This window comes from Streptomyces sp. NPDC059828, from assembly GCF_042731955.1.
In the GTDB taxonomy this organism is placed as follows: Bacteria; Actinomycetota; Actinomycetes; order Streptomycetales; family Streptomycetaceae; genus Streptomyces.
The window spans coordinates 1-52,496 of the sequence record NZ_JBHWIW010000049.1 but is presented as its reverse complement, the minus strand read 5'-3'; the positions used below and the strand labels follow the sequence as shown (position 1 = coordinate 52,496).

Genomic DNA, 52,496 nt, shown 5'->3' with positions numbered 1-52,496 from the left:
ACGACTTCGTAGCGCTGTTTGATCTGTGCGAGGAGGCGGATGGCGAGGAGTGAGTGGCCGCCGATTTCGAAGAAGTTGTCGTCGGGGTCGACTTCGGTCCGGCTGAGGACTTCGGCGAGCATCGCCACGATCTCCGCCTGCAGCCCCGCCGCCGGGTCCGGGACCGCAGTGGTGGCTTCGGTGCCCCTGCGTTCGGCGATCTGCTCGGCCACGGCGCGTGCGGTGGGGTCGTTGAACAGTTCGTTGAGTGCGAGGTCGACTTCGTAGCGCTGTTTGATCTGTGCGAGGAGGCGGATGGCGAGGAGTGAGTGGCCGCCGATTTCGAAGAAGTTGTCGTCGGGGTCGACTTCGGATCGGCTGAGGACTTCGGCGAGCATCGCCACGATCTCCGCCTGCAGCCCCGCCGCCCCGTCCGCCGCCGCCCCGCTCCTCGCACCGTCGTCCTCCGGCAGCCGCAGCGCCGCCCGGTCGACCTTGCGGTTGGGGTTCTTGGGCAGCTCGTCCAGCCGGACGATGCGGGCGGGCACCATGTACTCGGGCAGACGGTCGGCGAGGTGCCCCGCCAGTTCATCCGCCGTCGGAGTACCGGCGTAGTACGCCACCAGTCGCTTCTCCCCGGTGGACTCGTCGACCACGGTGACCGCCTCCAGCACACCCGGGTGCGCGGTGAACGCGGCGTCGATGTCTCCGAGTTCGATACGGAATCCGCGTACCTTCACCTGGAAGTCGACCCGGCCCAGGAAGTCGATGGTGCCGTCCGGCAGCCAGCGGGCCAGGTCACCCGAGGCGTACATACGCGTCCCGGGCACCTCGCTGAACGGGTCGGGCAGGAACTTCTCCGCCGTCAGCCCGGGGTTGTTCAGATAGCCGCGGCCGAGCCCGTCCCCGCCGATGTACAGCTGCCCCGGCACGCCGATCGGCACCGGATTCAGCCGCTCGTCGAGCACGTACACCTGGGTGTTGGCGATCGGGCCGCCGATCGGCAGTCGCCAGACGTCGTCCGGCACACGGGCCAGGGGCTGCGTCGTGGCGAAGGTGGTCGACTCGGTGGGGCCGTAGCCGTTCGTCAGCAGCGGGCCGCCGAGCGCGGCGATCTCACGGGCGCGCTTGGGGTCCATCGAGTCGCCGCCCACCAGCAGCTGGCGGGTGGAGGCGAAGGTGGCCGGGTCATAGCCGACGACCTGGGTGAACAGCGGTGTCGCCATGACGACGGTGTGGATGTCGTTGTCGCGCAGGGCCGCGGCCAGCTGCGGCGGTGACAGCACGGTGTCCTTGCCGAAGCCGACGAGCTGACCGCCGCTCAGCAGCGCGCCCCAGATCTCCAGGGTGGCGGCGTCGAAGGCGGTGTTGGACAGCTGGGCGACGCGATCGCCGGGCTCCAGCGTCAGGTAGTTGGTGTCGCGCACCAGCCGGACCACATTGCGGTGGGTGATGCAGATGCCCTTCGGCGCACCTGAGGAACCCGACGTGTACATCACGTACAGCAGCCCGTCAGGACCCGAGCCGGTCGCCACCGGGCCGTCGTGCGCCGCGTCACCGGCGGTCCCGGGATTCATGAAGTCGCGGGGTACCAGCCGCGGCAGCTCCGTGTCGATCCCGGCGAGCGTGTCGTCGCCGCCCGGGACGAGCAGCACGGCCGGCCGCGACTCGTCCAGGATGCGCCGCAGCCGCTGCGGCGGGTGGGCCGGATCCAGCGGTACGTACGCGCCGCCCGCCTTGGCGACCGCGAGCATGGCCACGACCACCGCCGCGTCGCGGTCCACGTGCAGGCCGACCGGTGTCTCCGCGTCCACGCCGAGTTCGCGCAGACGCCGGGCCAGGGCGCCCGAGACCCGGTCCAGCTCCCGGTAGGTGTAGGTCAGTTCGCCATAGGTGAGGGCGGGCGCGTCGGGCTGCCGGGCGACCTGCTCGGCGAAGAGCTCCGGGACGGTCCGGGTGCGCGGGTAGTCGGTCGCGGTGGAGTTCCACTTGGCGATCTGGCGCAGCTCCTGCGCACCGGCGGACGGGATCGCGGCGAGCGGTGCGTCCGGGGTCTCGGCAAGGCGCGCGGCCAGGTCGGCGAAGCCGGCCCCCAGGCGTTCGACGGTCTCGCGGTCGAAGAGATCGGTGGAGAAGTTGATTCCGGCTTCGAGGTGGTCACCGACCTCGGTGACCACCATCGTCAGGTCGATCTGGGCGGTGCGCCGGACCAGGTCGAGGGACTGGCCCTCCAGGTCGCCGATCCGCACACGGGTGCCGGGTCGGCCGAAGTTGAGCGCCGCCAGGTCCTCCCCGCCGGCCAGGTGCGACTTGGTCAGGCTGAACATCACCTGGTAGCCGGGCGGACGGGAGGCCTCCCTGGCCAGGCCGAGCCGCTCGACGAGCACGGGGAAGGGCAGGTCCTGGTGGCGCATGGCCCCGGCGACCGTCTGCCGGGTGTCGCGGAGCTGGTCGGTGAAGCTGCGTGCCCCGTCCATACGGGAGCGGATCAGCACCGGGTTGACGAAGTAGCCCACCACACGGTGCAGGTCGGCGTCGGTGCGGCCGGAGGCGGGCACACCGATGAGGAAGTCGTCCTCGCGCGTGTAGCGGTGGACCAGCGTCTGGAAGACCGTCAGCAGCGTCACGAACAGCGTGGTGCCCTCGGCGGTGGCGCGTCGGCGCAGCGCTGCCGTGGTGGCCGCGTCGAGCTCCAGGGTGACCGAGTCTCCGGCGTAGGTCTGGACCGCGGGGCGCGGACGGTCGGTGGGCAGTTCCAGGACGGGATTGCAGCCCTCGAGCTCACGGCTCCAGTACTCCCACAGCCGCTGTCCCCGCGGTGTGTCCAGCATCGCCTGCTGCTGATGGGCCAGATCGGCGTAGCGCGCCGCCGGGGGCGCGGGCAGCGTCGTGTCACGGCCGGTCCGCAACGCGTACAGCCGTCCCAGCTCGTCGGTGAGGACCGCCAGCGACCACATGTCGACGGCGATGTGGTGCACGACGAGCGACAGCACGTCGCCGCCGGGCCTGCGCAGCAGCACGACCTGGAGGACCCGGCCCCGCGTCAGGTCCAGCCGCTCGCCGGCGATCTCGCGCCGCAGCCGCCGCTCCAGTTCGCCGTCGTCGAGGTGTGCGGCGTCCTCGACGCTGAACGCCACCTGCTGGTCCTCGAGGACCTCCTGGTACGACTCGCCGTCGTCCGCCCAGTGCAGTGCGGTGCGCAGCGCGGGATGCCGGTCGACCAGCTCCTGGAAGGCCTCGCGCAGCGCGTCGGCGTCCACGTCGTGCAGGAACCGCAGCGCGGCGTAGATGTGCTGGACCGCGGTGTCCGGGTGCTGGCGCTCCAGGATCCACAGCGCCCGCTGGTTGATGGCCAGGGGAGTGCGCCCGCCGGGGACGGGCTCCGGGACCGGGGCGGGAGCCTCGGCCGGGGCGTCGATCACCAGGTCGTTGACGCTCGCACCCGCCAGCAGGGCCTCCAGCGACACCTCCAGGCCGGTGGCGTCCTCGACGGCCGCCTTCAGCTCGATCGCGGCGAGCGAGTCCAGACCCTGGGCGGCCAGTGGCAGGGCGGGGTCCACGGTGGTGCGCAGCCTGCTGCTCGCCAGGGCCAGCACGGTCTCGCGGGCGGTCTCCTGCCACAGGTGCTCGGGCAGTGTGGCGAGATCGGCGGCACGTCCCGCGTCCCAGCGGTGCACGACCTTCAGTGAACCGCCGACGAGCATGGCACGGGTCTGGGAGCGCTGGATCTTGCCGCTGGTGGTGCGGGGGATGTGGCCCGGGCGCACGAAGACGATCGTGCCGGGCGTCACGCCGTGCTCCCGGGCGAGCCCGGACCGGACCAGGGTGGTGACCTCGGAGATCTCCTCGGTGCGGTGGGCGGTCGCCGTCTCCAGGACCAGGCAGACCTCCTCACTGCCGTCGGTGTCCAGCGAGAAGGCGGCTGCGCCGCGGCGCAGGGAGGCGTGCGCGTCGAGGGCCGCCTGCTCCAGGTCCTGCGGATAGTGGTTGCGGCCGCGTACGACGATCAGGTCCTTGCTGCGTCCGGTGACGAAGAGCTGGCCGTCGTGGAGGAATCCGAGGTCCCCCGTGCGCAGATGGGTGCGGTCGCTGCCCGGGTGGGTTGCGCCGAAGGTGGCGTGCTCCGTGTCGTCGCGCCCCCAGTAGCCGGCGGCGACGTTGTCGCCGGAGGCCCGGATCTCGCCGACGGTGCCCGGCGGGCAGGCCTCCCCGGTCTCGGGATCGACGACGGTCACGTCCAGGTCCACGGCGATCGGGCCGCAGCCGACGACCGGTAGGCCCTGGTCGTCCGGGACCGCCCGGCGCCCGGGGGCGAGCGAGTCCGTGTCGAAGGTGTGGGCGACCGGAGCCCCGCCGACCCTGCGACCGGAGACCATCAGTGTGGCCTCGGCCAGCCCGTAGCAGGGGAAGAAGGAACCTGCGTCGAAACCGTGGGGTGCCATGCGGCGGGCGAACCGCTCCAGGGTCCTGGCGCGGACCGGTTCGGCGCCGTTGAAGGCGACGTTCCAGTGCGACAGGTCGAGCCCGGCGAGGTCCTCCTCCTGAATGCGGTCGACGCACAGGTCGTACGCGAAGTTCGGTCCCCCGCTGATCCGGGCGCCGCGCTCGGATATCAGCTGAAGCCAGCGCAGCGGACGGGTGATGAAGGAGACCGGCGAGAACAGCGTGGCGGTGGCCCCGGCGAAGACCGGCTGAAGGATGCCGCCGATGAGGCCCATGTCGTGGTACGGAGGCAGCCAGCTGACCACGGGGGTGCCGGGGGTGGTGCCGAACCGCTCCTGGATCTGACGGGAGTTGACCACGAGGTTCCGGTGGGTGACCACGACACCCCGCGGGGTGGCCGTGGAACCGGAGGTGTACTGGAGGAACGCGACCGTGTCACCGTCGATGGACGGCCGGCGCCAGTCGCCGGGCGCGGGCAGGTCGCCGTCCACGGCGATGAGCGGCAGGCCGGGGATGCCGGCCGCCTCCACCAGCTCGGCCGGGTCGGCCGCCACGCTGCCGGGCACGAGTGCGGCGGCCGGGGCGGAGTCGGCGAGGACGGCGCGGTGCCGGGCCGAGTAACTTCCCTTGCTCGGCGGGTAGAGCGGCACGGCGATGGCACCGGCGTAGAGGCAGCCGAGGAAGGACGCCACATAGTCCAGGCCCGGCGGCAGCAGCACCAGGACCCGGTCGCCCGGAGCCACGCGTGCGGCCAGCAGGGCGCCGATGGCCCGTGCCCGGTCGTGCAGTTCGGCAAAGGTCAGGGTGGTGGGCCCGGTGCCGACCACGGCGCTGTCCGGGGTGATGAACTCGAACGCCGTGCCCGTGGACAGGGCTGCGCGCTCGGTGACCACGTCGACGAAGGTCGGGGCGTGGAGGATGGACTGCTCCATCGCGGAACTCCTTGCTATTCCAGGCTCAGGCAAGACGCCAACGAATCCAGCGGGCGGCTCCGGCCAGCCCGAACACGGTCATCGCGGCGAGCACCGCGATGTCCAGGGTGAATGCGGCGCCCAGGTCGCCGCTGAGGGTGTGCCGCAGCGCGTCGGCCGCGTAGGTCGGTGGCAGCAGATAGCCGAGGACCCGCAGGGGCAGTGGCAGTGAGTCCGGCGGGATGAGCACCGGAGCCGCCAGCAGCAGTACGAAGATGAGCAGATTGGTGATGACCACGATCAGCTCCATGCTGTCGATCAGCGTGCCGATGGCCAGGCCGATCGCCGACAGCGCGAGGCAGGACAGCGGCAGCACCAGCACCAGGGCGGGCGAGATCGTGAAGTCGACGTCGTACATCAGGCCGGCCGCGATCATCGGGGTGATCAGACCGGGCATGATCAGCAGCAGCCGGGACAGCACCATGGCGGCGACGAACGATGCTTTGCTGATAGGCAGTGAGGCGTAGTACACCATCATGCCGTCGTTCTTGATCACACCGATCCGCTGGGCGAGGGTCGCGATGCCCTCGGTGGCCACGGAGAAGATGGCGGCCCCGCTGACGATGTACAGCAGACTGCTGGCGTCGTTCAGCCCGCCGCCGATGCGGGACAGACCGAAGACCATCGCCACGGGCATCAGCAGCCCGAACAGCAGGCTCCAGGTCCAGGTGGTGCGGACCTCCAGCATCTGTTCCAGCCACAGGTACTTGAACCCCACGAGCAGGGTCCGCGCGCGCTCCTTGGGGCGGGCTCGTGCGGGGGCGACGGCCTGGGCCTGCTCCTTTGCGGCGGCGGACGCGGTGGCGCCGGACCCCGCCGCCGTGCCGACGGGTGCCGCGGCGTCAAGTGGCGTGCCGGCGAGCTGCGGTGCGGCGGGTGTCCCCTCCGACTCCGGCGTCCCGTCCGTCTCCGGTGCCCCGCCGGGCGCCGGCGCGGTGCCCTCCGGTGCGGACCGATCGTCGAGCTGCTCCTTGCCGTCCAGGCTCAGATAGACGTCCTCCAGCGTGGGACGGGTGAGCCGGAAGTCGTCCACCCGGCCCATGCCCAGGTCGCCCGTCACGACCTTGACCAGATCGGGCGTGGCCTCCGGGTCCGAGTGGATGAGGTACGTGCCCTCCCGGCTGCCCGGTACGACCGAACCGACCATCTCGAGCCGGTCCAGCTCATGGGGCCGCAGCGAATCGCCGTCCTTGACGAACAGCTCCATGCGGACCTTGTCGCCCATCCGCTCCTTGAGCTCGCCGGGGGTGCCGAGCGCCGTGATCCGCCCGCCGTGCATCACGGCCACCCGGTGGACGGCCTTCTCGGCCTCCAGCACGTTGTGGGTGACGAGCACCACGGTGGTGCCGTCGGAGGCGCTGCGTCTGGCGACCATGTCCCAGATCAGCCGGCGGTTGTGCGGATCGAGCTCGTTGGTCGGCTCGTCCAGGATGAGCAGCTTGGTCCGGCCCATCAGCGCCATACCGAAGTTGACCAGCCGCATCATCCCGCCGCTGAGCTGGTTGACGTAGCGGTCGGCGACGCCGCCGAGGCCCAGTTCCTCGATCAGTTCCGCGGTCTGGCGGCGGGCCTCCGGCTCCGACTGGCCGCGCAGCCGCCCCGTGTAGTGCAGCGCCCGGCGCACCTCGACCAGGCGCATGGACAAGCCGGTCTGCGGCAGGAAGCCGGTCATGGCCTTCACCGACTCCGGGTCGGCCACCACGTCGACGCCCTCGACCCGGATGGAGCCGGATGTGGGCCGGACCAGACCCAGCATCTGGGAGACGAGCGTCGTCTTGCCCGCGCCGTTGGCGCCGAGCAGTCCGAAGACCTCGCCGCGGGCGATGGAGAAGGTGACGTCGTCGTTGGCACGTACCAGGTCGCCGTTCTTCCCGGACTGGTACGTGCGCGTCAGGTTGCGGACCTCGATCGCGGTGGCCCCGTCGTTGCGTGGCATGTCCCCTCGATGGCTGTGGCTGTTGTTCCGGTCAGAGCGTGGTGATGGTGCGTACGACCGCGGAATCGTCCGGCGCGAAGCCGAAGGACACCGGTACGGTCCCTGCCGGGCGTGGTCCCACCAGTGCGGACACCTCGGCCGGCAGCCCGATGGTGTAGTCGGCCGCGTCGACCGGCAGCTTGCTGCCGGCCCTGGTCTCGCAGTCGAACCCGACGCCGGAGGCGTCGCTGCCGGTGAAGTGGAAGACCACGCCCTCGGCGCCTTCCCCCTGCTTGTCGAGCGCGGTGCCGTCCATGCGCACGCCGGCGACGGTGCAGGCCTTCAGTGGTTCACGCGGCAGCCGGATCTGGAGTCGCCACGCCTGCCGCTGCGAGGCCACCGTGAACCGCACCCGCCGTGTGTCACCGGTGGTGGTGTCGCTCACCGCCGTCACCCGTGGTGCCGGCAGGTCCAGCTCCCGGGCCTTGGCGCGCAGCACCGGCTCGTCGCCGCGCTGCGGGTAGTAGTCGGCTGCCGAACCGCTGCCGGGGTTCTCCCCGAGCACCTTGCGGGTCCAGGCATCCGGCTCGGGGTCGCCGCTGATCCATGTCGTCGTGCCGTCCGACAGGTCCCGTACGTACACCAGGGCGTCGGGACGCGGGTGTTCGGCGTCGAAACCGGAGCGCAGCAGCCCGGTCCCGACCAGCATCAGGGCCAGGACGGCCGCCACCGCGGCGACCGGCCCGGGCCGTGCGATCCGCGACAGCAGCGGCAGCAGCAGCACCCCGCCGATCGTGGCCACTGCCATGGCCACGGCGGCGAGCGGGATGCCCAGGGCGATCAGCAGGCTGTCCACCAGCGGGGCGAACAGCACGGCGGCCACGGACGGCGCCGCCGCCGCCATGAGCGCGCCCGCCCACACCGGCCGTTGCGCCTTCTCGTCCCGGCAGGCCCACCACAGGGCGGGCAGTCCCGCGAGTAACGGCCACTGGAAGAGGTAGCTCACACCCGGCAGCGTCAGTACCGAGACCAGCAGCAGCACCGCCCCGATGAGCAGCGCCCCGCACACCCGCTCCGCCGGCCGCCGGCCGCGCGTCAGACGCGCGGCCAGCAGCAGCATCGCGGCGGCCAGCAGCAGGAACCCGGCCGAGAACAGACCACGCTCGTACGGCTCCGACAGCGGCAGCGCCGCCAGTTCGGGTCGTAGCGCGGCGGCGGAGAGCCACAGCCCCAGCGTGGCCAGCGCCGCCGCGACCACGGCGGCGAAGCCGGTCCCGGCCGAGGCCAGCACCCCGGCGATCCGCAGTGCCGAGCGGCGCACACCCCACCAGGCCAGGGCCACCAGACCGAGCACCGTGCAGGCGGCGAGAGGCAGCGCCCAGCCGGACGGGTAACGCACCAGCACCCGGGCGAACAGATCGAAGTACACGGCGTCCTCGTCGCTGCGCAGCGCGCGCAGGTCCCCGTCCCCGAGGCCCTTGACGAGCCCGAGCATGGACTCGCCGTGGTGCTGGACGCTGTCGTCGCTGAGCCGCTCCAGGTCGTCCTTGGGGGAGTGGTAGTCGTGGAAGCCGTGCAGGAAGGCGGCGTTGAGGCCGACGGCTCCCGCGTCCCGGAAGACGGTGAAGTCGCTGCCGTTCGGCATCCGCTTGTAGACCTCGTACGCCAGCGAGTTGGCCACCGGACGGCTGCTGCCACCGGCGAACGCGTCGACGAGCGGTGTGTTCCCGGTGTTGGTCTCGAACATCATCACCGGGCCGCTGCTGCCGCGCGCCTCCCAGTTGAGCACCGCCCCATAGCCGTCGACGCCGTACTCCTGGACGAACTTCTCCGCGCCCAACGCGCCGAGCTCCTCACCGTCGGTGAAGAGGAACACCACGTCGTTGCGGACGCCGCCCGACTCCCTCAGGGCCCGCATCGTCTCCAGCATCGCCGCCACCGCGGCACCGTCGTCGGCTGCCCCGGGCCCTGTGGGGACCGAGTCGTAGTGGGCGACCAGCAGCAGCGCCTTCCCGCCACTGGTGCCCGGCTCGCTGCCGGGCACCCGGGCGATGACGTTGTGCACCTTGGCCGCGGGGAACGGATTGCCCCAGTCGGGCCGTACGACATCGCCCGACTGCACGGTCACCGTGGCCCCCAGGGACCGGGCCGTCCTGACCAGGTACTCGCGCACGCGGGCGTTGTCCGGCGTGCCCGTCGGGTGCGGGCGCTGGGCGATCTGCTCCAGGTGTGCGGTCGCCCGGGCGGCGGAGAACTCCACCGCCGGAGCGTCGGTGCCCCGCGCCGGCGGTGGAGCGAACGCGAGCACGGCCAGCACACCGAGCAGCGCCGGAACCGCCAGGGCGATCACGGTCACCACCCCGCGTGCGGCCCGGCGCGGCGCGGTGGACCCGGCCTCGCCCCCGGCACGGAGCTCTGCCGCCTCGTCCGTGGTGCTCACCGACATCACCGCGCCCTAGGCCGTCCGCCAGAACGGCACGATGTTCTCGATCTTCTCGATCATGCCGTGGCAGTAGTTCGCGTTGTGGTCGAGGGTCTGGGCCGCCATGTACGGGTACTGGAGCCGCTTGTGGTCGACGGTGAACACGGCACCGCCGGGCGGCGCCGGGTCCAGGCGCGTGGCCGTGGCCAGCGCCTCGTGCCAGGCCGCCTCCAGTTCGACGGTGTACGTACGGCCTGCGCGAGCGACGACCTTGAGGGTCTCGAAGGGGTAGTCGTGCTCCTCCAGGGGCGTGGTGCTGTAGACATACGGCCGGTTGACGAGGTCGATCTCGAACAGTCCACGCGCGGTCTCGTCCGACCACCACGGCTGCGCACGCGCGAACTCCCGCAGATGCCGGGTGAACAGCACGCGATGCTCATGGAGCACGGTGTGGATGAACAGCCCGTAGTTGCCGACGTCGTAGTAGAGCGCGTCGCGGATGGACCGCTCGACGTACTCGACGATCGGGTCGTCCTCGGACAGCGAGCGCCAGTAGTCGACGAAGGCGGAGAACAGCTCGGGGTAGGTCAGAATGCCCTTGCCCGTCAGGTACTTGCTGGTGGCGCGCAGACTGCGGGTGTTGTGCACGGCGTGGACCGCGTAGAAGTACCGCATGCCCTCGACGAACTCGTCGCCGTTCACCTGCTCGGTGGCCACCACGATCTGGGCCTCGGCGACGCCGCCGCCGGCCGGCCTGGTGACCAGGCCGAGCTTCTCGCGGTTGTGGTAGATCGGCGTGTTGTTCAGCAGCAGGTGCGAGTACGAGATGATCGTGTGCGCGTCCTTCTCGCAGAGTGTGCCGATGCCCGCCTTGAAGGTCTCCAGCGTCTCCCCGGGCAGCGGCCAGATCAGCTCGATGAACGAGCTCAGTCCCCGGTCGCGCAGATCGTCCTGGACCGAACCGAAGGCGTCCAGCTTGATGTTGTCCCGCCGGATGATCTTTAGGCTCTCCGGTTCCAGCGTCTGCATCGACACCGGCTGCGAGGTGACGAGTCCGGCCTCCTGGAAGATGCCGGTGATCTTGGTGACGGCGTGCGGCTTGTTCTTCGCCGAGGAGAAGTACACGACGTTGGGAAGGTGGTTCTGCCGCGCCAGCCCCGCGATGTGCTCCGAGAACTCGACGTCGCGGGCGAGCATGCCCCAGTTGGCGTCGGCGATGTACAGGAACAGCGTGCCGTTGCGCGACATCCAGGTCAGTTCGTCACGCACCCGCTCCTCGTCGAAGCGGTACACGCGGTCGTTGGTCGCCGCGCCCCAGAAGCAGAATCCGCAGTGGTAGGGGCAGCCGCGATTGGTCTCGATGATGCTGATGCTGTACTCGGGCGCGATCATCCCGGACAGGAAGGGCGAGGGAATGGTGTCCAGGTCCTTGATCCGGGCCCGGTCACCGGTGTTGATCAGCTCGCTGTCCCGGTAGACGCTCAGCCCCTCGACCTTGGTGAGGTCCGGGTGGGGCTCGGTGAGTTCGCGCAGGTACTCGGTGAAGGAGGCCTCGCCCTCGCCGTTGCACAGCGACAGCTTCTCGTCATGCGGGTCGAGGTACCTCAGACCGTGATGCATCACCTGTGGCCCGCCCAGCATGATGTCGGCCTGCGGCTTCGCCTCCCGCAGCAACTTCACCAGCGGACGCACCAGCCCGATGTTCCACACGTACGTGGAGAACGCGAAGACGTCGGAGTCCTTGGCGAGCAGGTCCCGGGCGATGGAGTCGAGCGGTGTCTTGATGCTCGTCGTGTACTTGTCGAACCGGTACTCCTTGGAGACCACCGGGTCCGTCGACGCGTACGCCTCCAGGTAGCCGGAGACCAGCGGGGTGATCCTCTCGAACACCGAGAGCTCCACCGTGGTCACTGTCTTCATGAGTCTCCCCTGTACTCGGTCGTGCTGCTGCTGGTCCCACCGTGGTGCTCGAGCCCCTCCAGGGGGCCGTCGGCACCGGACCGGACGGCCTCCAGCGCGGCTACGAGCCGCGGCCCCAGCTCCCGGGAGTCCCCCGGCACCGCCCGGTCGGCGGCGAAGGTCAGCGCCAGGGCGTTCTGAGCCCCGCGCAGGATGTCGACCCGGACCGGGAACTCGGTCTGGGCCAGGCCGAGATCTCCCGCGATCAGCGGGTGCTCGACCGTGTCCGGCAACGTGGCCGCTCTCAGCGATTCGTCGACCGGGTAGTTGTCGAATACCAGGACGGTCGCGAGGTCGCGGCCCCCTGTCATCTCCCCCAGCTCCAGCACACCGTGCTCCTCGGCCGCCGCCCGCTCCAGCTGGAGCCGCAGCGCCGCGGCCACAACCGTTTCGCCGGACCTGGGCGCGAACCGCACCGGCATGGTGCTGATGAAGGGTCCGACAGCCGACTCGGCACCCGGCAGCGCGGGCCGACCCGAGGCGGTGATGCCGAACACCACGTCCTCGTGATTGGTGCGCTCGGCCAGGACCACCGCCCAGGCGAGTTGCACCAGTGTCGCGAACGTGACGCCGTGCTCCCGGCCCAGGGCGTCGAGCCCGTCCAGCAGGGCCGCCGGCAGCTCCGTCAGCAGCCTTAGCGGCCGCGTGGTCGCGCCCCCGGCCCGCCCGGCCGGTTCGGTGCCCGTGTCGGCCGGTCCGATGCCCGCACCGGCCTCCGGCACGACGTCCTGCGCCCAGGGACCGGGGCAGTCGCGCAGATAGCCGGCCCAGAAGTCGGCAGCGGCGTCCCGGTCCTGTCCGTCGAGCCACTCCACGTGCCGCTCGAACGGCATCGGCGCGGGCAGTTCGGGCCGCTCGCCGGTGGCGAACGCCAAGTAGGCGGCGAGCAGGTCCCTACGCAGCTGCATGCAGGACCAGCCGTCCAGCAGGCTGTAGTGGTGCAGTTGCGCCACGAGCTGCACCTCGTCGCTCAGCAGGTAGCGCTGAAGCCGCACCAGCGGCGCCTTGGCGAGGTCGAAGCCGGCTGCCCGCAGCTCCTCGAGCTCGGCGATGACCACCCGCTGCTGCTCCCCGGGGTCCATGCCCCGCAGGTCGCGCGTGTGCAGCGGCAGATCCACCCGGTCGGTGACGACCGGACGGGGCCTGCCCGACGCCGTGAACTCGTAGCAGGTGCGCAGGACGGCGTGACGGTCGAACAGCCACTCCCAGGCGTCGTGGAACGCCTGCTCGTCGAGGTCGCCGGGCAGCGGGAACGCCGACTGGATCACATACAGGCCCGGCCGCGGGCGCCGGCCAGCGACGGACAGCATGTGCCGCTGGATCGGCGCGAGGCCGTCCCCCTCAGCGGAGAAGGTGCCGGCGCCCCGGGGCCCCTCGGCCGCGGCACGGTCGACCGCCTCCGCCAGTTCGCCGACGGTCTGGTGCTCGAAGACCATGCGGGGCGTGAGCTCAAGACCCGCGGCCCGAGCCCGGGTCACCATGCGGATGCAGGCCACCGAGTCGCCGCCCAGCGCGAAGAAGCCGTCGTCGGCCGTGACGGTCTCCCGTCCCAGCAGTTCGCGCCACACACCGGCGAGGGTCACCTCGGTCGGTGTCGACGGGGCCCGGCCGGGTCCGGCCGCCTCTGCCGCACCGGCGTCGGCGCCCGGCAGCGGGAGCCTGCCCCGGTCGACCTTGCCGTTCGGCGTGAGCGGGATCCGCTCCAGGACGACGAGCGCCGCGGGCACCATGTACGCCGGGAGGGCGGCCCGCAGCCGCTCGCGCAGCGCGGCGGTGTCCGGCTCCTGCGGATCCTCACCGGCCACCACATAGCCCACGAGGGTGCGCCGCCCGTCGATCTCGGGGGCCGCGACCACGGCCTGCGCGATCTCGGGCTGGGCCCGCAGCGCCGCCTCAACCTCGCCCAGCTCGATACGGTTGCCGGCGATCTTGACCTGGAAGTCGATACGGCCCAGCAGCTCCAGCACACCGTCCTGCCGGTACCGGGCCAGATCGCCCGTGCGGTACATCCGGTCGCCCGGCACCCCGCTGAAGGGATTGGGACGGAAGCGGTCCGCCGTCTGGGCCCCGGCGTCCAGGTAGCCCCAGGCCAGTCCCGCGCCGCCGAGATACAGCTCACCGGCCACGCCCGGCGGCACGAGATGGCCCTCCGGGTCCACGACATAGGCGAGCTGATTGGCCATCGGCCGGCCGTAGGGGATGCTGCGCCAGGCCGGGTCCACCTCGTCGACCTCGTAGATCGTGGAGTCCATGGACACCTCGGTGGCCCCGCCCAGGCTGATCACCCGGGCCTCGGGCGCCAGAGCCCGCAGGCCGTCCGGCATGGTCACCGGGATCCAGTCGCCGCCGAGGAGCACCACGCGCAGCGCGGGGAGTTCGGCGATACCGAGGTCGTCGGCCGCGTCCATGAGCAGGCCCAGCAGGGCGGGCACCGAATGCCAGACGGTGACTCCGTGGGCGCGCATCAGGTCCAGCCAGTGACCGGGATCGCGCTCACGCACCGGATCGGGCAGCACCATGGTGCCCCCGGCCAGCAGGGTGCCGATCACGTCGTAGGCCGTCATGTCGAAGCCCAGCGAGGACACCGACAGCACGGCGTCGCCGGGGCCGACCGAGAAGCGGCGGTTGAAATCGGTGAAGTTGTTGACCCGGCCGCGCTGGTCGAGCACCACGGCCTTGGGGCGGCCGGTGGAGCCCGAGGTGAAGATGACGTAGCACAGGTCGTCGGGCGCGGCCGTGACCGCCGGCGGCTCCTCGGACAGTGCCTCCAGCCGTTCCGCCAGGTCCTCGAGCACGAGCACCGGCGCGTCGGTGGCCGGCACCCGGCCGGCCACCGAGCGGCTGGTGATCACCGCGCGGGCACCCGAGTCGCCCAGCATCAGTGCGAGCCGCTCGGCCGGGTGCGAGGTGTCCAGCGGCAGGTAGGCGGCGCCGGACTTGAGCACCGCGAGCACGGACAGCGGCAGGTCGGCGGTGCGCTCGGCCGCGATGCCGATCACCGCTCCGGGGCCCGCGCCGTACTCCGTGAGCAGGCGTGCCAGCCGGTTGGAGCGCCGGTCCAGCTCGGCGTAGGTCAGGGTCGTCCCGGATCCCGTCCTTACGGCGCAGGCCTCGGGATGGGCGGCCACGCGCTCGGCGAACAGGTCGACGACGGTGCGGTCCGCCGGGTAGTCGGCGTGCGTGGCGTTCCACTCGTGGGCGGCGCGGTGCCGGGCGGCCTCGTCGAGGACGGGCAGCGCCGAGACGGCCGCCCCGGGGGCGTCGATCATCGCCCTGATGGTGTGTTCGAGCTGGCCGAGGAGTGCGTCGACGCGCTCCGGGGTGAAGATGTCGGCGTCGTACTCGCAGCTGACATCGATGCCGTCGGGACCGTCGAGGAGCGACAGGTCCAGGTCGAACTTGGCGGTGCCGTTGTGCAGGTCGAACCGCTCCACAGCCAGGCCGGGCAGACCGCCGTCGATGCCGGGGACCTGCTGGTGGACGAACATCACCTGGAAGAGCGGATTGCGGGCCAGGGTGCGCTCCGGCTGACGCAGCGCGACGACCTTCTCGAACGGCACGTCCTGGTGGTCGTACGAGGCCGCCACGTCATCGCGGACCTGGTGCAGGACTTCGCCGACCGTGGCCGACCCGGACGGACGGACCCGCAACACCAGGGTGTTGGCGAAGCAGCCGATGAGCCGCTCCGTGTGCGCGGTGGGCCGGTTCGAGGCGGGTGTGCCGATCAGGAAGTCCTGCTTGCCCGTCTGACGGCGCAGCACCAGGCCCAGTGCCGTCAGCGCGGTCATGAAGGGCGTGACACCGTGGTCGCCGGCGAAGGCGTGCATACGGGCCGCCAGCTCGCGCGGGATGTGCCGCCGCCGGCGACCGCCGCTGTGTGTGGGCCGGGCGGGACGCGGTCGGTCGGTGGGGAGATCCACATTGGTCTCCACCCCCTCCAGCCAGGTGTCCCAGAACTCCAGACCGCGCGCGAGGCGCCCGCCCTCGTCCGTGGAGCGCTGCCAGCCGGCGTAGTCGGCGTACTGGATGGGCGGCTCGGGAAGGGCGGTGCCGGGGTCGGCGTCGGCGCACAACGCCGTGTAGAGGGCGGAGAACTCGCCGAACAGCAGCTGCGTGGACGCCCCGTCCGTGGCGATGTGGTGGACGACGATGACCAGGACGTGGTCCTCGTCCGCCAGCCGGATCAGCTCGGCGCGCAGCGGGAGGCAGGCCGTCAGGTCGAAGGGCCGGGCCGACACTTCGGCAGCCAGCCGCCGCGCCGCGTCCTCGCGCTCCTCTTCGGGAAGCGCGGACAGGTCCGCCTGACCGAGGTTCAGCTCGCGGTGGTCGCCGAGCACCGTCGTCGGCTCGTCGTCCTCGATCGCGTACCGCGTGCGGAGGATCTCATGACGGCGTACCACCTCGCGCAGCGCGGCCTCGGCCCGGTCGGCCCGCAGAGCGCCGCGCAGACGCAGCGCCATGGGGACGTTGTACTGGCCGCTGTCCGGGTCCTGCTGCCACAGGAAGAGGAACTGCCACTGCGCGTACGAGAGCGGTCGGGGGCCCTCGCCCCGGGGGATCTCGGGGCGGGCTGCGGCCCGGCGTTCGGTGAGCAGCTTGGCCAGCAGGGCCTGCCGCTCGGGCGACAGACCGGCCAGCCTCTGGTCGAGAGAGGTCACGGGGCCCTTCCCTCGAGTCGTTCACGGACCGACTTGGGTGTCAGATCGGTCCACACTTCGCCGATGTGCTCCAGGCATGCCTCGCGCGTGCCGGTGAAGCCGGTTTCCGTCCAGCCCGCAGGCAGGGCGCGGTCGGCGAACCAGATGGAGTGCTGCTCCTCGTGGTTCACCACGACCTTGTAGCGGAGTGTTTCGTCGCTGGTGGAGCTGGTGGAGCTGGTGGAGCTGGTGGAGTTCGTCATGCCTGCCTCACTGCCTCGCCGAAGAAGTCGGGGATGTCATGGCCGTCGCCTCCGGCGGCCGCCCGGTCATGGACCCACTTGCCGACGGCCAGGTCCAGCACGCCGAGACCGAAGGGCGAGAAGATCACCGGCCGGTCACGGTCGACGGTCACATCGCCGTTAAGGACGCCGGCGATGGTGCCGTCGATGAAGTCGCGGTTGCCGGTTGCCTTCTCCGCCAGGTGCAGCGAGGTGTTCTCGCGTACGGCGTGGTCGACGTCGTCCGTGATGTTCTGCGCGGCCAGCACCATCTCGGGGGAGAGGTCCCGCAACGACAGATGGAGCACCACCGGCGCGTGGGCGAGCAGCCGGGGGTCGTGGATGTGCGGTTCGCCCGCCACGGTGGTCAGCACCACCACGTCGCAGTCGGTGAACGCGTCGCGCACATCGTCGGTGACCACGACGTCCTCGGCGCCCTGCTCCGTGAGCATCCGGCCGAACCGCTCGGCGTGCGTCCGGTCCCGGTCGAACAGCCGGAAGCCGCCGATCTTCCAGTCCAGGTCCCGAAGGAACTTCCAGACGTGCCCGGCGATCAGTCCGGTGCCGATCACTCCGACCCGCTGCGCGCTGCGGCCGCCGCTCAGCGCCTCCGCGCCGAGCACGGCGGATGCCGCCGTACGCGTCGCCGACACGATGGAGGACTCCATGCACACGAACGGGTAGCCCGTCTCGGTGTCGTTGAGCACCAGGGTGGCCGAGGCACGGGGAATGCCGCGTGTCGCGGGGTTCTCCGGGAAGCTGGCGATCCACTTGATGCCCGCGACCTCGAACTCGCCTCCCAGGTACGCCGGCAGCGAGATGATCCGGGACGTGGGGCGGTTCGGGAACCGCAGGAATGCGCTGTGGGGGTTGGAGCTGTCGCCGCTCTCGTGGGTCAGGTAGCCCCGGCGGACGACCTCCAGGCATGCGGGACGGTTGCCCTCGACGTGCTTGAGGACATCGGCACCGGTCAGGGTGCGCAGGGACGGCAGCGTCGGCAGGTCAGGGGACGAGCCCGTCATGACTTTCCTTTCGGCCCCCCTGGCGGTCGCGGTGCTCGGCCCGGTGCAGCACGACCGGCCGCGCTCCGACCGCCTCGTCGCCGAGTTGCTCCTTGACCCAGGTGGGGTTGTAGATCGTGTGGGCGTAGCTCGCGCCGCGGTCGGCGCACAGGAAGGTCACCGTCGGCCGTCTGCCGGCCGGGCGACTCGCGTCGAAGTAGCCGCGGATGGCGGCGTAGACACTGCCGGTCGAACCGCCCGCGTACAGGCCATGGCGCTGGAAGAGCTCGTGACAGCCCTCCACGGCCTGCCGCTCGGGCACGATGACAACGTCGTCGATCCGGGCACGACCGCATAGTTCGGGCACGATGCTGGAGCCGAGGCCGGGGATGCGGCGGGCGCTTGGCTCACGGCCGAAGATGGCCGACCCGGCCGCGTCGACGGCGACGACCGTGACCTTGGGGAAGTGCTCCTTGAGCCGTCGGGACACTCCCGCGATCGTGCCGCCGGTGCTCACGCCCACGAACACGTAGTCGATGGTCCGGAAGGCCGCGCACAGCTCCCCGCCGGTCATCCGGTAGTGGGCCTCCAGCGCATCGGCGTTGGAGTACTGGTCGGGCCAGTACGCCGGGGACAGCTCATCCACCAGCTCCCGTACCCGGGCCAACCGGGTACGGAGATAGCCTCCGGCCCCGTCCGGTTGCTCGACCTTCACCACCCGCTCGCAGATGGTGCGCAGATATGCCTCGGTCGGCGCGTTGCAGTTCGGGTCGATCACCGGCACGAACGGGATGCCCAGCATCTGGCAGAACGACGCCATGGAGATCGCGAAGTTCCCCGACGAGGACTCCACGACGGTGGTGCCCTCCGTGATGTCGCCGCGCTCGATGGCCCGCTTGAGGATCCAGTACGCGGACCGGTCCTTGGCGCTGCCGTTCGGGTTGGCGAATTCCAGCTTGGCGTACAGGTTCACCGTGTCGTCCGCGAGCGGGACGACCGGCGTCTGACCGAAGCTGGCGCTGAGCATGTCGAGTCTGGTGAGCAGGGAACTCACTCTTCGAACTCCCAGCGGTCGACAGGGATGTAGCGCGGGACGGGGAACTGCGTGGTCAGCTTGCGGACTTCGGTGCGCACCGACTGGCGTGTGAACTCCTCGAGTTCGTAGTCACGGTCGCCGAGCGGACGAACGGCACGCAGCACCGTGTCGATCAGCCGGGCACACTGCCGCATCTCGGTGGGTCCGAAGCCCCGTTGTGCGATGGAGTTGGTGCCGATCCGCACACCACTGGTCACGGCGGATGGGCGTGGATCACCGGGGATGTGGTTCTTGTTGACGACGATGCCGACGTCCTCGAGAGCACGCTCGACCACCAGCCCGCTCAGCGGTGTGCCGATGAAGTCGAGCAGGACGATGTGGTTGTCCGTGCCACCGGTGATGACCTTGTAGCCGAGCCCGGCCAGGGCGTCGGCGAGCAGTGCGGCGTTGTCGGCGATACGGCCGGCCGTCGCCCGGTACTCGTCGGTCTGCACCATGTCGAGCATGCGGGCTTTGGCGGCGATCGCGGGAAGGATCGGGGCGCCCTGGAAGTAGGGGAAGACGGCTCTGCGCAGCCGCTGGGCCAGCGACTGGCCGCTGTCGCCGATGCGGGTGTCGGCATCCCGCCCGGACATGATGAGCGCGCCGCGGGGGCCGCCGAGCTGCTTGTGGGTGCACGTCGTGGTGATGTGCGCGTGGTCGATCGGGCTGGGATGCAGCCCCGCGACGACAAGCCCGGCGATGTGCGAGATGTCGGCCAGCAGCAAGGCCCCCGCCTCGTCGGCTATCTCCCGGAAGCGGGCGAAGTCAATGGCCCTGGGATAAGCCGTGGCCCCGCAGATCATCAATTTCGGGCGGTGTTCCAGCGCCAGTTCACGTGCCTGCTCGTAGTCGATACGCCCTTGCGCGTCCACGCCGTAATTGACGGAGCGGAAGTAGCTACCGGAGTAGGCGACCGGATACCCGTGTGTGAGGTGTCCGCCCTGGTCGAGCTTCATTCCCAGAATGACATCGCCAGGGTCCAGCAGGGCGGAGAGAACCGCGTAGTTGGCGGTGGTGGCGGAATGCGCCTGGACGTTCACGTACTTCGCCCTGAACGCCGAAAGGGCACGGTCGATCGCTAATTGCTCGATGGGATCGATCTCGCGGCATCCCGCGTGGTACCGGGCGCCCGGATACCCTTCCGCCGTCACGTTCATCGCCACCGAAGCCATGCAGGCCAGGACCGACGGGTCGACCACGCTGGACGAGGCCACCATCATCAACGTGCCGTCCTGGCGCTGGTGTTCGGCGGTCAGTGCCCGGTGCAGCAGTGGATCGTCCTGAGCCAAGGCGTCCGCGCCACCACGCAGGAACGAGCCCAGGGGCGAACGCGCCCGGCCGGCCTGATCGGCACTGTCTAACTGGAATACCATGAAGTAGCAGCGCTCCCCTGTGCGACTACATTTCGAATTCCCGATTTGCGGGAGCACAGTGTGACGTTCCTCGTTACACGATTCAACGGATCGCAAAACATCAACGCATGGCGACCGGATCGCTCACTGAGTCCCCCGAAAAACTGCCCCGTGCCGCAGTCGACGCGTCCCCACACGCCGTAATCGGCAAGATTCCCTCGCGGGGTGGTCTGTCCACCCCCGCCACAAGTACAGTCCCACAGAAGAACCGGTCACGTCCAGAAGATCTTTGCCGGAACCTGAAAAAAGCTTGGCAAGCATGATGTGTACATGTCCCGGTAGGGGAAGGGCTCTTGATGAGGTGTCAGGACTCCGTGGCAGACGGCCGGGAAGCGGCGACAGGGCCGCCTGGATGCAGCACTGCCGGCCCGTCACCCAGGTGCGCGGCTTCTCGGGATTGAGTACGCCCGGATGTGCTGGATCCGGGTGCGTGAGGCTTCGAAAGTCACCGAGACGATGACGCCGTCCGGTGGGCCCACCAGAGCCACCAGACCAGTCACCCTCATGCCGCCGGAGCGGTGTGGACCCCGTCGGCAATGGTCGGTATCACCCTGCCGTGGCAACGACTTCGCCGAACCACAACGCGCCGGCGGGCCGGTCATGGACAGAGGCTCCACCATCATGGGCGAGCGTCGGTCCGGGCACATCATCGACGCCGCCTCCATCGCGGCTCTCCGGCCGGTCGCCGAGGCCGCCGAGGCGCGGAGGGCACCCGTTCAGTCGAGGACCGCGGTCGCTTCGATCTCGACCAGGTGCTCGGGCACGTCCAGGGCCGCGACACCCAGCAGGGTGGCCGGTGGTGCGGCGGTGGTGCCGAGCTTGGTGGCGGCCCGGGTGAGGCCTTCCATGAGCTGGGGCATCTTCTCGGGGGCCCAGTCGACGACGTGTACGTTCAGTTTCGCCACGTCGTCGAAGGAGGCGCCGACCCCGGCCAGGGCGGTGGCGACGTTGAGGTAGCACTGTTCGACCTGAGCGGCGAGGTCGCCTTCGCCGACCGTGGCTCCTTCGGCGTCCCAGGCGACCTGCCCGGCGATGAAGACCAGCCTCGAACCGGTCGCGACCGACACCTGCCGGTAGGCATCGATCTTGGGCAGTCCGCCCGGGTTCACCAGGGTGATGGCCATGTTGTCCGTCTCCTCGACTCGTGAGAGCCCACGCGCTGCGTCGGTGAAAGCAGTCGCGGTCTCTTCTGGTTACTCGGAAACCGTAGGAGACTGGGCACTGACGTGGAAGAACGCACTTTTCAGTGACTGGGGTACCTCATGGTGACCAAGCAGTTCAGCGGCTCGGACGAGGACGCCGACCTCACGCGCGCGGACTCGTTGGGACGGGAGATCTTCTCGGACGTGGCCAACAAGTGGGCGCTGCTGATCATCGAAACCCTGGGTGAACGAACGCTGCGTTTTAGCGAGGTCCGCGACGGCATAGAGGGCATCAGCCACAAGATGCTCACCCAGAACCTGCGCATGCTGGAGCGCAACGGCCTGGTCGAGAGGAACGTGCATCCCACGGTGCCGCCGCGGGTCGAGTACACCCTGACCGAACCGGGCCGGGCGCTGCGCGTTTCGATCGCCGGCCTGTGCGACTGGACCCACCGGTTCCTCGGCCAGATCGAAGCCTCCCGCCGTCACTTCGACACATCCCGGTAAGAACGTATGCGCACTGCCGCTTGGGTCGGCGAGAGCCAGGAGACCGTCGATCGGGCCCTGCGTGCCGTTCACGCGGGACAGGCCGCACTGCGCTGACAGCCGGGAGAGCCCCCGACGGGGCTGGCTGGCGGACGCGTTTCGCCGGGCTGGGTTCATCCCGAACACCGTTCGCACCCACAGCCTGGTCTTTCTCATGCTGGCCCCCTCGGCGGACTGGTCCCGTTCGGCTGCCGGCGCGGCAACGGCCGGTCAGCTGCTTGCGGTGGCCGTACTGGTCCAGCGGCTTCTGAAACCAAAGGCCGCAGAGTCAGCCGAGGCCCCACGGCTGCTCACCGACAAGCAGCGCAATCTGTGGAGCGTCCTTCTGGTGGCTCTGGTCGCGGTCTACGGAGTGCCCTTCTTCCGCCAGGCCGGGAGCATGCTGCCGGTCAAGGTCGTCGTGGGTTCCATGGTCGGCGGGATGATCGGCTGGCGCCGCACCGGCCTGGCCATCGCCTTCCGCCTGCGGGTCACCACCGCGGCCGCATCCACCGCCGTCGCCGTCTTCGGAATCTGCCACGGATCGGCTCACGGCCTGGAATACGCGTCGCAGGAAGGCAAAGTCGGGTATGTGCTGGGCATCCTCGTCACCACGGCGGGCCTTCACGTTGCCGGCGCGGTAGGGGCGCTCCTGGTGACGGACTGGCGCCACGGCGGACGTGCACTGCGCGTCGCGGGGGCATCGGCCACAGCTGTAGGGCTGTGGCTCGTGACAGCAACACTGTCAGCCTGAGTGCCTGCCTGAGAACCGGTCGCGGTAAGTGGAGCGTCACGTTCGGCGTGGCGCCGGGCGCGGTACTCGATGGCGCATGCCGCGCACCGGATCGTCCCGGACCCGATGACGCACGCCGAGATGCCTCCACTCCTCCGGCTTCGGCGCATCTGTGGGGCTGAGGCGGAAGAAGAGGATGCTCGTGACCAGCCCCAGAACGAGCTTCGCACCAGACGCCGCGAGCCCTGCCCTTCGGACGGACGACGCCAGTTCTCAAACACGGCCCTAGAGCCAGCCCCGCCTCTTGAACACCACGTACAGGCTCACGCACACCGCCGCCATCAGCAGGATCGCGAACGGGTACCCCACGGCCCACTTGAGTTCCGGCATGGTGTCGAAGTTCATCCCGTACACCGTTCCCACGAGCGTGGGTGCGAAGAGGATGGCCGCCCAGGCGGAGATCTTCTTGATCTCCTCGTTCTGCTCGAAGCCCGCCTCCGCCAGTGCCCGCATCTCGGCGTTCTGCTGCTGGGTCACCAGCGTCGTGTTGACCGTCAGGATGTCCGCGAGGGCCTGGCGGAAGCCGTCCACGCGCTCGCTGGTGTGGGTGACGTGGTCGGCCACGTCGCGCAGGTAGCGCTGGAGTTCCTCGTCCGTGCCGTATTTGGCGAAGCCCGCCATCAGGCCGTGCAGCATCCCCACCAGGGGACGGGTGGCGCGCTGGAACTCGACCATCTCGCGGGAGAGTTCGTAGATACGGCGGGACACCTCGGGATCGCCGCTGAAGACCTCGGTCTCGATCTCGTCGATGTCGTTCTGCACACCGGCGACCACCGGGGCATAGCCGTCGACCACGGCGTCAAGGATGGCGTAGAGCACGGCCTCGGGGCCGAGGGCCAGCAGTTCGGAGTCGTCCTCCATGCGGCGGCGGACCGCGGAGAGGTCGGGTGCGGCGCCGTGGCGGACCGTGATGACGAAGTCGCGGCCGACGAAGACATGGAGCTCGCCGAAGTCCACCTCTTCCTGGGCGTCGAGGTACCGGGCGGCGCGCAGCACGACGAAGAGGGTCTCGCCGTAGCGCTCGAGTTTGGGGCGCTGGTGGGCCTCCATCGCGTCCTCGACGGCCAGCTCATGGAGGTCGAACTCCTCGGCCAGCGTCAGCAGCTCCGCTTCGGTCGGCCGGTGCAGGCCGATCCAGGCCATGCCGCGCGGCTCTTCGCGGAGCTGGCGGAAGGTTTCGGCGAGCGACTCGGGGGTGGAGACGCGCCGGCCGTCGCGGTAGAGCGCGGCCTGGACGATGCTGCCCTGGTCTTTCTGCACCGGGGCCGGGGACCCCGGTGTGTGGGCACCCGCGGCGCCTGTGCCGCCGCCCGACGCGCCTGCCGGAGTGAAGCGCCGGCGCCAGGCGTGTTTCCTCGGGGTGGCATCGGGGCGGGCCCGTCGCTCGGACATCCTGGTCACCTCCCGTGTCCCGTGATCGCGTACCCGGTCGGAGCAGGATATACACGATGGCCGGATAGCGGACATTTTCGGTCCGGAATCCGGCCATGGCGGCGTGCGGACCGCTTACAGGTCCACGTCCCTGGCCGGCGGGTCCTTCCTCGCGTGGACGGCGGCGGCCGTCCACGCGAGGCGGCGGGGGCCGTGACGCGGGGCACGCCGAAGAAACGGAGTCCGCGTCCCAGCGGGTGCCGCGCGGCTCCCGGTCCACCACCGGTGCGGGCGCCCTGAGCAGGGGATCACCGCGGTCACTCCCAGCGGCTCCGCGAGCGCCCGCAGCGCGTTCCGCGAGCCTGATCCAGGTCTGGGGTCTCACTGAACGCGGCGCCCAGCCGCCGCTCCCCGGTGAAGCCGATGGCCGTGTGCGCCCCGAGCGGTGTGCGCAGGAAACGCAGCTGGAATCTCCCGGCAGAGCCGAGCCTGACCGGTACGAACAGCGGCTCTGCCGGGCGATGTTCTCCAGGGTCCGCTTCCCCGGGCGGAAGGTCGTCCATGGTGGGTGCCCTCCGGGACGTCGGTGATTGCCGTGCTCGTCGCAGCTTTGCGGACGCACCCGGAAGCCGTGCGCGGCGGCGGAAGCATGACGGGTCGCTGACCGGAAGGGGGCAGTTCTTGACGTGCTCCGTACGGGGGAAGGTCTGCGTCACCACCCGCACTCGAGTGGGTACGCGAGATGCTCGCACCGGAACAGCGATTAAGTGATTGCAGGCAGGAGAGAACGCCATGCGGATTCCCATGACCGTCGCCGACTTCCTCGACCGGGCCGAGCTCGGGTTCGCCTCCAGCCCCGGTGTGATCGACGAGCCGGACCAACCCGCACCGCCGGTGCCCGATGCGACGTACGGGCAGCTCGGGGTGCGGGTACGGGCCTGGCAGGCGGGGCTGGACGCGATCGGCGTCGGTGAGGGCGAGCGCGTGGCTGTGGTCAGTCACAACTCCGCGCGGATGCTCGAGCTGCTCTTCGCGGTGCCCATGAGCGGCCGGATCTGCGTGCCGGTCAACTTCCGGCTCAAGCCGGACGAGGTGGAGTACGTCGTCCACCAGAGCGGGGCCTCGGTCCTGCTGGTCGACCCTGAGCTGGACGAGTCGTTGTCCGGGGTCAAGGCACGGCACCGGTTCGTGCTCGGTGAGCAGTCCGACAAGGAGCTGATGCGGTTCGGGGTGGAGCCGCGCCCCTGGTCGCGGCCGGACGAGGACGCCACCGCGACGATCAACTACACCTCGGGGACCACCGCCCGGCCCAAGGGCGTCCAGCTCACCCACCGCAACATCTGGGTGAACGGGCTGACCTTCGGGCTGCACACCCGCGCCTGGGAGCGGGACGTGTATCTGCACACCCTGCCGATGTTCCACTGCAACGGCTGGGGCATGCCCTTCGTGATGGCCGGTCTCGGCGCCAAGCAGGTCGTGCTGCGCAAGGTCGACGGCGCCGAGATCCTGCGCCGTGTCGACGCCCACGGTGTGACCCTGATGTGCGGCGCGCCCGCGGTGTGGAACGCGGTCCTGGACGCCGCGGCCGACTGGGAGGGCGAGATCCCCGGCCGCGACCGGGTACGGATCGTCTGCGCGGGAGCTCCGCCGCCGAGCAGGACCATCCAGCGGGTGGGGGACGAGCTCGGCTGGGAGTTCACCCAGATCTACGGTCTGACGGAGACCTCGCCGCTGCTCACCTTCAACCGGACCCGCCCGGCCGACGTCGGGCTGCCCGCCGAGGAGCGCGCGCACAAACTGTCGCGTGCCGGGCTTCCGGCGCTCGGGGTGAAGCTGCGGGTCGCCGACTCCGGTGAGGTCCTGGCCAGGTCGAACGTGGTGCTCGACGGGTACTGGGAGAAGCCCGAGGAGACCGAGGCCGCACTGGAGGGCGGCTGGTTCCACACCGGCGACGGCGGCATCATCGACGAGGACGACGGACACCTCACGATCTCCGACCGCAAGAAGGACGTGATCATCACCGGGGGTGAGAACGTGTCGTCGATCGAGGTCGAGGACACCATTTTCAGCCACCCCGCCGTGGCCGAGGTCGCCGTGATCGGCGTCCCCGACGAGAAGTGGGGCGAGACCATCAAGGCCCTGGTGGTGCTCGCCGAGGGAGCCACCGCACAGGAGGCGGACATCATCGCCCACTGCAAGCAGCGCATGGCGGGCTACAAGGCCCCCACGTCGGTCGAGTTCCGCGATGCCATCCCGCGGACCGCCACCGGCAAGATCCAGAAGTTCAAGCTGCGCGAGCCGTACTGGTCGGGCTCCGGACGTCAGGTGAACTGATCGGTCTCAAAGGTGAGTTACGGGACGGAGCGGGCTGCCCCGCACAATGGGTCGCCTACGGGGATGCGTACAGTGACCGTATGCCCGAGTTGCAGCTGCTCCGCCCGGACCACGCCCCCGCGCTCCTCGCCTTCGAGCGCGAGAACCGGGCCCACTTCGCCGCGTCCGTCCCCGACCGGGGCGACGGATACTTCCTCCACTTCGACGAGCGGCACCGGGCCCTGCTCGCCGAACAGGAGGCGGGTGTCTGCTACTTCCATGTGCTCGTGGACGCCGAAGGCGAGATCCTGGGGCGGGTTAACCTCGTGGACGTGGCGGACGGCGCGGCCGAACTGGGCTACCGCATCGCCAAGCGCGCCGCAGGCAAGGGACTCGCCAGCCGGGCTGTGCGGGAGCTCTGCCAGCGCGCCGCCGGCCGGTACGGGCTGAGCGTGCTGAGGGCCGAGACCACCCTCGACAACCCGGCGTCGCAGGCCGTGCTGACGCGCACCGGGTTCGCCGTCGTCGGCGAGACGGAGCTCGACGGCCGCCCTGGCCTGTCGTACCTCCGCAGCCTCGGCGTCACCGGCGACTGACACCCGGCCGCTCAGTCGAGCACGCGAAACGCGAACGCTTCTGCCGGGAATGCGCGTAAAGGCGATCTAGCATGGCGCATCATGGAGCCGCCAGCCCCACCCTCGCCCGGCCCGACCCGTCCGCTGCACATCGCGGTGACGTTGCTGGTGGCAGCGGCAGGGTCGGTGGAGACCATCTCCTTTCTGGGCCTTGACCATGTCTTCGCCGGAGTGATGACCAGCAACCTCGCCTTGCTGGGTATGGCCATCGGGCAGCAGCAGGCCCTGAACGTCACCGCCGCGGCCCTCGCACTGGCCGGGTTCGGCATCGGGGCCGCGGTGGCCGCGTGGTTCACCCGGCGCAGCGGGATCCCCGCCGCACGCTGGCAGCCGAGGGTGATGTCCTGTCTGGTGGCGACGACCGTCATCCTCGTCGTGATCGCGGCAGTGTGGGCGGCCGTCGACGGCGCACCGCGCGGGATCACCAGAAGCCTGCTCCAGTTCGCGGCGGCGGTCGCCATGGGGGTCGAGTCCACGGCCATGGTGGCCGCGGGTCACGCGGCCGCGCCCACCACCTATCTGACCGGCACCCTGGCCACCTACATCGTCAAGGGTGTCGGAGCGGTCCGCCAGGAGCACTGGATCCCGGTACGGTTCGGCGCGCTGATCGTGGGTGCTGCCATCTCCGCGGTGCTGCTCAAGGCCGCTCCGGCGTGGGCCGCGGTGCCACCGGTCGTGCTGATGCTCTGCGCACTCCTGGCGGCCCGCGGCCGCTGGCCACTGCGATGGCGATGAGGTGACCCGGGTGGGTCAGCCGGCGGACGACCGCTCGGCGTCCGGGAACCGGGCGAGAGGCGCCTCCTGGGCGAAGAACGTCTTGGCCTCGACGGCCGCCCGCTCGTCACTGAGCACCTGGCCCGGCCGGGAGCCGTTGCCGAGCAGTACGCCGCCGAAGCGCATGCCCATGTATGCCGCGGTGTGGTTCAGCGTCAGAATGAGTGGTTCGGCGCGGACCGGCTCCCGGTCCGCCATGGCCGTGACGCCCCACAGGGTGCGGCCCGCCATCCTCGCCTTGAATCCGGGGTCCGGGGTGGAGAGCCACTTCGACCAGTAGTCGAGATAGCGCTTGGCATACGAGGAGACGGAGTACCAGTACAGCGGCGAGACGATCACCACGTCGGTCGCAGCCAGCGTCGCCTCCCTCAGCAGGTCCTCGTCACTCTCCTCCTGCGGCCAGGAGCCCGCCGCATGGCGCGCGTCGTGAAAGTCGGGCAGACGGAGCCGTTCCAGGTTCAGCCACCGCTGCCCGGTGCCGCCCGGCAGTTGCTCCGCCGCCGCACGGGCCAGCAGTTCGGCGTTGCCGTCCGCACGGGCGCTGCCGAGGAGGAAGAGGAACGAGCGGGCCATGAAGTGCTCCTGGGTCAGCCCATGGGCGGCGACCAATGGTCGCGCCCCGGGGCGTGGTTGATTTCCCCGACTCCAACCTCCCTCCACCAGCTGATATTCCGGCTGCACTCGGGGGAGGATCCCGGCAGTGAACGAGTACGGCGGGAAGGGAACTGCGATGGCGGGAACGGACACCGGGGCGGAAACGGCGCTCGCGTACACACATGGCACGGGCACCGTGCCGCTGCTCGGTGACACGATCGGGCGCAACCTCGATCGGACGATCGCGCGGTTCCCGGCACGGGAGGCGCTGGTCGATGTGCCGTCCGGGCGGCGCTGGACGTACGCGGAGTTCGGGGCGGACGTGGACGAGCTCGCGCGGGCGCTGCTCGCCCGCGGGGTGGCCAAGGGAGACCGGGTGGGGATCTGGGCGGTGAACTGCCCGGAATGGGTGCTGGTGCAGTACGCCACCGCCCGGATCGGCGCGATCATGGTGAACATCAATCCGGCCTACCGGGCCCATGAGCTCGCATACGTCCTCGACCAGGCAGGGATCGGCATCCTGATCGCGTCCCTCGCCCACAAGACGAGCGACTACCGCGCGCTGGTGGAGCAGGTCCGTGCCGACTGCCCGGCGCTGCGGTCCGTGCACTACATCGGCGATGACAGCTGGGCGGAGCTGGTCGCATCGGCCGAAGGTGCGGGACGGGACGAACTCGCCTCACGAGAAGCGCAGTTGTCCTGCGACGACCCCGTGAACATCCAGTACACCTCAGGCACCACCGGATTCCCCAAGGGGGCGACCCTCTCCCACCACAACATCCTCAACAACGGCTATTTCGTGGGCGAGATGATCGCCTACACCGAGCAGGACCGGGTCTGCCTTCCCGTCCCGTTCTATCACTGCTTCGGCATGGTCATGGGGAACATCGGGGCCACATCCCACGGCGCCTGCATCGTCATCCCCGCCCCGTCGTTCGAAGCCGACGCCACCCTCCGCGCCGTCGAGCAGGAACGCTGCACCTCGCTCTACGGCGTACCCACGATGTTCATCGCCGAGCTGAACCTGCCCGACTTCGCGACGTACGACCTCGGCTCGCTGCGCACCGGCATCATGGCGGGCTCGCCCTGCCCGGTGGAGGTGATGAAGCGGGTGGTCGCCGAGATGAACATGGCCGAGGTGTCCATCTGTTACGGCATGACGGAGACCTCACCCGTCTCCACGCAGACCCGGCGGGACGATGACCTGGAGCGCCGCACCGGGACGGTGGGGCGGGTGCTTCCGCACATCGAGGTCAAGGTGGTCGACCCGCTCAGCGGGGTCACACTGCCGCGCGGCGAGGCGGGGGAGCTGTGCACCCGCGGCTACAGCGTGATGCTCGGGTACTGGGACGAGCCGGAGAAGACGACCGAGGCGATCGACGCGGGGCGCTGGATGCACACGGGTGACCTGGCGGTGATCCGCGATGACGGGTACGTCCAGATCGTCGGCCGCATCAAGGACATGATCATTCGAGGCGGCGAGAACGTGTACCCGCGCGAGATCGAGGAGTTCCTGTACGCCCATCCGAAGATCGCCGACGTCCAGGTGGTCGGCGTACCTGACGCGAAGTACGGCGAGGAGATCCTCGCCGTCGTCATCGCCCGGGACCCGGCCGATCCGCCGACGCTGGACGAGGTCACCGGCTTCTGCCGCGAGAAGCTCGCCCACTACAAGGTCCCCCGGCGGCTCGAGGTCGTGGACACCTTCCCGATGACCATCAGCGGCAAGGTGCGCAAGGTGGAGCTGCGGGAGCGCTACGGCTGACGCTTCCGGAAGGCGAGCGGGGGAGCCGACCGCCACGCCCGAGCCGCTCGCCGGCAGCGGGCGGCCGCTGCTCGTGGAGACGCCTGCCGACCGGCGGGAGGTGCGCTGGGTCGCGCGCCGGTCGGGAAGACCGTGCGGACCGAACCGGGCCCGCGGCGCGGGCTGTTCGGAGCGCGCGCGGTCAGGGGCCCGGCGACAGCAGTGCGTCCGCCGGGCCGTTCACCGGTTGCGGCGTTCCGGTGAGGTCCATGACGAAGAGGGGGAGACCGAGCTCGTCCGCGCGGGCGCGGGCGTCGGAGGCGTATCCCGCGAGGGAGAAGAACACGCCCAGCGCCTCTTCGTTGAGTCCGTTCAGCCAGAGGCACTCGACCGCGCGCAGAGTGGCCGGACGCGTGGTGGGGTCCACCTGGGCGACCAGGCCGGGGCCGCGCAGGGCGAGGCCGCTCGCGTACCAGTCCTTCTGCTGGACGATCTCCTCGAAGCCGAGCCAGCGCAGATACAGGGCGGCCGTGGTCACGGCGTCGCCGGCGGTGCGGATCGTGACCGGGCGGAACGTGGGGCGTGGCGCGGGGACGGTGCGTGGCAGGGGGATGTGCGTGGGCAGCCCAGCCCGGCCGCCACGGGCCTCTGCGGCCGCGGGCGAGCGGAACGGAGCGGAGGGTGCGGAGGGCGCCGTAGGCCCGGCCGGCGACGCGGGTGCGGAGGGCGTCGAAGGCCCGGGCGGTCTGGGGCGCGAGGTCACCGGGCGCACCGCTATCCGCAGCACCGTCCCGCAGGGGCAGCCCAGCTCGGGCTGCGGCCATTGGTCCTGCCGTCCGCAGGCCTGGCAGCGGGCGGTGACCCAGTCCTCGGTCCAGGTGCGGTGCGTGATCGGCTCGGCGGGTGCGCCGCGCACCAGGGGAGGCGCGACGGGAGCCCCGCACGCGCACGGGTACACGGGCGCGGCGAAGGTGTGCGTACGTCGGCAGACCGGGCAGCGAACCGGTACCTGATCGCCCATTCTCCCCGTCCCCCCTCGGGTGGCCCAGACGTGACTCGTGCGTGCCTCGGGCGCGCCTCTGCCGTCTTCGTGACGTCGGTCACGCGCCTGGGGTCCATCGTCCACCACGCGTCAGCCCTGGGGGAGGGACTTCGGCCATCCCCCGGCCCCGTCCTGGCCTCCTTCCCTTGACGTCCCCCACCACGCCCCTTACTTTGATTCCGGATAGCAGAATCAAGTTTCCGCATTGTGGAATTTCTCGTTGGAGTCCGATCCGTCAGGCCGAAGCAGGAGCCCCCATGCCTCGTATGACAGCCGCCCGAGCGGCAGTTGAGATCCTCAAGCGCGAAGGCGTCACGCATGCGTTCGGTGTGCCGGGCGCCGCGATCAACCCCTTCTACAAGGCTCTCCAGGAAGGTGGCGGCATCGATCACACCCTCGCCCGCCATGTGGAAGGCGCCTCGCACATGGCCGAGGGGTACACGCGGACCGCCCCGGGAAACATCGGGGTCTGCATCGGTACGTCAGGCCCCGCGGGCACCGACATGATCACCGGGCTCTACTCGGCGATCGGTGACTCGATTCCGATCCTGTGCATCACCGGGCAGGCCCCGACGCATGTGATCCACAAGGAGGACTTCCAGGCGGTCGACATCGCCGCCATCGCCGGTCCGGTCACCAAGGCCGCCACGACGGTGCTTGAGGCGGCGCAGGTCCCCGGCGTCTTCCAGCAGGCATTCCACCTGATGCGCTCCGGCAGGCCGGGCCCCGTCCTGATCGATCTGCCCATCGACGTCCAGCAGACCGAGATCGAGTTCGACCCGGAGACGTATGAGCCGTTGCCGCTGCACAAGCCGGCCGCGACCCGGGCCCAGATCGAGAAGGCGATCTCCTATCTGCTGGAGTCCGAGCGCCCGCTGATCGTCGCGGGCGGCGGTGTCATCGGCGCGGACGCGAGCGAGCTGCTGGTCGAATTCGCCGAGCTGACCGGCACGCCCGTGATCCCGACACTGATGGGCTGGGGCGCCATCCCCGACGACCACGAGCTGAACGCCGGGATGGTCGGCCTCCAGACCGCGCACCGCTACGGCAACGCCAACTTCCTGGAGTCCGACTTCGTCCTCGGCATCGGCAACCGCTGGGCCAACCGGCACACCGGCTACAAGCTGGACGTCTACACCCGGGGCCGTACGTTCGTCCATGTGGACATCGAGCCCACCCAGATCGGCAGGATCTTCGCCCCCGACTACGGGATCGCCTCGGACGCCAGGGCTGCCCTGGGGCTCTTCGTGGAGGTGGCCCGGGAGCTGAAGGCTGCGGGCAGGCTGCCCGACCGGACGGCCTGGGTCGCCTCCACCCAGGAGCGCAAGGCCACCTTGCAGCGGCGTACGCACTTCGACGACGTGCCGCTGAAGCCACAGCGCGTGTACGAGGAGATGAACAAGGCCTTCGGTCCCGAGACCCGTTACGTCACCACCATCGGGCTCTCCCAGATCGCGGGCGCGCAGATGCTGCACGTCTACCGGCCGCGCCACTGGATCAACTGCGGCCAGGCCGGACCGCTGGGCTGGACCATCCCGGCGGCGCTGGGCGTCGCCAAGGCCGACCCGGAGGCGCAGGTCGTGGCGCTGTCCGGGGACTACGACTTCCAGTTCATGATCGAGGAGCTGGCGGTCGGGGCACAGCACCGGATCCCGTACGTCCACGTGCTCGTGAACAACTCGTATCTGGGGCTGATCAGGCAGGCGCAGCTCGGCCTGGGCATCGACTTCCAGGTCAATCTGGAGTTCGAGAACATCAACGCGCCGGAGCTCGGCGTCTACGGCGTCGACCATGTGAAGGTCGCCGAGGGCCTGGGCTGCAAGGCCATCCGGGTCAGGGAGCCGGAGGAGCTGCTGCCCGCGCTGGAGGAGGCCAAGAAGCTGGCGGCCGAGTACCGGGTGCCGGTCGTGGTGGAGGCGATCCTGGAGCGGGTCACCAATATCGCGATGAGCCGGACGGCGGACATCAGCGACGTGTCCGAGTTCGAGGAGCTGGCCACGGAGCCCTGGCACGCGCCCACGGCGATCAGGTCCTTGAAGGTCTGAGGTGCTGTCGGCGGGGTCGGAGGGGTCGGCTTCGGAGGGGGGAGACCCATGGGATGCGGTGCGAGACCGTCTCCTGGGCCGGTCCGTGAACGCCTCGGGGGGTGTAGCTGTTTGGTCCCTGAAGGTCACGATCTCAAGGAGCACTCCCGACTTGGCGGTGCCATCCCGCTCTGGCTACGCTTGTTGAGTGTCTGCGAGCCCGCTGCCTTGCTGAATTCGGCCCGGCGGCCGGTTTCGTCGGCCGGGTGGCGATCGTTCGGGATTCGCTTCTGTCCCGCGAAGACCGTGCCGCTCGCTCTCGGCGCATACGCCGTGCCCTTGCGGCATTCGGTGGGTGCACCGGCCCCCGGTGCCGTCCATGGCCGGAAGCGGTTCGACGGCACGCTCGGCCGACTGCAACCGGCCGGTTCAAAAGGTGGTGTTGCGACGGACGCGAGCGCCCCGGAAGGCGTGACGCTGCGACAGGGTACATCTGCCCCATGCGTATGAGCCGTCTCCGTGCAGGCCCACGGATGGCGCGCCGGTAAGGTCCGTCGCGGCCCTTGTCGTGAGAGAGACAAGTCCCCATGGATCTCAACACCGTCACGGAAGTCGTCCGGCATCCGCAGGACCGGCCCGGAGCCGACTGGCGCGAAGGTGACGCCTGGCTCGCCGGCGGCACCTGGCTGTTCTCCGTGGAGCAGCCCGACGTGCACCGCCTGATCGATCTGACCGCGCTGCGCTGGGATTCCCTCGTCCCGGGCGACAAGGGCCTCGACATAGGTGCGACGTGCACCGTCCAGGAGCTGTACGCCTTCTCCCCGCCCGCCGACTGGATCGCGGGGAGCCTTCTCGCCACGAGCTGCGAGGCGTTCCTGTCCTCGTTCAAGGTGTGGACCTCCGCCACCGTCGGCGGCAACATCTGCATGTCGCTGCCCGCCGGGCCGATGATCACGCTCACGGTGGCCCTGGAGTCGGAGTACGAGCTGTGGGCTCCTGACGGGTCCGCGCGCACCGTCGACGCCCTCGACTTCGTGACCGGTGACCACCGGAACATCCTCGGCCCGGGAGAGATCCTGCGGCGCGTGCGGATCCCGGCGCGCGCCCTGAGGAAGCGCACCGCGCACCGTCGCTTCGCACTGACCCGCCTCGGCCGTTCTACCGTGTTCCTCGTCGGTACCCGGACGCCGGGAACGAGTGACCTGACGCTCACCGTCACGGCCGGCACCACGCGGCCGGTGCGCGTCGCCTTCGACACCATGCCCGACGCCCGGACACTTCAGCAGAGCATGGACGTCATTCCCGCAGACGTCTGGTTCGCCGACCCCAACGGGTCCCCTGGGCACCGTCGCCATCTGACGAAGCACTTCGCCGAGGAGATCCGTCACGAACTCATGGCAGGGGGCCCGGCATGACGTACACCGTGAACGGCATGAGCTTCGACGAGGAACCCCACCCCGGCCAGTGCCTGCGCACGTTCCTGCGCTCGCTCGGGTGTCATGGCGTCAAGAAGGGGTGCGACGCGGGTGACTGCGGGGCGTGCACCGTGTGGCTGGACGGCGCCCCGGTGCACAGCTGCATCACCCCCGCCTTCCGTGCCGAAGGCCGTGAGGTGACCACGATCGAGGGCATCGGATCACCCGGCGACCTGCATCCGATGCAGCGGCGGTTCCGCGACGCCCCAGGGTTCCAGTGCGGGTTCTGCACCGCTGGGATGATCATGACTGCGGCGACGTTCACCGAGGCGCAGAAGAAGGACCTGCCACGTGCGTTGAAGGGCAACCTCTGCCGTTGCACCGGTTACCGGGGCATCCAGGATGCCGTGCAGGGCATCGTGGGCGTGGAACCCGCCACCCCGGGAAAGGCCGTGGGGACGAGCGTCGGAGCACCGGCGGCCGAGGATGTGGTCACCGGCCGGGCCGAGTTCACGATGGACACACACCTCGAAGGGATGCTGCACCTCAAGGTGCTGCACTCGCCGCACGCACACGCCCGGATCGTCTCCATCGACACCACCGCCGCGCTCGCCGTCCCCGGCGTCCGACGCGTCTACACATGGGAGGACGTGCCACGCAGGCGCTTCACGACGGCGATCCACACCGACCACCTGGTCGATCCGGACGACACCCGGATTCTGGACGACACGGTCCGTTTCGTCGGCCAACGCGTCGTGGCCGTCCTCGCCGACACGGTCGCGGCGGCGGAAGAAGGCTGCCGAGGGGTCGTCGTCGACTACGAGGTGCTGCCCGCGGTGTTCGACCCCGAACAGGCGATGGCCGACGGGGCGCCACAATTGCACGGCGCGGACGATCCGTTCGTGCGCGACCCGGTCCGCAACATCCTGCTCGAGATGCATGCGCACATCGGCGACGTCGACGCCGGGTTCGCCGATGCCGACGTGATCCACGAAGGCACCTACTCCTCGCCCCGGGTGCAGCACGCGCACCTCGAGACCCACGGTTCGATCGCCTGGATGGAGGACGGCCGGCTCAACGTCCGCACCAGTTCGCAGTCTCCGTCCATCGCGAAAGTCAAGCTCTCGCATCTGTTCGCGCTGCGCCCGGACCAGCTTCGTGTGTTCTGCAAGCGCGTCGGCGGCGGCTTCGGCGGCAAACAGGAGGTGATCTCGGAGGACCTGGTCGCACTCGCCACCCTCGACACCGGCAGGCCGGTCTGCTTCGAGTACACGCGCGAGGAGGAGTTCACCACCGCCTCGCCGCGGCACCCGATGAAGCTGACGGTCAGGCTCGGCGCGAAAGCGGACGGCACTCTCACGGCGTTCCAGGTCCGCAACGTGTCCAATACGGGGGCGTACGGAAACCACGGTGGCGAGACCCTGTACGCGGGCAGCGCCGCCGTCATGATCTACCGCTGTCCGCACAAGAAGTACGACGCGTACTCCGTCTACACCAACACCGTCCCGAGCGGCGCGCTGCGCGGTTACGGGATGACGCAACCGGCGTTCGCCGTGGAATCGGCCATGGACGAACTGGCACGCGCGCTGCACATCGATCCGCTCGAACTGAGGCGGCGCAACATCGTGCGTCCGGGTGATCCGCTCGTCGCCCTGCACGAGGGCCCCGACGACGTGGCGTTCACCGAGGACGGCCTCGCGAAGTGCATCGACCTGGTGGGCGCTGCCATGGCCCGCACGGCTGACGAACCGTCCCCCGGCCCTGAATGGCTCCTCGGGGCAGGCGTGGCGAGTTCACTGCATGAGACCGCACCGCCGACCGAACACATCTCGGAGGCCTGGGTCACACTCGGTGAGGACCTGGTGTACGAAGTGGCCGTCGGCACGGTCGAGTTCGGTGAGGGGACATCGACCGCTCATGTGCAGATCGCGGCGGCTCAGCTGGGCACGACACCGGCCCGGATCCGTCTGGTGCAGTCCGACACCGATCGCACCGGCTTCGACACGGGTGCCTTCGCCAGCGCGGGCCTCTTCGTGTCGGGCAACGCGGTGCTCCGTGCCTCCGGCGCCGTGCGCGACCGCATCCTCGAATTCGCCGCCTCCTACACGGGGGTCCATGTCGTGATGTGCTCGATGGACGACGAGAGCGTGGTCTGCGGCGAGCGACGCGTGCCCCTCGCGGAGCTCGTCGCCGCGGCCCGAACCCGTGGAATCCGTTTCACCGCCGCGCGCAAGGCGTACGGCTCGCCCCGCAGCGTCACCTCCAACACCCAGGGGTTCCGGATCGCCGTGCATCCGGTGACCGGGGAGATCCGCGTCCTCTACAGCGTCCAGGCGACCGACGCGGGTGTGGTCATCAACCCGGCGCAGGTCCGGGGACAGGTGGAGGGCGGTGTGGCCCAGGGGATCGGCTTCGCACTGACGGAGAACCACCACATCGACGAGCACGGTGCCGTGGTGAATCCGAACCTCCGCAACTACCGCATCCCGGCCTACGCCGATGTGCCCCGTACCGATGTGCTCCTGGTGGAATCGGCCGATTCCGTCGGGCCCCTGCGGGCGAAGGGGATGGCGGAATGCTGCATCAACCCGGTGGCCCCCGCGCTGGCGAACGCGCTCCACGACGCCACGGGCATCCGCTACCGGGAACTGCCGCTGACTCCGGAACGCATCTACCGCCGGCTCAGTCAGAGCCGACCGGCCCGGACGGGTCTGAGCACATGAGTACCGAACGGCTCGAAGGCACCGCCGTCACGGCGATCATCGGTCAGCGGGTCCACCCCAGCCGCGAGCGGGAGTTCGAGGCGTGGCAGAAGGAGGTCAACACCGCCGCCTCCCGCTACCCCGGCTTCCTCGGCACCGAGACCTCGCCCCCGACGGCGGTCCAACCCGACTGGGTGGTCGTGTACAGATTCGACTCGATAGAGCACCTTGAGGCATGGATCAACAGCGCCACCCGGCAGAGCCTTCTCGACTCCGGCCACGAGTACTTCGACGGCCCCGCCACACAGCAGGTCGTGGGCGGCGGCAGCACGCCGTCCCCGGACACGCTGGTGACGGTGGTGGTCACCCACCGCGTCGACCCGGCCCACGTCGACGACTTCCTCGACTGGCAGCGCCGTATGGCCGCGGCGGAGAGCCGGTTCGACGGATACCGCGGTACCGAGGTCTTCCGCCCCGTGGAGGGGTTGCAGGACGAATGGACCACGCTGTACAGGTTCGACAACGCCGAACACCTCGACGTCTGGCTGACCTCGGCAGAGCGGCAGGAAATGCTGACCGAAGGCGACAAGTTCGAGGACTACCGGCTGCGCACCATAGACGACTCCTTCGGCAGCTGGTTCGCCTTCGACAACAACGGCACCGAGGCGCCGCCGCCCTCCGAGACCAAGACCGCCATCGCCGTCTGGGTCGGGCTGTATCCGACCGTTGTGGTGCTGGCACTCGTGCTGGCCCCGTTGAACATGCCGTTGTGGATCGGGCTGCTCGTGGGCAACCTGCTGTCGAGCTTCGTCATGAGCTTCCTGACCATGCCCCGCTATGTGAATCCGCTGCTCAGGCGTTGGCTGCGGCCGTCCCCTGAGGAACCGGCGGCGAAGACCAACCTCATCGGCCTCGGCATCGTCACCGCGCTGCTCGGCTTCTGGTGCGTCGTCTTCTGGCTCGTCACGACGCAGATCTGGACACTTCCCTGAGTGCCGCGCCCCGGCCGTCAGGTGCTGCTTCACCTGCCTCGCCCCGCAACGACGCTTCGTTGCGGGGCGAGGGGCAGGGGCAGGCCCGCACTCAGCCCTGGCAGACCCCGCGGGCGTAGTCGTATGTGGCCGTCTTCTGCGCGTACTTCCACTGCGGAGCGAGCAGCGCGTCGTCGAGCTGGGCCGCGGCCTTCGGGCTCTCCACGATGTAGCCGAAGTCCTGGAGCCAGGCCGGATACAGGTTCTTGGAGCCGATGTAGAAGGCCGAACCGTCCACCGACACCAGCTTGTGGTGCTGCGCGTACGGCTTGCCGTCGGCCCAGGTGGCGCTGTCGGCGTTCCGGGCGGAGGCGAGCTGGAGATTGCCGCACATCGCCGCCGAAGCGCTCGTGCCGTCGCCGGTGACGCGGGTGAGGCGGCTGCGCAGCACATCGCTGATCTCGCGGAGCGACTTGATCTGCGAGTAGCCACCGCTGCCGACCGCACCGCGGTTGGCCGGGTCGCTGACCACGATGCGGACCTTCACCCCGGCGGCGAGCTTCGCGGCCAGCGCGTCGTACAGCCGGATGTCATAGCGCGGCAGCGGCGGGCAGGTGGCATTCATGTCCTGCTGGGAGATCTCGACATGGCTGGTCGCGCTGCTGACGAGCGCCCGCAGGGCGCTCTCCTCGGGGTTGACCGTGTCGTAGTCGCGATCGGCGTTGGTGCGGTCGGACAGGCCGACGCCGCACTTGGCATCCGAGGCGTTCGGCAGCTCCGGCTTGAACGCCGATGACGGGTCGCGGTCCCTGATGCCGACGCCGAGGCCGCCGACGGCGATCACCGGGGTGTCGCCGGACTGGCCGGCCCCGGGGGACGGCTGCGTCGTGGACAGGGCGGGCATGCAGCCGCCGCCGGACGAGGCGAACCACACCTTGGCGATGTTGTTCTTGTTGTCGCACGTCCAGGACCAGAGCTGGTCCAGGTAGCGGCCGGCCGAGCCGGCGGCCGGGCCGGTGAGGGCGAGGTCGACGTCGGACACCGGGTGAGTGGTGTCGAGGTAGTCGCCCTTCCAGTTGTTGATCCCACCGGTGATCGCGGACTGGCCGTCGACCACGAGCAGCTTGGAGTGGTTCCAGGACAGACCGGTCTTGGAAGTCGTCATCGACGCGACGTTGAGGGTGATGTCGTCGGCGGCGTCGCCGAGGCCGGAGAGGAGCTGGTCACGGTACTTCGACGGCAGCACGTTCAGGTGGTACACCGGCGCGGCCCCGACGAGGACCCGCACCCTGATCTTGTCGTCGCCCGCCCCGCGCGTCGCCGCCGCGCTCCTGAGACCGGAGACGATCGCCTCCTGGAAGTCCCCGTCGGGGAACGGCGCCAGAGTGGATATGTCCACCGTGCGGGTGGCCTGCGCGATGTTCGCGGTCATTTTCGCCAGGAGCCGCTTGGTGCCGGACCGCTCAGCGCAGGCGGCGTCACCCCAGCAGCCCGGGGTCTGGAGCAGCCAGCCGGAGGGATCATCGGCGGGCGCGTCCAGGCGGTTGCCCGCCGTGCGCTCCCACACCTGGCCTTCAAGCCCCGGTGACACCTCGCGCAGTACCTGCTCGATGGCGTCGAGGTGCGGTGTGTCGGACGGTTCCGCCGCGAACGCCGGGGCGGCGGGCAGCGGGGAGAGGGTGGCGGCGAGGACCGCCGCGGTAGCTGCGAGACGGGTCGAGCGGCGAAGCCGGACAGGAGCCAAGGTCGCATCCTTGTCGAGTGATTGGGGTGTCGCTCACGGCCGTGACATCAGGCACGGAGCTTGATCAACTCAACAGAAGTTACCAGTGAGGAACTGTCGGTAACGAATCCGGGAACGCGTGGGAACGGGCGGGAGCGCGCGGAGACGCACAGGAATGTGGACTATCTGGGGTGCTAAGGGCTGTCCTGCAATACCCGGCGGACCAGCGCGTGGCGTCAGATGCGGTGCATCGCAAGGCGGAGAGTCGCGCTCATACTGGGTGTATTCGGGTGATTCGACAACGCAGCGAGGTGCCGTAGCTGTCGTCGTGCGCCCGGCGGGTATTGCGGGACAGCCCTTAGATTGATCTTTAACCTGTGCGGCGGGGACGTTGGGTCGTTGCCTTCTTTGTGCGTTGTCTCGCCGGGCCTTCTTTGCCGACGGTGTGCACGTCATAGCGTGCGGTGGGTTGGTTGTTCCTGCGGCCGGGTGGTCGTCCCGGGCCGGGCCGGGAGGATTTCGGTGCTCCGGCTGGGCAGGCGGCCTTCGGGCGGAGGTGCCGGAAATCGCGACGGACGCGTGCTGGGGTGAGCTTGTCGGGCGGAGTCGGTTTCTCCCAGGGCCTCCGGAGGTCTGCTGCCAGTGGGCGGGCGAGCCGTAGCTGGGTGAAGACCGAGAGGATTAGCCAGGTCCAGCGGTCCGCCGCCTCGGGTGTGCGGATCCTCGGGCAGGTCCAGCCCAGGGTCTGTTTGAAGAGCCGGAAGGTGTGCTCGATGTCGAAGCGTCGCAGGAACGCCTGCCAGAGCAGGTCGACCTGGACGGTGGTGGCGTCGGTGCCGGACCACCACAGCCACACTGGCTTCGGTGTGGCGCCGCTGGGCAGGTGCTCGACCTGGAAGAGGAGCACGGTGCCCTCGATGACCGGCAGCGTGCCGAGCTGGGTTGCCCAGGCGGAGCGGTGGGTCAGTCTCGGGTGCAGGCGGTCCCAGGCCCGTGCGGTGGCGGTGCCGTAGAGGCGGGTTTCGGTCACTGTCTGGGCGTCGGGAGTTTTCCAGGTGGCCGGGTCGCCGAAGACGAACTCGCCGCCGTGGCGGGGTGGCCGCCCCCGGACACCGGGCTCACGGGGCAAGACCGCACGTCGCAGGACACGGTCCGAACGCATCCGGCCCAGCACCTGCACCGGCAGGTCCTTCAGCAGGAAGGCCAGACGGGGCACGTCGTAGCCGGCGTCCACCACGATCAGGATCTCCGGATCGCCCTGGGCCCACTGCCCTGCTGAGGTCAGCCGTTCGATCAGTTCGCGCATCTGCCGGGCGGTGACCGTGGCGGCGTCGTCACCCGGTGCCAGGCGCAGCGCGTCCAGCGGTGCGGTCCAGGAACTGCGGCCCGTCTCCAGTGCGCAGATCACCGAGTACGGCCAGCCGGGAACGGGAATGTGCTGGTCCTTGCCCCGCCCGTAGGTGTGGCACAGGATGCGCTGCGGTGAGGTGTGGGCGCTGGGCCGCAACCAGCTGGTCAGGTCGGCGGCCAGCACCAGTCGGCCGTCCGCCGCCCGGGGCAGAGGCACCGTGGCCAGGGCCCGTCGCAGCCGGGCCACATCGACCCGGCCCGCGGCCAGGGCGTCGTAGAGCCCGCCGTGACCGCGCCGGTGCTCGCCCACCAGCGACAGCTCCACCAGAGAACGGACCGGACCATCCGCACACAACACCGCGTCCGCGAGTTCGAACAAGGCATCCGCACGCCTGGTCAGACAGGAGTAGAACTCACCCCGGAAGCGTGACAGTCCCGCAAAGGGATCCTGCCGGACAGCATGATGCGACAGACTCATCTCCACGGCCTTCGCGCTGAGCTTGTGTGTTCCTTGGTCGGATCACATGCTCAGCCGAAGGCCGCCCGCACGTACGGCAGTTACCAGTCCGAGTGATCAAGTACGAGACCTCGTTCGGACCCCGAGGTCAAAGATCAAGTTAGGGAGGTGTAGGGCATGTGGGGCAAGTCGTCCTCGGGACCCGTTGCCTGACAGATATTGCTCAGGCATGTACGGCATGTTCGTGACGCGGTACCAACCCCGAGTTCGGTTCGACCGAAACAAGGTCACAAATCGGATGCCATCACCGGCAGTCCGTGGCGTCCGACCGACAGAGGCACGGTGACACCACTTCCTCAGCCTCTGTATCGCTGCTTCGGACAGCCGATTTCGGGCTGCCTCGCCCGACGGCAATGTCGTCGCCACGACCGGACCTGAACCGGTACCAGCCCTCTGCGCGTCCTCACTTCTGCCTGCCCGGCACCTCGACACACATCTGCGGAGCTGCCGCACTATGAGCGCACCCTTACCCCCCTCCTGGCCGTGCTGCGGGCACGGAGCAGACCCGGCCACCGACCCGGTCGGCTGTCCCGGTATCCACGTCCCCGGCCACACTGCATGCCTGACCCACCTCACGAACACCGACCGCACCACCTACCTGACTGGCCTGACCCCCGGCGCCGACGTCGACCACCGAGGCACCCACTTCACATCAGACCTGCTGCAAGCCCTCCTCCACGCCCTCACCGACCCCGCTACCGGCAAACCCCAGCTCGGCACCGCCCGGTTCAATGGGGTGCAGTTCGACGGCGACGCGGTGTTCAGCGGGGCGCAGTTCTCCGGCGACACCTGGTTCGACCAGGCGCAGTTCGGCGGCGTCGCGGCGTTCAGGGGGGCGCAGTTCTCCGGCAGCGCGCAGTTCAACGAGACGCGGTTCTCCGGCAGCGCGTACTTCAACGAGACGCAGTTCTCCGTCAGCGCCTCGTTCGACCAGGTGCAGTTCTCCGGCATCGCCTGGTTCCGCGATGCACAGTTTCCCTTTGGCGCCTGGTTCGGCGGGGCGCAGTTCTCCGGCGACACCCAATTCGACCTCGCGCAGTTCTCCGAACTTGCCTGGTTCCGCGATGCACAGTTTTCCAGCAAAGCTTCCTTCTGCAACGCGCAGTTTTCCTGCACCGCCCGGTTCGACCAGGTGCAGTTCTTCGGCGACGCCCAATTCGCGAGCGCACAGTTCCCTGACGGCGCCAGGTTCGGCGGGGCGCAGTTCTCCGGCGACGCCTGGTTCGGCGGGGCGCAGTTCTCCCGCTCCGCCTGGTTCGACGGTGTGCGCTTTGAGGGTGTGTCGGTCTTGGGACCGTTGGTATGCGCGGAGCGGGTCGTGTTGTCGGGGGCGGTGTTCGTTCTGCCGGTGACCCTGGAGATAGCCGCAGCGACGGTGGTGTGTGCCCGAACGCGGTGGGAGTCGACGGCCGTGATGCGGCTGCGGTATGCGGACGTGGACCTTGGTCACGCAGTTCTCACAGCCCCCACCGCGGTCGTCGTCCACCCCACCCCCTTCACCCACGAGGACAGCGCTGTGGGTGCGGCTCTGCTGACAGGCGCCGACCCTCAGAACCCGCGCCCGCCAGACCGGGTACGGGTCCTGTCGGTGCAAGGCGTGGATGCCGCACACCTGGTCCTGACCGACACGGACCTCACCGCATGCCTGTTCTCCGGGGCCTTCCATCTCGACCAGATCCGCCTGGAAGGCCGCACCACCTTTGACGACACCCCCAGAGGCCGGCACTGGCGCGGCATCCGCCCCATCCGCTACACCCGCCGGCGCACCCTCGCGGAGGAACACCACTGGCGCGCCCACACACTCGGTGAGGGCTCCGGGTGGCATCGCCCAGACCCCCCGGACCCTGCTCACACCTCTGATTCGGTAGACGTCGCCGCCCTGTACCGGCAGCTACGCAAGGCCTTCGAGGACGGCAAGAACGAACCCGGCGCCGCCGACTTCTACTATGGCGAGTCCGAAATGCGCCGCCACGACCTCACCGGCACCGCCAAGGGCGAACGCCGCCTGCTGTGGGGATACTGGCTGCTGTCCGGCTACGGCCTGCGCGCCTCTCGCGCCTTCACCTGGCTGTTCGCCTCCATGACATTGACCGTGTTGCTTCTGATGGGCGTCGGCCTGCCCAGCCAAGACCCGGACCCCGCCACCAGGGGTACCGTCCACGGCAGCAAGATCAGTCTGACGACCAAGGCCCCCGACGCCGTCCTGGAGGGCAAGTGGCCGCAGCGGTGGTCCTGGAAACGAGCGGAGAAGGCCACCCGCGTCGCCGTCAACTCGGTCGTCTTCCGCTCCAGCGGCCAGAACCTCACCACCGCCGGTACCTACATCGAGATGACCTCCCGCCTGCTCGAACCCACACTCCTCGCCCTCGGCGTCCTCGCCATCCGCGGACGCATCAAACGCTGAATCATCCCCAGTTACGTGCCTGACTTGCCTGAACCACGGACCATCCCCCTGAGCTGCACAGGAACCCATCGTCCCCTGCACAAGAGGGGACGAGGTGGGACCGCGGCGGGGCGGTGGGCTTTGCGTCCCGCCTTCCTTCAGGTCAGGAAGGGGGACGGGGCGGCCCGTACCACCGCACTGGCTCGCGCCCGCCGCGGTCCGGTCTGGGGGGTGTCTCAGGCGTCGCGCAGGGCGTGGACCGCCTCCTCGACGCGCCTGCCGTAGTCGGCGTCGGCGGCGTGGAAGTGCGCCAGGTTCTTCTCGACCACGTCGTCACGGGACACCTGGGAGAGGCCGCCGGCGATGTTCGCCACCAGGCGCTGCTTCTCCTCCTGCGACATCAGCCGGTAGAGCTCACCCGCCTGGTGGAAGTCGTCGTCCTTGCTGTGCGCCAGGGTGGCGTGGGTGCCCGTCCAGCCCTGGACGGCCAGCGGGGCCGACAGCGCGGTGCCCGTCTGGGCGGGCCCGGAGTGGGAGTTGGGCTCGTAGTTCTTGTCGTAGCGGGAGCCGTTGCGGGTGGCCATGAGACCGTCCCGGCCGTAGTTGTCCGCGGCTCCGCCCGGGACTCCCTGCGGGGAGTTGACCGGAAGCTGGGTGTGGTTGACACCGAGGCGGTAGCGGTGCGCGTCCGCGTAGGCGAAGAGACGGCCCTGGAGCATCCTGTCCGGCGAAGGGCCGATTCCCGGAACGAAGTTGTTCGGTGAGAACGCCGCCTGCTCGACCTCGGCGAAGATGTTCTCGGGGTTGCGGTCGAGCACCAGCCGGCCCACGCGGTGCAGCGGGTAGTCGGCGTGCGGCCAGACCTTGGTGAGGTCGAACGGGTTGAAGCGGTAGTCCGCCGCCTCGGCCGCGGGCATGATCTGCACGTACAGGGTCCAGGACGGCTTCACACCCCGCTCGATGGCCTGGAGCAGATCCGTCTGGTGGCTGGCAGGGTCCTGGCCGGCGAGCTCGGCGGCCCGCTCGGAGGTGAGGCAGCGGACGCCCTGGTCGGTCTTGAAGTGGTACTTGACGAAGAAGGCCTCGCCCTCGGCGTTGGTCCACTGATAGGTGTGCGAACCGTAGCCGTTCATGTGGCGGTACGAGGCGGGTATGCCCCGGTCGCCCATCAGCCAGGTGATCTGGTGCGTGGCCTCGGGGGCATGGGCCCAGAAGTCCCATACGTTGTCCGGCTCCTGACGGCCCGTGAACGGGTCGCGCTTCTGGGAGTGGATGAAGTCGGGGAACTTGACGGGGTCCCTGATGAAGAACACCGGTGTGTTGTTGCCGACGAGGTCGTAGTTGCCCTCCGCGGTGTAGAACTTCAGCGCGAAGCCCCGCGGGTCGCGCACCGCGTCGGCGCCCCCGAGCGCGTCGGCCACGGTCGAGAACCGGATGAACGTGTCGGTGCGCCTGCCGACCTCGGAGAGGAAGTCCGCCCTGGTGTACGCGGTGACGTCGTCCGTCACCTCGAAGTGGCCGTACGCTCCCGAGCCGCGGGCGTGTACGACCCGCTCCGGGATGCGCTCGCGGTTGAAGCGCGCCAGCTTTTCCAGTAGGTGCTGGTCCTGGAGCAGCAGCGGACCGCCGGCACCTGCGGTGGCGGAGTTCTGGTTGTCGGCGACCGGAGCACCGGACTCGGTCGTCAGCACGCGCTTCGACATGGGGCGGGAAGACCTTCCGTACGGGAGATCGGGAGACACCGGGGAGCCCGGGAGCCCCCGACGGCAGTGGGCGTGGCAGGAGCCTAGGTTTGCCCCGGCAACAGCGTCAACATTTTGTTGAAATGGTGGGTGTGCATCCGGGCCGTGGCGGCACCTGGGCGCGACAGGACAGTTGTCGGTGCGGCCACGGCCCGGAAGTCCGGGGCCTGAGCCCGGCAGGGCGGGCTCAGGCGAACTGCCCGCCGGAGAGCCGCTCGACGGCCCGCAGCAGTGCGGAGTGGTCAAGACCGCCGTCGCCCTGCGCGCGCAGGGAGGCGACGAGCTGGGCCACCACCGCGCCGACCGGCAGTGCGGCGCCCACGGCGCGGGCGGCGTCGGTGACGATTCCCATGTCCTTGTGGTGGAGGTCGATCCGGAAGCCCGGCGTGAAGTCACGGTTCAGGAAGTTGTCCTTCTTGCGGGCCAGCACGGTCGAGCCCGCGAGCCCACCGTTCAGTACGTCCAGGGCCGCACGCAGGTCCACACCCGACTTCTCCAGGAAGACGACCGCCTCGGCGCAGGCCTGGATGTTGACCGCCACGATGAGCTGGTTCGCGGCCTTGACCGTCTGGCCCGAGCCGTGCGGACCGCACAGGACGATGGTCCTGCCCAGCGCCTCCAGAAGCGGCAGCGCCTCGTCGAAGGCCTCCCGGGCGCCGCCGACCATGATGGACAGCACCGCTTCGATCGCGCCCGCCTCACCGCCCGACACCGGGGCGTCCAGGACGCGGATGCCCCTGCCTGCGGCGGCCTTCGCCAGGTCGATGGAGGTCTGCGGGGTGATCGATGACATGTCGATCAGCAGGGCGCCCTCGCGTGCGTTCTCCAGGATGCCGTCATGGCCGTAGGAGACGGCCTCGACCTGCGGGGACGCCGGGACCATCGTGACGATGACGTCCGCCTGCGCGACCGCCTCGGCGATGGAGGCCGCGACCTTGCCGCCGGCCGCGGCGAGCCGGTCGAGCTTGTCCTGTTCCAAGGTGAAACCGGTGACCTCGTAGCCGGCCTTCAGCAGGTTCTCGGACATGGGCGAACCCATGATGCCGAGGCCGATCCAGGCCACCTTGGGCAGGGTCGTGCGGGTGGAGTCCGTGGGGGTGCTCATAGGGGGCCTTGCCTTCCTGGAAGCTGTTGTTGCGGAGGTGGGGCGGGTGCGGTGGCGAGGTGCCTTCAGCGCCCGGATCGGGCGCCGGACGGAAGCCAGTCGAAGGCCCCGGCGCTCGGGCGGTCCCCGGGCTTGTACTCAAGGCCGATCCAGCCGTCGTAACCGGCGTTCCGCAGCTCCTCGAGATGCCGCCCCAGCGGGAGCGAACCGGTGCCCGGTGCGCCGCGCCCCGGGTTGTCCGCGATCTGGACGTGGCCGGTCTTGCCGGCGCACTCCGCGATGACCGCGCTGACGTCCTCGCCGTTCATCGACAGGTGGTAGATGTCGAGCAGGAACCTGGCATTTCCCAGGCCGGTCGCCGCGTTCACCTTGTCCACGACCTCGATCGCGGACGGGGCGCTCACCAGTGGGTAGAGCGGGGACTCGGGCTTGTTGAGGGTCTCGATCAGCACCGTCGCGCCCACCCGCTCGGCCGCGCGGGCCGCCAGCACCAGGTTCTCCAGCGCCAGTTCGTCCTGTGCGGCCGGATCGACGCCCTCGACGCGGTTGCCGTACAGCGCGTTGAGCGCCGTGCAACCGACCGACGCGGCGAAGTCGGCCGCGACGTCGATGTTGGCGCGGAAGCGCTCCGACTCCTCGCCCGGCACGGACAGGGCGCCGCGGTCAGGGCCCGGGAGCTGCCCCGCGTAGAAGTTCAGCCCCACCAACCGGGTGCCCGCGTCCGAAAGGGCCGCGCGCAGTCCGTCCAGCTCGCTCTGGGCGGGGGTGGGGGTCTCCGTCCAGGGCCACCACAGCTCGACTGCCGCGAAACCGGCGGCAGCGGCGGCGGCCGGGCGCTCCAGCAGCGGGTACTCGGTGAAGAGGATCGACAGATTCACGTCGAAGCGCCGGTCCGTGACCGCGGCTTCGGGGAAGCGGGCCATAAGGACACGCTCCTTCCGTATAGCGGAAGCTTGTTTCTGCTTAATGGAAGATTGCCTCTCGTGGGGGAGGGCTGTCAAGGGGCGGCCGTCGCAAGGGCGGCGGGTGGGCGGGCTTACCGTGTGGGCATGCGATTGCGAGTGGAGTTCACGACCGAGCCCTTCGACCTGGACGAAGCGCCGGCGCATGCCCTGGTGGCCCGTGAGGTCATCCAGGCGGCCGATCTCGACGCCGTGGACGTCGGGCCCTTCGGCAACACGGCGGAAGGTGCCACGGATGCGGTGCTCACCGCGGTCGACTCGCTGCTCCGCCAGACCCTGGGGGCAGGTGCCACCCGTGTATCGCTCCAGGTCAGCGTCATTCCGGGTGCTCCGGGTGCTCCGGGTGAGGGGGGCGAGCGGTGACAGAGTCCGTAGACCGGTCCGCGGACCATCCGCTGGTCGTCGCCGTGCAGCCGCTCGTGGACGCCATGGGCGGGCGGATACTCGCACCGGATCAGGCGGAGCGTGACGATGTCGTGCTCACCTGGGAGGGCGCGGAGGTGCTGGCCGTGCGCCTGCCGCAGCTCGCGGAGTCCCTGGATCACATCCTGGCCGCGATGGAGCGCACCTACGGCATGCCGCTGAAGGCGCTCGACCGCAAGACGAAACAGTCGGTCGTGCGCACCCTCGAGGCGCGCGGGGCCTTCTCCGTGCGGCATGGTGTGGAGACCGTCGCGGGCGCGCTGGGTGTGAGCCGATTTACCGTCTACAACTACCTGAACCGGGAGAACGCCGCGAAGGGCGAGTAGGGCGGGGCCCGTGGGGGCGCCGCATTTCAACAAAGTGTTGACGTGGCGTCGGTGGAAGGCGTTAGCTGTCCACAGCCCGTCTCACGCACTGCACGGAGGCTCCCGTGTCCTCGACTCCCGTACCGGGCCTGGCCCGGTTCAATACCGCCGCGGACAGCGCGGCGGCCGCCGAGCTGCACGAGGTGTGCGCCAGTGCCACCTGGGGGAGGAGCGTGCTCGCCCGGCGTCCCTACGCCACCGTCGAAGCCCTCTGCTCCGCCAGTGACGCCGCGATGGCGGAGCTGACCGCGGACGATCTGGCCGAAGCGATGGCGGGGCATCCGCCGATCGGGCGCCCGAAGCCCGGTGACCCGACCTCCGCGCGGGAACAGCGGGGGATGGCAGGGGTCTCCGATGAGCTCAGGGCGGAGATGCTGGAGCTGAACCTGGACTACCAGGAGAAGTTCGGCCATGTCTTCCTCATCTGCGCCACCGGCCGCACCGGCGAGCAGATGCGCGACGCCCTCCGCGAGCGGATCGACCACTCGTCCGAGCAGGAGCGGGAGATCGTCCGCACCGAACTGGGCAAGATCAATCGCATCCGGCTGGCCCGACTCGTAGTGCCCGCGGAGGAAGAGAACCGATGACCAGTACCAACGCCGCAGCAGCTCCGCACACCTCGGTGTCCACACACATCCTGGACACCAGCGTCGGCCGCCCCGCGCAGGGCGTCGCCGTCTCCCTGTCCGCCCGCGAGGGATCCGGCGCCGCATGGGCGGCGCTCGGGAAGTCGGCGACCGACCCGGACGGACGATGCAAGGACCTCCCGGCCCTGCCGGAGGGCACCACCCATGTACGTCTCGACTTCGGTACCGAGGACTACTTCCTCGGACAAGGACAGGGTCCAGCCGTAGTCGCAGCCGACCAGCAAGCCGATGCGCAGCAGGACGCCCCCGCGAATCGGGACAGCGGTGCGTTCTTCCCGGAAGTGGCGATCACCTTCGCCGTCAAGCCGGGCGAGCACTACCACGTACCGCTGCTGCTCAACCCGTTCGGCTACTCCGTTTACCGAGGGAGCTAGCAGACAATGACAGCCCAATCCCGTCCCGCCCGCCCCGTCCTCCTCGGCCAGAACCAGTACGGCAAAGCCGAGAACCGCGTCGTCAAGATCACCCGCGAGGGCGCGACCCACCACATCAAGGACCTGAACGTCTCCGTCGCCCTGTCGGGTGACATGGACGAGGTCCACTACTCCGGCTCGAACGCCAGCGTGCTGCCGACGGACACCACCAAGAACACGGTGTACGCCTTCGCCAAGGAGCACGGCATCGAGTCCGCCGAGCAGTTCGGCATCCACCTCGCCCGCCACTTCGTCACCTCGCAGGAGCCGATCAAGCGGGCGCGCATCCGCATCGAGGAGTACGCCTGGGAGCGCATCCCGGCGTCCGGCGCCAACTCCAGGTTCGTCGGGGCTGACGAGATCAAGCACTCCTTCGTCCGCAAGGGCCAGGAGACCCGGCTCACCCAGATCACCTACGACGGCGCGCGGTGGGAGGTGATCTCCGGCCTCAAGGACCTGGTGGTCATGAACTCCACCAACTCGGAGTTCTGGGGCTATGTGAAGGACAAGTACACCACCCTCCAGGAGGCGCACGACCGCATCCTCGCCACCGAGGTGTCCGGCCGCTGGCGCTTCAACTGGAGCGACGAGGACGAGCGCATGCCAGACTGGGAGAAGTCCTACGCGGCGACCAGGAAGCACATGCTCGAGGCTTTCGCCGAGACCTACTCCCTGTCGCTCCAGCAGACGCTGTACCAGATGGGTGCGCGCATCATCGATCACCGCGCCGAGATCGACGAGGTCCGTTTCTCGCTGCCGAACAAGCACCACTTCCTCGTGGACCTGGAGCCCTTCGGCCTCAAGAACGACAATGAGGTCTACTTCGCCGCCGACCGGCCCTACGGACTGATCGAGGCCACGATCCTGCGGGACGGCGCCGAAGCGCTGATCCCGGTGGACATGTCCAACCTGTGAGCGAGTGGTCCGGGTCCCTACCCGTTCGGCGTCCGGCCCGGACCGCCCGGAACACCAACTCCATGAACTCGGCACCCGGAGCACCACGGGTCCACACAGCAGGGTGACTCGCTCCGGCACTCAAATCCTCTGGGCCCTGCCGTGCCCGCTCCGCCACCGAAAGCATGAGGAAGTAGTCCCATGGCAGCATCGGCAGCCCCTGACCAGCCGGTCGAGCGGATCGTCATCGAGAACTGCGCGATCGCGACCGTCGACGCCGACGACACCGAGTACGCCGACGGCCATGTGGTCGTCGCGGGCAACCGGATCGAGTCCATCGGGGCGGGCAAGGCTCCCGAGCGGTTGGTGAACGTGGTCCGCCGTATCGACGGCACCGGACACCTCGTCACTCCCGGCCTGGTCAACACCCACCACCACTTCTACCAGTGGATCACCCGCGGCCTCGCCACCGACCACAACCTCTTCAACTGGCTGGTCGCGCTCTACCCGACGTGGGCCCGCGTCGACGAGCAGATGGTGCACTCCGCCGCCCAGGGCTCCCTGGCGATGATGGCGCGCGGCGGCGTCACCACTGCCATGGACCACCACTACGTCTTCCCGAAGGACTCCGGAGACCTCTCCGGCGCGATCATCCGCGCCGCGTCCGACATGGGCGTCCGCTTCACCCTGGCCCGGGGCTCCATGGACCGCAGCGAGAAGGACGGCGGGCTGCCCCCCGACTTCGCCGTCGAGACCCTCGAAGGCGCGCTCGCCGCCACCGAGGAGACCATCGACAAGCACCACGACGCCTCCTTCGAGGCGATGACCCAGATCGCCGTCGCCCCCTGCTCTCCCTTCTCCGTCTCCACCGAACTGCTCAAGCAGGGCGCCGAGCTGGCCCGCCGCAAGGGCGTACGCCTGCACACCCACGGCAGCGAGACGGTGGAGGAGGAGCAGTTCTGCCACGAGCTGTTCGGCATGGGCCCGACCGACTACTTCGAGTCGACCGGCTGGCTCGGTGAGGACGTGTGGATGGCCCACTGCGTCCATATGAACGACTCCGACATCGCGGCCTTCGCCCGCACCCGGACGGGTGTCGCGCACTGCCCCTCGTCCAACGCCCGCCTCGCCGCCGGAATCGCCCGCGTACCGGACATGCTCGCGGCCGGGGTCCCGGTCGGACTCGGGGTGGACGGCACCGCCTCCAACGAGTCGGGCGAGCTGCACACCGAACTGCGCAACGCCCTGCTGATCAACCGGCTCAGCGCGGTGCACCGCGAGGCCGCGCTCAACGCCCGCCAGGCTCTGCGCCTCGGTACGTACGGCGGTGCCCAAGTGCTCGGCCGTGCCGGGCAGATCGGCTCGCTGGAGTCCGGCAAGCTGGCCGATCTGGTGCTCTGGCGGCTCGACACACTGGCCCACGCCTCGATCGCCGACCCGGTGACCGCCCTGGTCTTCGGCGCCGCGGCACCGGTCACCCTCTCCCTCGTGAACGGCAGGCCCGTGGTCGAGAACGACCGCCTGCTGCACGCCGACGAGGACGCCATCGCCCGCTCCACGCGGGCGGAGGCTCAGCGGCTCGCGCGCATCGCCGCAGGAGCCTGAGCACCCCGGACACCCGGACGAGGGGGACGGCCCTCGTCCGGGCGCCGTGCACCCGAGCGGGGTACACGGCAGCCGCCGCCGGGGGGGGGGGGGGGGGCGCGCGGCCCCCGGGGGGTTGGGGGGTGAGGGGGGGTTGTTGTCGGCGGGGAGGGGCGAAGACCGAGAGGATGGTGGCCGTGCTGAGCTGGCGCGCGAGTGCGCCACTTACGGCGTAAGTACGAGAC

35 protein-coding genes are annotated in these 52,496 nt (G+C 69.7%); 17 read left to right on the top strand and 18 right to left on the bottom strand.

Annotation, left to right across the window (positions count from 1 at the left end):
* The 10 genes from ACFV6V_RS25465 to ACFV6V_RS25420 all read right to left on the bottom strand — a co-directional run.
* On the bottom strand, nt 1-5,354 hold a 5,354-nt coding region (locus ACFV6V_RS25465), incomplete at its 3' end, for an amino acid adenylation domain-containing protein (RefSeq protein ID WP_385569161.1).
* 25 nt (nt 5,355-5,379) lie between these two features.
* Nucleotides 5,380-7,329 carry an ABC transporter ATP-binding protein/permease gene (locus ACFV6V_RS25460; RefSeq protein ID WP_385569159.1) on the bottom strand — a complete coding sequence of 650 codons (1,950 nt, stop codon included), beginning with the start codon at nt 7,327-7,329 and terminating at the stop codon, nt 5,380-5,382.
* A gap of 31 nt (nt 7,330-7,360) precedes the next feature.
* Nucleotides 7,361-9,754, bottom strand: coding sequence for a M20/M25/M40 family metallo-hydrolase (locus ACFV6V_RS25455; RefSeq protein WP_385569156.1), 2,394 nt, complete (start codon nt 9,752-9,754; stop codon nt 7,361-7,363).
* A gap of 9 nt (nt 9,755-9,763) precedes the next feature.
* Complete coding sequence (locus ACFV6V_RS25450) at nt 9,764-11,650, bottom strand: hypothetical protein (protein ID WP_385569154.1); 1,887 nt, start codon at nt 11,648-11,650, stop codon at nt 9,764-9,766.
* A complete protein-coding gene (locus ACFV6V_RS25445; protein ID WP_385569151.1) occupies nt 11,647-16,347 on the bottom strand; it encodes an amino acid adenylation domain-containing protein in 4,701 nt (1,566 codons plus the stop codon). Before ACFV6V_RS25445 ends, ACFV6V_RS25450 begins: the two co-directional genes overlap by 4 nt.
* The gene (locus tag ACFV6V_RS25440; RefSeq protein ID WP_385569148.1) at nt 16,344-16,589 is read right to left on the bottom strand and encodes an MbtH family protein; all 246 of its coding nucleotides are present in this window, start codon (nt 16,587-16,589) and stop codon (nt 16,344-16,346) included. The genes ACFV6V_RS25445 and ACFV6V_RS25440 overlap by 4 nt, the downstream gene beginning before the upstream one ends.
* Nucleotides 16,586-17,629, bottom strand: a complete 1,044-nt coding sequence (sbnB, locus tag ACFV6V_RS25435; protein WP_385569146.1) for a 2,3-diaminopropionate biosynthesis protein SbnB — start codon at nt 17,627-17,629, stop codon at nt 16,586-16,588. Before sbnB ends, ACFV6V_RS25440 begins: the two co-directional genes overlap by 4 nt.
* A complete protein-coding gene (gene sbnA / locus ACFV6V_RS25430) occupies nt 17,610-18,662 on the bottom strand; it encodes a 2,3-diaminopropionate biosynthesis protein SbnA (protein ID WP_385569144.1) in 1,053 nt (350 codons plus the stop codon). The genes sbnB and sbnA overlap by 20 nt, the downstream gene beginning before the upstream one ends.
* Nucleotides 18,659-20,059 carry a serine hydroxymethyltransferase gene (gene glyA, locus ACFV6V_RS25425; protein WP_385569141.1) on the bottom strand — a complete coding sequence of 467 codons (1,401 nt, stop codon included), beginning with the start codon at nt 20,057-20,059 and terminating at the stop codon, nt 18,659-18,661. The genes sbnA and glyA overlap by 4 nt, the downstream gene beginning before the upstream one ends.
* Before the next feature lie 755 nt (nt 20,060-20,814).
* Nucleotides 20,815-21,222 (bottom strand): RidA family protein, encoded by a 408-nt coding sequence (locus ACFV6V_RS25420; protein WP_385569139.1) that lies wholly within the window; start codon nt 21,220-21,222, stop codon nt 20,815-20,817.
* A 138-nt stretch (nt 21,223-21,360) separates the two neighbouring features.
* On the opposite strand from ACFV6V_RS25420, the gene ACFV6V_RS25415 reads away from it, so the two are divergent.
* Both ACFV6V_RS25415 and ACFV6V_RS25410 read left to right on the top strand, forming a co-directional pair.
* A complete protein-coding gene (locus ACFV6V_RS25415; RefSeq protein WP_385569136.1) occupies nt 21,361-21,747 on the top strand; it encodes a winged helix-turn-helix transcriptional regulator in 387 nt (128 codons plus the stop codon).
* Between the two features lie 193 nt (nt 21,748-21,940).
* A complete protein-coding gene (locus ACFV6V_RS25410) occupies nt 21,941-22,519 on the top strand; it encodes a HupE/UreJ family protein (protein ID WP_385569134.1) in 579 nt (192 codons plus the stop codon).
* Nucleotides 22,520-22,783: 264 nt separating this feature from the next.
* On the opposite strand, the gene ACFV6V_RS25405 is transcribed toward ACFV6V_RS25410, so the two are convergent.
* Nucleotides 22,784-23,950, bottom strand: a complete 1,167-nt coding sequence (locus tag ACFV6V_RS25405) for a magnesium and cobalt transport protein CorA (RefSeq protein ID WP_385569132.1) — start codon at nt 23,948-23,950, stop codon at nt 22,784-22,786.
* Nucleotides 23,951-24,721: 771 nt separating this feature from the next.
* On the opposite strand from ACFV6V_RS25405, the gene ACFV6V_RS25400 reads away from it, so the two are divergent.
* From ACFV6V_RS25400 to ACFV6V_RS25390, 3 genes are all read left to right on the top strand, one after another.
* On the top strand, nt 24,722-26,263 hold the full coding sequence (locus ACFV6V_RS25400) for an AMP-binding protein (RefSeq protein WP_385569129.1): 1,542 nt from the start codon (nt 24,722-24,724) through the stop codon (nt 26,261-26,263).
* Between the two features lie 80 nt (nt 26,264-26,343).
* Nucleotides 26,344-26,838, top strand: coding sequence for a GNAT family N-acetyltransferase (locus tag ACFV6V_RS25395; RefSeq protein ID WP_385569126.1), 495 nt, complete (start codon nt 26,344-26,346; stop codon nt 26,836-26,838).
* A gap of 81 nt (nt 26,839-26,919) precedes the next feature.
* Nucleotides 26,920-27,612: a DUF1275 family protein gene (locus ACFV6V_RS25390; RefSeq protein WP_385569124.1), complete on the top strand. Its 693-nt coding sequence runs from the start codon at nt 26,920-26,922 to the stop codon at nt 27,610-27,612.
* 15 nt (nt 27,613-27,627) lie between these two features.
* Here ACFV6V_RS25390 and ACFV6V_RS25385 read toward each other — a convergent pair whose 3' ends face one another.
* On the bottom strand, nt 27,628-28,224 hold the full coding sequence (locus ACFV6V_RS25385) for an NAD(P)H-dependent oxidoreductase (protein WP_385569122.1): 597 nt from the start codon (nt 28,222-28,224) through the stop codon (nt 27,628-27,630).
* A 157-nt stretch (nt 28,225-28,381) separates the two neighbouring features.
* Between ACFV6V_RS25385 and ACFV6V_RS25380 the strand changes: the two genes are divergently transcribed.
* Complete coding sequence (locus ACFV6V_RS25380) at nt 28,382-30,010, top strand: AMP-binding protein (protein ID WP_385569119.1); 1,629 nt, start codon at nt 28,382-28,384, stop codon at nt 30,008-30,010.
* A 181-nt stretch (nt 30,011-30,191) separates the two neighbouring features.
* On the opposite strand, the gene ACFV6V_RS25375 is transcribed toward ACFV6V_RS25380, so the two are convergent.
* Nucleotides 30,192-31,010, bottom strand: a complete 819-nt coding sequence (locus ACFV6V_RS25375; RefSeq protein WP_385569117.1) for a hypothetical protein — start codon at nt 31,008-31,010, stop codon at nt 30,192-30,194.
* A gap of 287 nt (nt 31,011-31,297) precedes the next feature.
* Between ACFV6V_RS25375 and gcl the strand changes: the two genes are divergently transcribed.
* The 4 genes from gcl (at nt 31,298) to ACFV6V_RS25355 (ending at nt 38,164) form a co-directional block, all read left to right on the top strand.
* Entirely contained in the window at nt 31,298-33,076 is a 1,779-nt protein-coding gene (gene gcl, locus ACFV6V_RS25370; protein WP_385569169.1) for a glyoxylate carboligase, read from the top strand.
* Nucleotides 33,077-33,642: 566 nt separating this feature from the next.
* The gene (locus tag ACFV6V_RS25365) at nt 33,643-34,470 is read left to right on the top strand and encodes an FAD binding domain-containing protein (protein WP_385569114.1); all 828 of its coding nucleotides are present in this window, start codon (nt 33,643-33,645) and stop codon (nt 34,468-34,470) included.
* Nucleotides 34,467-37,193: a molybdopterin-dependent oxidoreductase gene (locus ACFV6V_RS25360; protein ID WP_385569111.1), complete on the top strand. Its 2,727-nt coding sequence runs from the start codon at nt 34,467-34,469 to the stop codon at nt 37,191-37,193. The genes ACFV6V_RS25365 and ACFV6V_RS25360 overlap by 4 nt, the downstream gene beginning before the upstream one ends.
* Complete coding sequence (locus ACFV6V_RS25355) at nt 37,190-38,164, top strand: antibiotic biosynthesis monooxygenase (protein ID WP_385569109.1); 975 nt, start codon at nt 37,190-37,192, stop codon at nt 38,162-38,164. The genes ACFV6V_RS25360 and ACFV6V_RS25355 overlap by 4 nt, the downstream gene beginning before the upstream one ends.
* Nucleotides 38,165-38,255: 91 nt before the next feature.
* On the opposite strand, the gene ACFV6V_RS25350 is transcribed toward ACFV6V_RS25355, so the two are convergent.
* Both ACFV6V_RS25350 and ACFV6V_RS25345 read right to left on the bottom strand, forming a co-directional pair.
* A complete protein-coding gene (locus ACFV6V_RS25350; RefSeq protein WP_385569106.1) occupies nt 38,256-39,887 on the bottom strand; it encodes a phospholipase in 1,632 nt (543 codons plus the stop codon).
* Between the two features lie 349 nt (nt 39,888-40,236).
* Nucleotides 40,237-41,694, bottom strand: a complete 1,458-nt coding sequence (locus tag ACFV6V_RS25345) for an NF041680 family putative transposase (RefSeq protein ID WP_385569103.1) — start codon at nt 41,692-41,694, stop codon at nt 40,237-40,239.
* A 775-nt stretch (nt 41,695-42,469) separates the two neighbouring features.
* Between ACFV6V_RS25345 and ACFV6V_RS25340 the strand changes: the two genes are divergently transcribed.
* Complete coding sequence (locus ACFV6V_RS25340) at nt 42,470-44,137, top strand: pentapeptide repeat-containing protein (RefSeq protein WP_385569101.1); 1,668 nt, start codon at nt 42,470-42,472, stop codon at nt 44,135-44,137.
* Between the two features lie 215 nt (nt 44,138-44,352).
* Here ACFV6V_RS25340 and ACFV6V_RS25335 read toward each other — a convergent pair whose 3' ends face one another.
* The 3 genes from ACFV6V_RS25335 to ACFV6V_RS25325 all read right to left on the bottom strand — a co-directional run bounded on the left by ACFV6V_RS25335 (nt 44,353) and on the right by ACFV6V_RS25325 (nt 47,886).
* Nucleotides 44,353-45,819 (bottom strand): catalase, encoded by a 1,467-nt coding sequence (locus ACFV6V_RS25335; protein WP_385569099.1) that lies wholly within the window; start codon nt 45,817-45,819, stop codon nt 44,353-44,355.
* Nucleotides 45,820-46,045: 226 nt separating this feature from the next.
* Nucleotides 46,046-46,963 (bottom strand): 2-hydroxy-3-oxopropionate reductase, encoded by a 918-nt coding sequence (locus ACFV6V_RS25330; RefSeq protein ID WP_385569097.1) that lies wholly within the window; start codon nt 46,961-46,963, stop codon nt 46,046-46,048.
* Between the two features lie 65 nt (nt 46,964-47,028).
* Nucleotides 47,029-47,886 carry a TIM barrel protein gene (locus ACFV6V_RS25325; protein ID WP_385569094.1) on the bottom strand — a complete coding sequence of 286 codons (858 nt, stop codon included), beginning with the start codon at nt 47,884-47,886 and terminating at the stop codon, nt 47,029-47,031.
* Between the two features lie 126 nt (nt 47,887-48,012).
* On the opposite strand from ACFV6V_RS25325, the gene ACFV6V_RS25320 reads away from it, so the two are divergent.
* From ACFV6V_RS25320 to ACFV6V_RS25295, 6 genes are all read left to right on the top strand, one after another.
* Nucleotides 48,013-48,288, top strand: coding sequence for a hypothetical protein (locus ACFV6V_RS25320; RefSeq protein ID WP_385569091.1), 276 nt, complete (start codon nt 48,013-48,015; stop codon nt 48,286-48,288).
* A complete protein-coding gene (locus tag ACFV6V_RS25315; RefSeq protein ID WP_385569089.1) occupies nt 48,285-48,674 on the top strand; it encodes a helix-turn-helix domain-containing protein in 390 nt (129 codons plus the stop codon). Before ACFV6V_RS25320 ends, ACFV6V_RS25315 begins: the two co-directional genes overlap by 4 nt.
* A gap of 104 nt (nt 48,675-48,778) precedes the next feature.
* Nucleotides 48,779-49,300: a 2-oxo-4-hydroxy-4-carboxy-5-ureidoimidazoline decarboxylase gene (gene uraD, locus ACFV6V_RS25310; RefSeq protein WP_385569086.1), complete on the top strand. Its 522-nt coding sequence runs from the start codon at nt 48,779-48,781 to the stop codon at nt 49,298-49,300.
* Entirely contained in the window at nt 49,297-49,734 is a 438-nt protein-coding gene (gene uraH, locus ACFV6V_RS25305) for a hydroxyisourate hydrolase (RefSeq protein WP_385569083.1), read from the top strand. Before uraD ends, uraH begins: the two co-directional genes overlap by 4 nt.
* A 6-nt stretch (nt 49,735-49,740) precedes the next feature.
* Nucleotides 49,741-50,688: a factor-independent urate hydroxylase gene (gene pucL / locus ACFV6V_RS25300; protein ID WP_385569081.1), complete on the top strand. Its 948-nt coding sequence runs from the start codon at nt 49,741-49,743 to the stop codon at nt 50,686-50,688.
* A gap of 180 nt (nt 50,689-50,868) precedes the next feature.
* Nucleotides 50,869-52,272 carry an 8-oxoguanine deaminase gene (locus ACFV6V_RS25295; protein ID WP_385569079.1) on the top strand — a complete coding sequence of 468 codons (1,404 nt, stop codon included), beginning with the start codon at nt 50,869-50,871 and terminating at the stop codon, nt 52,270-52,272.
* Nucleotides 52,273-52,496: the final 224 nt, after the last annotated feature.

Coding starts and splice junctions, on each gene's coding strand:
- ACFV6V_RS25380 (WP_385569119.1), top strand. CDS start 28,382: ATGGCGGGAACGGACACCGGGGCGGAAACGGCGCTCGCGTACACACAT.
- ACFV6V_RS25295 (WP_385569079.1), top strand. CDS start 50,869: ATGGCAGCATCGGCAGCCCCTGACCAGCCGGTCGAGCGGATCGTCATC.
- ACFV6V_RS25355 (WP_385569109.1), top strand. CDS start 37,190: ATGAGTACCGAACGGCTCGAAGGCACCGCCGTCACGGCGATCATCGGT.
- ACFV6V_RS25440 (WP_385569148.1), bottom strand. CDS start 16,589: ATGACGAACTCCACCAGCTCCACCAGCTCCACCAGCTCCACCAGCGAC.
- ACFV6V_RS25365 (WP_385569114.1), top strand. CDS start 33,643: ATGGATCTCAACACCGTCACGGAAGTCGTCCGGCATCCGCAGGACCGG.
- ACFV6V_RS25325 (WP_385569094.1), bottom strand. CDS start 47,886: ATGGCCCGCTTCCCCGAAGCCGCGGTCACGGACCGGCGCTTCGACGTG.
- pucL (WP_385569081.1), top strand. CDS start 49,741: ATGACAGCCCAATCCCGTCCCGCCCGCCCCGTCCTCCTCGGCCAGAAC.
- ACFV6V_RS25420 (WP_385569139.1), bottom strand. CDS start 21,222: ATGGCCATCACCCTGGTGAACCCGGGCGGACTGCCCAAGATCGATGCC.
- sbnB (WP_385569146.1), bottom strand. CDS start 17,629: ATGACGGGCTCGTCCCCTGACCTGCCGACGCTGCCGTCCCTGCGCACC.
- ACFV6V_RS25395 (WP_385569126.1), top strand. CDS start 26,344: ATGCCCGAGTTGCAGCTGCTCCGCCCGGACCACGCCCCCGCGCTCCTC.
- ACFV6V_RS25410 (WP_385569134.1), top strand. CDS start 21,941: ATGCTGGCCCCCTCGGCGGACTGGTCCCGTTCGGCTGCCGGCGCGGCA.
- ACFV6V_RS25450 (WP_385569154.1), bottom strand. CDS start 11,650: ATGAAGACAGTGACCACGGTGGAGCTCTCGGTGTTCGAGAGGATCACC.
- ACFV6V_RS25415 (WP_385569136.1), top strand. CDS start 21,361: ATGGTGACCAAGCAGTTCAGCGGCTCGGACGAGGACGCCGACCTCACG.
- ACFV6V_RS25320 (WP_385569091.1), top strand. CDS start 48,013: ATGCGATTGCGAGTGGAGTTCACGACCGAGCCCTTCGACCTGGACGAA.
- ACFV6V_RS25455 (WP_385569156.1), bottom strand. CDS start 9,754: ATGTCGGTGAGCACCACGGACGAGGCGGCAGAGCTCCGTGCCGGGGGC.
- ACFV6V_RS25360 (WP_385569111.1), top strand. CDS start 34,467: ATGACGTACACCGTGAACGGCATGAGCTTCGACGAGGAACCCCACCCC.
- ACFV6V_RS25330 (WP_385569097.1), bottom strand. CDS start 46,963: ATGAGCACCCCCACGGACTCCACCCGCACGACCCTGCCCAAGGTGGCC.
- uraH (WP_385569083.1), top strand. CDS start 49,297: ATGACCAGTACCAACGCCGCAGCAGCTCCGCACACCTCGGTGTCCACA.
- ACFV6V_RS25335 (WP_385569099.1), bottom strand. CDS start 45,819: ATGTCGAAGCGCGTGCTGACGACCGAGTCCGGTGCTCCGGTCGCCGAC.
- ACFV6V_RS25405 (WP_385569132.1), bottom strand. CDS start 23,950: ATGTCCGAGCGACGGGCCCGCCCCGATGCCACCCCGAGGAAACACGCC.
- ACFV6V_RS25460 (WP_385569159.1), bottom strand. CDS start 7,329: ATGCCACGCAACGACGGGGCCACCGCGATCGAGGTCCGCAACCTGACG.
- glyA (WP_385569141.1), bottom strand. CDS start 20,059: ATGGTATTCCAGTTAGACAGTGCCGATCAGGCCGGCCGGGCGCGTTCG.
- ACFV6V_RS25390 (WP_385569124.1), top strand. CDS start 26,920: ATGGAGCCGCCAGCCCCACCCTCGCCCGGCCCGACCCGTCCGCTGCAC.
- ACFV6V_RS25345 (WP_385569103.1), bottom strand. CDS start 41,694: ATGAGTCTGTCGCATCATGCTGTCCGGCAGGATCCCTTTGCGGGACTG.
- ACFV6V_RS25385 (WP_385569122.1), bottom strand. CDS start 28,224: ATGGCCCGCTCGTTCCTCTTCCTCCTCGGCAGCGCCCGTGCGGACGGC.
- ACFV6V_RS25375 (WP_385569117.1), bottom strand. CDS start 31,010: ATGGGCGATCAGGTACCGGTTCGCTGCCCGGTCTGCCGACGTACGCAC.
- ACFV6V_RS25400 (WP_385569129.1), top strand. CDS start 24,722: ATGCGGATTCCCATGACCGTCGCCGACTTCCTCGACCGGGCCGAGCTC.
- gcl (WP_385569169.1), top strand. CDS start 31,298: ATGACAGCCGCCCGAGCGGCAGTTGAGATCCTCAAGCGCGAAGGCGTC.